The organism is Trichocoleus sp. FACHB-6, from assembly GCF_014695815.1.
In the GTDB taxonomy this organism is placed as follows: Bacteria; Cyanobacteriota; Cyanobacteriia; order Cyanobacteriales; family FACHB-T130; genus Funiculus; species Funiculus sociatus.
Genome location: NZ_JACJOY010000099.1, coordinates 1 through 57,671, shown reverse-complemented (window position 1 = coordinate 57,671; position 57,671 = coordinate 1). Strand labels below are relative to the sequence as shown.

Below are 57,671 nucleotides of genomic sequence, written 5' to 3'. Positions count from 1 at the left end.
TTAAGCTGGCAGTGGAACATAGCTCAGATCCAAGCCCAAGATATCACTGATAATGTTGTGGAGTTGATGCTTCACAAGTTGAATAAACTACCAGAAAATACACAGCAAATTCTCCGGTTAGCTGCTTGCATCGGCGCTGAATTTAATTTAGATACTCTATCGATTGTTTATGATAAACCACCTGAAACGGTTTTTCAAGATTTACTAACAGCCATACAAGTTGGATTAATTCAACCACTATCTGAATTAGATGAAAATTTGTTAATTCAAGAGTATAAGTTCTTGCACGATCGTGTGCAGCAAGCCTCATACACCTTAATCGATGAATCACAAAAACAAATTGTTCATTTACAAATTGGTCGCAATCTCCTCGGAAAAACTTTGCCAGAGAGACTATCAGACCGACTGTTTGAAATTGTCGATCATCTTAATCATGGAATTGAGCTTGTCACAGATCAACTAGAACGCAATGAAATTGCTAGATTGAATTTAATCGCAGGACAGAAAGCAAAAGCTGCGATCGCCTATAGTATCGCTAAAAAATATTTAGCCACATCAAGAGTTTGGCTAGCAGCTTCTAGCTGGCAAACAAACTATGACTTGACATTAGATTTATATTTAGAAACAACAGAAGTCGCGTATTTGTGTGGCGATTTTGAGCAGGTAGAATCCTGGGTAGTGGTTGTTCTGCAAGCAGCCAAAACGGTTCTCGACATCGTGAAAGTTTACGAAGTCAAAATTCAAACTGACATCGCGCAGAACCAGCCATTAGAAGCAATCAACACTGGATTGCAAGTTTTGCAGCAACTGGGAATCAGTTTTCCTGAAACGCCAACTCAGTCAGACATTCAGCTTGAGCTAGACACAATCACATCACTCATTGGCGAGAAGCCAATCGAGGACTTGCTCCATTTGCCGGAAATGACCGAACCGGACAAGTTGGCGGCGATGCGAATCTTATCAAGCATCACGATCGCTGCCTATGTTGCGGCTCCTGATTTGATGCCTCTGCTTGTGTCTAAACAAGTAAACTTATCAATTCAATCTGGTAATGCTGTTTTATCTCCCTTTGCCTATGCCTTTTACGGATTAATTCTTTGTGGAAGGAGCGGGAACATTGAGATTGGGTACGAGTTTGGACAGCTTGCGCTAAATCTATTGTCACACCTTAATGTTCATTCTCTCAGAGCTAGAACATTACTTATTGTGAACAACTTTATTATTCATTGGAAACAGCATATTAGAAACACAGTCCAGCCCTTGCTAGAAGCCTACCAAAGAGGTTTAGAAGTTGGAGATTTAGAGTTTGCTGCTTATTGTGCTCATTGTTATTGCTTCCAATCCTACGTAATTGGAAAGGAACTCGTAGAAGTTGAGCGCGAGATGACAAAATACAGTGAAGCAATTCGTCAAATCAAACAGAAAACGGTACTAACCTGGAACCGAATATATCAGCAGACGATCGCAAATTTGATGGGCTTTTCGGTCAGCCCAACTCGTCTAGTTGGCGAATTCTACAACGAAGAAAAGGGGTTGCCGCAACATGAAGCAACAAATGATGGAACGGCAACCTTTGATGTCTATTTCTATAAACTTTTCCTGTGCTACCTATTTTCTGAGTATGCTCAGGCAGTTAAAAACTCAACCATAGCAGAACGTTATTTAATCCGAATAACAGGCACACCTCTTGGTCCTTTTTACTATTTATATGATGCGCTGGCAAGACTCGCCATATACTCTGAATGCGGTACTCAAGTGCAAAAGGAGCTCCTTAAAAAAGTTACGGTTAGTCAGGATAAAATGAAGCAATGGGCACAGTATGCGCCAATGAATTGTTTGCATAAATATCATCTGGTGCAAGCAGAGATTGCACGAGTTCTAAGTCAGTGGTTTGAAGCAGAGGAATTCTATGAACAAGCAATTCAAGGAGCGAGGGAAAATGAATATATCCAGGAAGAGGCGTTAGCTTATGAATTAGCCGCCAAACATTACTTATCTCGTGGTAGAGAAAAGTTTGCCCAACTCTACATGAAGGAAGCCCACTACTGCTATGAGCGATGGGGTGCAACAGCAAAGGTCAAAGATTTAGAAACTCGCTATCCACAGTTTTTTCCTCAGTCGTCCAGTGTGACTTCCACGCCAATTCGCACTACTGCTGGAACTACCTCGAATACTCCAAATATCGCTTTCGATTTAGCGACGGTGATGAAAGCATCACAAGCAATTTCAAGTGAAATTGAACTGGAGCAGTTGCTCAGTTCTCTAATGCAGATTTTAATTGAAAATGCAGGTGCACAAACTGGATGCCTGCTTTTGGATAACTCAGGAGCATGGGCGATCGAAGCTACTTGTGAATTTAATGATGGTGAGCAGGTTTGTGCGACACGAGTGCTACAATCAGTTCCAATCGCAAATCGTCTACCCGAATCAATCCTTCAGTATGTGATACGGACTCATGAAGCTGTCATCTTTAATGATGCAACTCGTGAAGGAAATTTTATCAACGATCCATACATTCAACGCAACCAAACTCAGTCACTGCTCTGTTTGCCACTGCTGAATCAAAGCAAGCTCGTTGGCGTGTTGTATCTAGAAAATCAATTAGCGGCTGGAGCCTTTACACCCGATCGATCGCAAGTTCTGAATTTACTATCCACTCAGGCAGCGATCGCGATCGAAAACGCCAAACTCTACTCAAAGCTCCGCGCGAGCGAAAGTCAGATGGCTCAGTTTTTAGAAGCGGTTCCCGTAGGAATTGCCGCCATTGATGCGACGGGTCGCCTTTACTATGCCAATCAATGGGGCATTCATCTCATGGGCAGAGAAATTGATCCTGCCGTACCGCCGGATCAAATCGCAGAGGCTTATCAACTTTATGTGACGGGAACGGATCAAATCTACCCTACTGAAAAAATGCCACTCATCCGGGCGTTGAACGGCGAACGCACTACGATTGATGACGTAGAAATTCGCCAAAATAACCAAACGATCCCTGTTGAGGTGTGGGGCACTCCCGTCTTTGACGAACAGGGCAATGTAGTTTATGCGATCGCAGCCTTTCAAGACATCACTGAGCGCAAACAAGCAGAGAAACTGCTAGCCGGCTATAACCGAACATTGGAACAACGAGTAATTGAGCGGACTTTGCTGCTTTCGCAGGAGATTGGAGAGCGCCAACGAATTGAAAACGCCCTGCGTCAGAGTGAAGAGCAACGCAGGCTGACAATGGATTTCACCCACATCGGCAGTTGGAACTGGAATATCGTGGAGAATACAACAAACTGGAACGATAACCACGCTCGATTGCTGGGGTTGGTCCCAGGTGAAGTTGAGAGTAGCTATCAGGCATGGCGTGATCGCGTTCATCCAGAAGATATTCATCGGATTGAGCAAGCTGTTACAGCAGCTCTAGCAACTCATACCGATTTTGAAGCTGAATACCGAGTGATTTACCCAGATAATAGTATTCACTGGCTAGTTGGCAGAGGTCGAGGCATTTATAACCAAGCCGGACAGCCAGTGCAAATGTTGGGGGTAATTCTGGATATTAGCGATCGCAAACTCGCCGAAGCTGCCTCGATTCTGGAAGAACGCAACCGCATGGCGCGAGAAATTCACGATACATTGGCACAGTCCTTCACGGGCATTATCATTCACGCTAGATCTGCTGCTAGCAAGATAACGGTAGACGCCCAAAAAGCTCAAGCTTACCTGGCTCAAGTACAAAACTTAGCCCGAACTGGACTCACGGAGGCACGCCGCTCTGTAGAGGCGCTACGCCGTCCATACTTATTAGAAAATAACGATCTGTTAAGCGCTTTCAAGCAACTGGCAACCCAGTTAGAATCATCCTCTGGTACGACAATTATGTGTGAAGCCATCGGTATTCCCTATCCACTACCCTCGGAGGTGGAGAATAATCTGCTCAGGATTGGACAGGAAGCCTTGACTAATGCACTGAAGTACGCAAGAGCAACCGAAATTCGCGTTGAACTGATATATCAGTCCACGCAGTGCAGATTACGAATTAAGGACGATGGACAGGGATTTCCCATTGATCGTTCTTCTAGCCACAATGGCTTTGGTTTATTAGGGATGTCAGAACGTGCCGATCGCATTGGGGCACAACTCCAGATCCAGAGCACTCCTGGACAAGGAACAGAAATCGCGGTGTCCGTAAATCAGCAGGAAAAACCATCATGAGTCAATCTAATGCCATTCGTGTTCTGGTTGTAGACGATCACCCGGTTGTGCGTCAGGGCTTGGTCGGGATGCTAGAAGAAGTGCCAGATATTCTTGTAGTTGGACAAGCTGGAAATGGTCAGGAGGCACTTGCTGTCTTTCGTCAAGAACAGCCAGATGCAACTTTGATGGACTTGCGGATGCCCCATATGGATGGAGTCGCTGCGATTACTGCCATCTGCACCGAGTTTCCTGCTGCTCGGATTATCGTATTGACGACTTACGAGGGCGATGAAGACATTTATCAGGGGTTACGAGCAGGAGCCAAAGGATATTTACTCAAAGATGCTGAGCCAGAAGAATTGCTGGCTGCTATTCGCGCTGTTCACAAAGGACAGAAGCACATTCCACCTCAGGTAGGTGCCAAACTCTTAGAGCGCATGACGAGTCCAGAATTGAGCGATCGCGAGTTAGAGGTACTTCAACTCATTACAACGGGCAAGAGTACCCAAGTCATTAGCAAGGCTCTACATATTACTGAACGCACTGTCAACTTTCATATCAATCATATTTTAAGTAAGTTGGGTGTAGAGGATCGCACTCAAGCGGTGATCGTTGCATTAAGGCGAGGCATTGTTAGCTTGTAGCGTCATACCTGTTAAATTTGTCAGGTTATCAGTTGCCTAATTTGTCAGCTTATATTCTGAAGTTTTTCTCAGCGACAAAATCGACTTAACTCTCTAAATTGAGAGTATGCAACAGATAACACAGAGGTATTGATTTACCCAATTTTGAAAGATGTTTTATAGCAATCATCTGTCTCTACCTGCTGCACTCCTTTCCTAAGAGGTGCCAATGAGTCTCGGTGATTATTATAATCGGTTGCTTGTGCCAATTTCTGAACAAGATCATATTCAGGGATTGGTGAGCGCTTCAGTGGCACTCGTTGAATATGGTGACTATCAATGTCTTATTTGTGGCGAAGCTCACCAATTAATCAAGGCGATCCAGCAACAGCTATACGACTTATGCTTTGTATTTCGCCACTTTCCACAGCCGCAAATACATCCTTATGCCCAACGTGCAGCCGAAGCCGCCCAAGCGGCAGCCGCCCAAGGTCAGTTTTGGCAAATGCATGACATTTTGTTCACCCATCAACAAGAGTTAGGAAACGATCATCTTGTGGAGTATGCCAATAATTTAGGACTTGATATCCCTCAATTTCTGCAAGATATATCAAGTAAAGTACATATCAATCGCATCAATCAAGATATCGAAAGTGGATTAAACAGTGGAGTAACGGCTGCCCCAGCACTGTTTATTAATGAAATTCGCTATATCGGTCGCTGGAATATTGACCAGTTGATGGCAGCAATTATCACTGTAAGTAATTGATGTTCCTGGTTTTTAATCCTAACTAATGTCTCACTGAGGAAAATTTTATGACATCCATTCTATTACTGTTTAAAAATGGTTTTGAGTGCTATTCAGTTTTTAACTTAAATTTATTTTTTGGGCAATTCAGATATATAGTTGCACTTCAGGATGCTGAAATTGAACTTAACTTAAAACCTATCTTGGAAAACTTTCCTGGTTTAAATTAGCCGAACGTCAAAGAATAGGGATAGTTCATTCGGAATCAGGTGAAACACATTTGCACTGAGCTTGCACGATCAAACACTAGGAAACCCACTCTAGCAATGTGTTCTAAACCGTGAAGTTTAGATAGGGAGACAAACTAATGAACCGTGATCGGCAATACCTTTACTCCACTGCTATCGATAATCCTGAAAAGTTGCAAAGCCTGCCGCAACACCTCAACAGCTCCAGTTTGAATCATGTATTTACCCATATTGCACAAGAGGTTGCTCAGCGGCTTCAGTCATCTCATGATTTTCCAGTTAATCGAGACAGCAATCCTGATGAGGCGATAGCGATTCAAGCGATCGCACATTTGCAGCGATTGACCCCTCTGACTAATAAGGCTATTAAACATCAACTTTATAGCTATCCACAAGGAGAAAAGAGCAATCTTATGACACAATCTTTCTGGTTTTTTGGTTCTCGCCTCACCATCGTTGCTGACCATACCACGACCGGAGGTCAGTACGATCTAATTGAAGGCTACTTCCCACCTGGCTCACAGACTCCTCCCCATCGCCACACGCGCTATTCTGAACAACTCTATGTACTGTCCGGGAAGTTCACAGTGTGGGCAGGTGAGAACAAGGTTGTGCTAAGCGCGGGTGAAAGCTTCCTGATTCCGGTTGGCACACCTCACGTCGTCGCGGTGCTCGGCGATAAGCCAGCTCGTGGGTTGGTCGTTGCTGCGCCCAGTGCCTTTGCTCGGCTGATTGCAGCAGTGGGGACGCTGGATGAGACAGAATCATCGGACATGGAGCTAGTTGAACGCATTAGCGCTGAGATTGGCGACGAAATTCTGGGTGCGCCCGGAGATGTACCCCCCACATGAGGTGATGCGGGAAAACTTTTTAGCGCAGATCGTCAACATCAGGCTGCTCCTCATTGTTCTCGTGTTGAAAGCAACCCACCGCAAACTACTCTTTCACCCCTCAACAACCACAGGATTTATCATGATGAAAAAACTAGAAGGAAAAGTCGCTCTTGTCACCGGCGGTACCAGCGGCATCGGTCTTGCCACTGCTAAGCGCTTTGTCGCCGAAGGGGCATATGTCTTCATCACCGGTCGTCGCCAAACTGAACTTGATGCCGCCGTCAAAGCGATCGGTGAAAACATCACGGGTGTTCAGAGCGATGCCTCCAAGATGGAAGACCTCGATCGCCTGTTCGCCACGATTGAGCAAGAGAAAGGACACCTCGATGTGATCTTCGCCAATGCTGGTGGTGGAGAACTCGTTCCACTTGGAGCAATCACCGAAGAACACTTTGACAAAACGTTCAACACTAACGTCAAAGGTTTGCTGTTCACCGTGCAGAAGGCACTACCTCTGTTGCCAGAGGGCGCTTCCATCATTCTAAACGCCTCGACGACTACTACTATGGGTACCCCAGCCTTCAGCGTTTACAGTGCGACCAAAGCCGCTGTGCGCTCGTTTGCTCGCAATTGGACACTCGACCTCAAAGAGCGCCAGATCCGAGTTAATGCTATTAGCCCTGGTGTAGTTCCTACTCCCGGTTACAATCTCATGGGACTGAGTGATGAGCAGGTGCAGGATTTCGTAGCAACTGAAGCCAAAAATATCCCACTAGGACGAGTCGGCACACCGGATGAGATTGCCAAAGCCGTCGTCTTTCTCGCTTGTGACGACAGCAGCTTTGTCAACGGCATCGAGCTGTTTGTCGATGGCGGTATGGCACAGATTTAAAGTGCCCTAAAAATACCCATCACCAAAACCATAGAGGAGTTCGCTGCTATGAATGCAATTAACGGCATCATCAGTCAGCCCAGCCCATATTCAGTAACCGAAACCGTCGAGCGCTTAGAAGCTATCCTTCAGGCAAAAGGCATCACCATTTTTGCCCGCATTGATCAACGAGCTGAAGCCGAAAAAGTTGGACTCAGCCTGCGTCCGACACAGTTATTGCTGTTTGGCAACCCTGAAGCCGGAACACCGCTCATGGTGGCAGAACCGACGATCGCTCTGGATTTACCTCTGAAAATACTGGCATGGGAAGCGGCTGACGGTAAGGTATGGCTGAGTTACAACGATCCTAATTACTTAAAGCAGCGGTTCTCTCTCTCCGATGAGTTGGTCAAAAACATCGCGGTCATTGCACCTTTAGTCAATCAAGCACTCCGATAAGCAACTCATTCATTTTTTCGATATCCCATGTTGGCTGGCGTAATTGAATGCAATCCAAAACTTTGGAGCTAAAGATGAAACTCATCTCTGTCAACGTAGGACTTCCGCGTGAAGTGACTTGGAAAGGGAAAACAGTTACAACTGGAATTTTCAAAGAGCCAGTCAGCGAACGGGTGATGGTGCGATCGCTTAATTTAGACGGTGATGGACAGGCTGATCTCACCGTTCATGGCGGATTAGACAAAGCAGCCTATGTCTATCCGTTCGAGCATTACGATTACTGGCGAGGTGAATTGCCTGACACAGAGCTGCCGCTAGGCATCTTTGGCGAAAATTTCACGATTACTGGACTAAGAGAAGAGGAAGTGAATATTGGCGATCGCTTTCACATCGGCACTGTAAAACTGATGGTGACACAACCTCGCCTACCTTGCTACAAACTTGGGATTCGGTTTGGACGACCGGATATGGTTAAACGATTTCTCGCGAGTCGTCGAACCGGATTTTACTTTCGTGTTTTGCAAGAGGGCGAAGTCGGAGCTGGAGACACTTTAGAGTTGGTGAGTCGAGATGACAACAACATCACTGTTGCTGATATCACTCAACTTTATGTTCGCCAGGAAGACAATCCAGAGTTACTTCACCGTGCTGCTCAACTGGAAGCTTTACCCGAAAGTTGGCGCGACTACTTCCAGGAGCAAGGTCGTCGTCAGGATGTGAGATAAATTAACCTGTCGTAAAACTTCACCAGTTGAAGAAGGTTCTCTCAGCATGGCTTCACGTCCATCAGCCACTACTTATAGGGCACTTTCCTGTAACGATTGAAATAACTGGATGGAGATAACCTGTAATTACTCTTTGAGTTAAGATTTAAACGCTTTAAAGCCGTCTCTAACTTGTCGCTTAACTCAGCAAACTTCAGTGTTCTGAATCAAATGAATATTGAACAATGAGAACAACAGAACACCTGTTTCTCATACTTCTACAACGCATATATTCCATGACCACATATCGCACAGTCTCAATCGATGGTTTAGATATTTTCTATCGTGAAGCGGGTTCTCGCGACAACCCAACGATTCTGCTGTTGCATGGCTTCCCGACTTCCTCTCACATGTTCCGCAATCTCATACCTGCACTTGCGGATTCCTTCCATCTGGTTGCCCCTGATTACCCTGGCTTTGGCTATAGTTCCATGCCTACGGTGGATGAGTTTGATTACACATTCGATCGCCTTACCGAAGTAATGGCAGGCTTTATCGATGCGATCAGCTTGAAACGCTACAGTCTTTACTTGATGGACTATGGCGCTCCTATTGGCTATCGCCTTGCAACGCAGAATCCAGAGCGGGTAGAGTCGCTGATTGTGCAAAATGGCAATGCCTACGCGGAAGGGCTAGGTGATTTCTGGCAACCAATGCGAGCTTTTTGGCAGAACAAGACACCTGAGAATACCGAGCGGGTGCGTCAGGCTCTAGCTATCAAGGGCGCGAAATGGTATTACACCACTGGAGCGAGAAATTTAGAGTCCCTCAGTCCCGATACGTGGACTTTGGATGAAGCGCTTCTCGATCGCCCTGGTAACTCGAATATTCAACTGGCATTGAAGTACGACTATCAATCCAATTTGTTGCTGTATCTGCAATGGCAAGCCTACCTGCGTCAGTATCAACCCCCAACGTTAGTCGTGTGGGGCAAAAACGATCAGGGCTTTTTAGTCGAAGGAGCCTATGCCTACAAACGTGACTTGCAGAATCTTGAGTTTCATCTACTCGATACCGGACACTTTGCCCTGGAAGAAGATGGGGACGTGATCGCAGATCATATTCGCTGCTTTCTGACCACCCACGTTGTAGAGAACACCATGATCGACAGGACAACAACGACCGATCCCGATTTTGATGCCCGCGAGGCACTACGCCTGCTCGGTCCCGATCCCGAAAACTGGGTACCCGATCGCCCTGGCATCGATCACAATGTCACTATAATAGGTGGCAGCGGCAGCGGTAGCACCTTTGTATTTGCGCTACGCCGTGCTGGAATCGGTCGCGTGACGGAGATCGATGCAGCCGATGACGAGGCTCATGCAGGCGTATGGCTGACGCGAGCGCGGATGAAAACGCTCCGCACGCCGAAAAATCTGCCTGGTCCAGAACTAGGCATCCCAGAATTGTCCTTTCAAGCCTGGTACGAAGCTCGGCACGGTGCGGCAGCCTACGCGCAGATCGATCGCATTGAGCGAGTGGCTTGGGCTAAGTACCTCAGTTGGTATCGGCAATTCCTCGGTATCCAGGTTCGTTACCGGACGAAGTTGGTGCGGATTGAGCCAGATGCAGGTTTCTTCCGCCTACACCTTGAGGTAAACGGTGTCCCGCAGGTAGAAACTACGCGCAAAATTATCTTCGCCAATGGCGTGGCTGGCACTGGTGGTCCATACATACCTCCAGTACTGGCTGACTTACCACGCACGCTGTACGCACATACCGCCGATGCCATCGATTTTGAAGCACTGCGCGGTAAGACTGTGGCGGTGCTGGGTGCGGCGGCTTCAGCTTTCGATGCAGCAGGAGTGGCGTTGGAATCGGGAGCTAAGGCAGTACACCTATTTGTACGGCGGTCAGAGCTTGCATCTCTGTCAGTACTGCGGGTACGGGACTACCCTGGCGCTTACGACAATTATCCTCAATTACCCGATGCAGCCCGCTGGTTCCAGGCTTGGCGCTTTCATCAAGCAGGCATCGCACCACCACCGAACTCGATTAAGCGAGCGCTCGCCTTCCCGAACTTTCACATCCACCTATCTGCACCTTGGAAATCGGCACGGAAAATGGGTGATCGCATTGCTATCCAGGTGAACGATGATGTTTCCGAGTTTGATTTTGCGATCGCTGGCACTGGTTACTTCGTTGACCCAACAAAGCGTCCCGAACTAGCCGACTTTGCCCAGCATATTGCCCTCTGGCGCGATCGCTACGAGCCACCAGAAGACCTGCGCGACGACAATTTGGGGATGCACCCTTACCTCGGTAGCGCCCACGAATACCAAGAAAAAGTACCTGGCACTGCCCCTTATCTGAAAGACATTCACGTATTTAATCCTGCTGGTTTGGTCAGCTTCGGCTTGCCAGTTGGTGACATACCTAGCATCCGCCGCGACGTACCTGCAATAGTATCGTGCATCAGTCACGACTTGTTCTTTGAGGACTGGGCGCATCATGAGGCACGTATCACAGGCGATATTGCCCCCGAGTTTGAGAACTCGCTCTATGCTCCTGCGGTGTGGAAACAACCGAGCGGGGCAGCGACGCGCTAGGTTAACAACTTTTTCACCAGTAACAAATAGTTCTGGCTGGGAAACGATGTCAGTAGAAAGTGATTGCCATTCCACAATCACTGCTCTTCAAGCAACACTGTTAAATCAATTCACTTAACAGTGTCATTTCAACAGATTGTTTACTACTTATCAAAGGAGAATGTCATGGTTGCTCAAGTAAACTCGCCAGCCGCAAAAATTTTGGAAGTTGCAGATGATCCACGTCTTTCCAAAGGGGTGAAGGAATTTTTGAACGTGCTGAATTCAGGAGGTGCGGCGCTGGAGACACTCACTCCACTCGAAGCACGTCAGGTTTTTGTTGATGCACAAGCTTCTGTTCCAGTAGACCTTTCTGGTATTGAGGAGTCTGAGAAGACGATTTCTGCTGATGGTTATTCGATTACACTCAATATTGTGCGACCTGAAGGTGTCAAAGGCACATTGCCTGTTTTCATCTTTATTCATGGCGGCGGTTGGGTGCTGGGTGATTATCCAACGCACAAGCGTATGGTGCGTGAGCTCGTTGTGCTTTCAGGGTTTGCGGGTGTCTTTGTTAACTACACTCGCACGCCAGATGCCCAGTATCCACAAGCGATTAATGAGATCTATGCCGCAACCAAATGGGTTGCTGAGCATGGTGAGGAGATTGGTGTGGATGGCAAAAATTTGGCAGTTGTCGGCAACAGTGTTGGCGGGAATATGACAACAGTAACTGCTTTGAAGGCGAAAGAAAACGGAGGACCACACATTAAGCTACAAATCATGATGTGGCCGATCGTCGATGCGGATTTTGAAACAGATTCTTATCAACAATTTGGCGAGAAACGTTTCCTGACCACATCTTTGATGAAGTGGATGTATGACCTCTATACGACTGACCCAGAAAAGCGCAAAGAAATTTATGCCTCTCCCCTACAGGCTACTGTTGAGCAATTGAAAGGATTGCCTCCGGCGTTAATTCAGGTTGGAGAAAGCGATATCTTGCGTGATGAAGGCGAAGCGTATGGACGCAAGTTGGATGAAGCCGGGGTAAAAGTGACAACCGTGCGTTACAACGGCATGATTCATGACTTCGGACTGCTTAATGGTTTAGCCGAGGTTCCGGCAGTTCGTTCTCTTTTTGTCCAAGCAGCCGCTGAACTGAAGAAATATCTGCAATAGGAAATGATCGCTTCTTTGACTGCCGATTACAATCAATCCTCGTTCTTGTCGGTTTCAGAGATTACAGGCTTGAAACTACTCTGACTTATTTAATCCCCATTGTCTAAGTCAGAGATAGTTAATCTCTCATCACGGCTGCAATTCACCCCTGCCTAATTCGGGCAAAGGATGAATCATCTCGAACATTCAACTTCATAAGGTCAATTCTCAAGTACCTGACAGCTATGGACAATCACATCCCAAGCGCCAAGGATATTGTCGGTCCATCCCCATTGATCGCGATTGAAAACGAAGCACCAGCGAAGCTGATTGTTGATCCACCACTTCCCGAACCGCTGTCCCAGGGTCGCGTCTTCATCCAGTATCGAACCGAGAACCTGCGGATGTTGCCGGTGTTTGGTAAAGGTGCCCTTGATGTATTGCCACGCCTTGGTCATGTCCACATCACTGTTGACGACGCACCCTGGCACTTTGTTGACACCAGCGGCGAAACATTGATCCTGGTCGGACTGGAACCTGGTCCACACAAGGTGCTGATTGAACTAGCCGACCCTACACACAAAGTAATCACCAGCGAAACAGTGACGTTCACAATGCCCGATCTTAAGCGATGAGTCAGGTCTGTGAAATCAGGACTTACGCACTAACGCCACATATAGTAGGGGCGCATAGCTGTACGCCCCTACTGATGGCGCTTTAAAGCTCAATTTGCGTAAGTCCTATGAAATGATGCGATCGACACTTCGCAGCGCTTCGTTATCGCAACCCACATCCGTCAATTTCTCACATCACGGTTGCAGCCTATACAACGAAATGAATTCAAAGGAAGTCACAACATGAATATGCTCACCTTCAGGAACGGCATTCGCCTGCTTCTGATTGTCATTCTCTTTTTAGGAACCATTACAATCACTTCTCTGGGAGCCATCATGAATACTGCCAGCGCACAAGCCAATAAGCCTACGATCGTGTTCGTCCACGGCGCATTCGCCGAGTCTTCCAGTTGGAACGGGGTATTGACCAAACTGATCACAAAAGGTTACCCGACGGTTGCTGTGGCTAATCCCCTACGTGGCGTCAAAAGCGATGCAGACTATGTTGCTAGCGTCCTTAAAGACATCAACGGTCCCATCGTGCTGGTTGCACATTCCTACGGAGGTTCGGTAACGACCAATGCGGTTAATGGTAACAACAATGTGAAAGCACTGGTCTACGTTGCTGGCTTTGCTCCTGAGGAAGGCGAGACTGCCGCCGAACTCTCAGGACGTTATCCGGGCAGCACGCTCACGCCGACCCTCGCGCCGCCGGTTGTCCTGCCCGATGGTGGCAAAGACCTGTATATTCAGCAGAGCAAGTTCCACGCCCAATTTGCTGCTGATGTGCCCGCTAACGACGCGCAACTGATGGCTAGTACCCAGCGTCCGATTATGGAAGCCGCGTTTAATGAAGCCTCCGGCACGCCTGCATGGAAGTCCACCCCGTCCTGGTTCATCTATGGCGATCGCGACTTGAACATTCCGGCGGCGGTGCATTCTTTCATGGCGAACCGCGCCAGCTCCAAGAAGACGATCATAGTAAATGGCGCTTCACATGTAGTAATGGTTTCCCATCCAGACGCCGTTGCCGAGATCATCGAACACGCTGCAACCGCGCAATAAAGCAGTGTGAACGCATCGCGGATACATCGGAATCGCTGTGCTCTGCTGGTGGCAGGGGGAAGCAAAGACATGGGCAAAGGCTGAGTACAGAACAAAACTTGCAAATGCTGATAAGGAAAGGGGTTCATGAGAATTACCACATTCCCCTCTTTTGAAAAAGTGTATCTTTCAATAACCGAAACCTGACCTTTTCAGCGAATTGGGCTAATCCGGGGAAGATGAACCACAGTGACTTCCCAGCGAACACTGAATACTAATTTTATTTAAGACCATCGCAACGGATTAAAGCTGTGTACTACTTCACGACGATTTAAAGCTAGGCACCGAAATATACGAATACGGAAAAACGTTTCCGTTAAGCTGCTGCTGTTTAACACAACGGATGGTATAGAGGGAATTATCTCAGAAGGTAAAGCCATAGCCACTTAATCTATCACCGATAATTCTCAACAGTAATTTGAGTTTGAGTAAAGACACCTTTCTCGTCAATTCGGAATTAATGTTGAAGCAATTCAATATGAACGATTTCAGTCTAATTAGTTTTACAACACTCTTGAAAACCATGAAAACACTACTGAAAATATCCGCGTTACTCCTGGCTCTGCCCATCAGTGTCTTAGCTAATTTTTCCTTAAGAGCGTCTGCTGATTCTACTGCTGGCATCATCCTGAGTACGAAATGCCGGGGTGGCTACAACATTAATATTTGGCAGAATCATACTTCTGGTAAACTGCTGTATCGCGCGACCAGTCCCAACGGGAATTTAAGTTTGGATGGAGGAACTAGCCAAGCGACGGAAGGTGTTCGGGTGTATAGGTTTCGGAATGGAAATTATGAATATTGGGTGTGGGATGGCACGTTAGATAACCCGCAGTCTGGAACTTTAGAGGTGTATAAAAATAATCGTATCTTAATGCAGCGAACTTGTATGAAAAATTAAATCCTCTAGCGCGTGTTAAGCACTTTTTTAAAACCCAGTTGCGTTAGTGCCAGAACAAAGAGAACCGTGAACATCAACAAGCGAAGAGAGACATGAACATCAATAACAATGACACCGCAGTAGTCGTTATCGATCCGCAAAACGATGTCTTGAGTGAAACAGGGGTTTCCTGGGACTTGGTGGGTAACAATGTCAAGGATAACAAGACCGTCGAGAACATTGAGCGCATCTTCAAAGCCGCAAAGCAGAATGAATTTGAGGTTTTCATCTCCCCCCACTATTACTACCCCACCGACTATGGCTGGAAATTCGCCGGAACCGTGGAGCAAATGATGCTTAAATCCAGGGAGTTTGATCGCAATGGTGCGTTGAGCCTCGATGGTTTCTTGGGTTCTGGTGCTGACTGGCTTGAGCGCTACAAGCCCTTTATCGAAGATGGCAAGACAATCGTGGTCAGTCCCCACAAAGCTTACGGACCGCAGAGCAATGACCTCGTTTTACAACTGCGTAAGCGCAACATCAGCAAAGTCATTCTGCTCGGAATGCTGGCAAATATTTGTGTTGAAGCTCACCTACGCGACTTGATTGAACAGGGATTTGAGGTGCTTGTCATCAAAGACGCAACGGCTGCCCCTCAACATCCGGAACTGGGCGATGGCTACAAGGCAGCACTGATTAATTTCGGGTATATCGCCAACGCCGTTCTGTCTACGGACGAGATTGTAGCAGCAATGGCATGACCCTATCAACGATGCTAATTACACAGGAGTTGCACTTGCAGCTCAGAAAAATTCAAGTGGAAATGGTGTTTGTCTAATTGGTTTTACCACATATCCAGCAGGAATCATGAATACACAGGTGATCGCAATGATAGTTCTTACATGAAAAAAGTTCAAAGATTTTTGCTGTTAGCTCTGCTGTGAAGTAATCCCAATCGCCGAATGAAGTAACGCCAAACGCAAAGGAGATTGAAATGGATACCCAATACTACGACGACATTATTATCGGCGGCGGTAAAGCAGGTAAAACACTGGCACCTGCACTAGTCGCGGACGGACGCAAAACCGCTCTGGTGGAACGTAGCTTAAACATGATTGGTGGCTCGTGCCCTAATATTGCCTGCATTCCCAGCAAAACGATGGTGGCAAGTGCACAGGTGGCAAATACTGTGCTTCACAGTGCTGCCTATGGCATCAAGACGGCACCGCCAACGGTTGATATGGCGGCAGTGATTGGGCGCAAACGATCAGTCGTGCAGTCCCTGCGACCAATCAATCTCAACAAGTTGCACACCGCATTGGGGGACGATCTGATCATTGGCACCGCTCGCTTTGTGGCACCTAAAACGATTGAAGTGGCAACATCTGAGGGTACTACTCGCTTACTCACCGCAGAACGATTGTTTATCAATACAGGCACGCGACCGTTGATTCCATCCGTGCCGGGACTCAAAGAAGCTGGGTTTTTGACCAGTGAGTCGATCATGGAATTGGAAGAGTTGCCTGAGCACCTAATCGTTCTCGGTAGTGGCTACATTGGGTTGGAGTTTGCCCAAATGTTCCGGCGCTTTGGCTGTCGCGTCACTGTCATTGGGCATAGTGAGCAAATCCTGTCACAGCAAGACCCAGATATTGCGATCGCGGTGCAAACGCTACTGGAACGAGACGGCATTGAATTCTTGCTGAAGGCGAAGGTGTTAAGGGTCGAGCGTTCTGGCAATGCAACTAAACTTCTTCTTCAAGTCGCTGCTCGGGAAATGGAACTTCAAGGTTCGCATTTGCTTGTTGCCGTCGGTCGTATACCAAACTCCGATGCCTTAAATCTAGCTGCTGCTGGTGTAGCAACCGATGAACGCGGATTTATTCAAGTCAACGATCGCTTGGAGACCAACGTACCGAATATCTGGGCGTTAGGCGATATCAATGGGGGACCGCAATATACCCATGTAGCGTTGGACGATTATCGGATTGTCAAAGCGAATCTGATTGATGGCGGCAACCGCAGCACGCGCGATCGCTTGGTGCCATCCTGTTTGTTCATCAATCCAGAACTGGCTCAGGTGGGTCTGACCGAAACCGAAGCGCAACAACAAGGGTATGCGATCCGAGTGGCGAAGTTGGATGCCTCAAACATTATGCGAGCGGTAACAGAGGGTCAAACTGATGGACTGATGAAGGCGATCGTCGATACCGAGACGGGTCGTATTCTGGGGTGTTCACTCTTGTGTCATGAAGCGGGTGAAGTGATTTCGACGGTGCAGATGGTGATGCAAGCTCAGATGCCTTACACCGTTCTGCGTGATGCAGTGTTGACTCATCCTACGATGACTGAAGGGTTAAATATGCTGTTTTCAAAGGTGTAAGAAGGCAGTAAGTGCAGACACCTCACAATTTTTTACACCCGAGTGAGGCTGCTAATGACAACCATCTAAATTAACCCCAACAAGTTATCCGACAAGAGAGTGCTGGTTACAGGCGGAACTAAAGGCATGGGCAAAGCGATTCTCCAAGGGAGAGGCTACGCCAACGCCAAACGTCTGAGGCAAGCTGGTGTAACAGTCATCAAAACCGACCACTCAAAGCAATCATGAACTTCAATCGCCGGATTTATTTATTCAGTCTGACATCAGCACGCCTGATGGAGTGGAAAAAGTTGTCAAGGAAGTGTTTGCTCGTCTCGGCGGCGTGGACATCCTTATCAATAATGTTGGCGGTTCTTCGGCACCTAACGGTGGCACACTTGCCCTAACTGATGATGATTGGCAGCAGACATTCAATGCTATATTTGTTCACCGCTGTCCGCTTAGAGCAGGCATTTCTATACCAGATGCAGCAAGCCGGTCACTACACCGAGAGATGTTGTAAGGCGTTGAATACACTCTAGTCGCGCATTCTCCTGTCCTATCTCTCCGCTAACGGGCTGGCATTTCTCTTACAACCAACGCCAACCGCCCAAAAACTTAAGCCGAAATCTCACTTATAAACCTATCCAGTGCCTTTTTCATCGCTGTCAATTTGTCCAAGCGCACATCTGCAAACATGTGCTCACATCCATAAAATCCCCCTACAACTAAAACGAGCAATCGCATCCTTTATCAACACGCTTTTTAGCTAAGCAAGGATTTATCATCTGTTTGATATGCTCAAGAAATACCCTTGGAATCCAATCAAACCAACTGTTCTCAGCGTTGATTGGGCGTTGCATAATAGGGAATGATGTAGAGCCGAGGTAAGCCCCGATGAACTGTCCTCACTGCGCCAGTGACAAAGTTGTCAAAAATGGGCATCGCAATGGCAAGCAAAGTTACCTGTGCCGAGACTGCCGTCGCCAATTTCGAGACAATCCCCAACTCGGCTACAGTGCACAGGTCAAAGCCCTTGGCGTCACTATGTCGCTCAACGGCATGGGATTTCGAGCGATCGAGCGCGTTACCGGCATCAACCATAATAGTGTGGTCAACTGGGTGCGCCAAGCTGCGGCAGCGATCCCTCAGGAGAATTACGAGATTCCCGAAACAGCCCAACTCGATGAGTTGGAAACCTTTGTAGGTCAAAAAAAACAAAATTTGGCTATGGACGGTGGTGAATACAAAACATCCCGGCATCCTCAAGTTCGTGGTGGGTGATCACTCTCTGGAGACCTTTAAGCCTTTGTGGCAGATCGTGAAGGGTTGGGCTTGTTTTCTATACATCACCGATGGTTATAAGGTGTACCCTTGCGTGATTGAGGATGGAGACCATTTGGTCAGTAAAACAGCGATGACTCGGGTCGAAGGGGATAACTGCCGGTTACGGCATTACAAGCGCCCGATTGCATCGCAAGACGTTGTGTTATTCCAAATCGGTTCAGATGTTAACTACCTCCGTTCGACTGCTCATCTACTATCTCAAGCATCGTCAGATCCCAGCATTTACTTGAATCATTCTCTATTGGGCAACGCCGGTTTTGACCAATACTAAAAGTTTGTCCAGCTAGAGATTCGTAGATGAAGGGGATTAGGTCTACAGGAAGGCGTATTTGCAACTTAGAACGTTGCGTGAGACAAAGTTGTTTGGTGGCGGATTCGGGAATGCCTGCGATGGGATGAATACTGATGTTATCTAGTTCATGGATAGCAGGACAGATACGGGAAAGAGCCGAATAGACAATGTAGGCATTATCAAGTGGAAGGCTTTGTCCTGTTAGGGAAAAAACCAAGTCTATATAGAGAGACTCCTCAGTTAACATGACTCATTCTCTTTGATGTTTTAAGAGTACAGTAGAATGTTATAGAGGTAAAACTTTGAATTTTTGAGGAAAAGATAATTAAGTGTAAGGTAACTGACTAAACGAAATTGATTTACTCAAAAAAATTATAACTTCTTTGCAAATCTAAAACTTTTCGTCAATAACGGTTTAGTGAATTTAATAATTAAGATGATAGTTGACCATCATCCTGAAGAATTATGGAGTATAGAAAAGCCTCAGTTACCTAAACGTAGCCGTCTTTACCATTTACCGCCCGTAGGAATAGGAACTCCTTTCATAGAGAGCTTAACTAGCTACATTGCTCGACTGGCAGAGTCTCATAGCGTACTCCCCAGTGTGTTGATATCCAAGGAAATCACGCCCTATTTGAAGAAAGTTTTTGCTAAAAGACTTTCCAGCAGAAGGTTACGAGCTTTGTTTGATCGCGCTAGAGCTTTGAACGGCACCGGAGATATAGCAATGGATTTTGTCCAAGCGCTGGAAACGCTAACGCTTCGGAGTGATTTATGCTTTCTGACTCTGCACAGTTGCGCTTCCGTCATTCCACCACGAGGCTTATTCCGTCCTTACAAAGCATGGTGTCCTGCTTGCTATCAAAAGTGGCGCTTATCGAGGCAAGTTGTCTATGAGCCTCTCCTTTGGGTAATCGAAACAATCAAGGTATGTCCCCAACACCAGCAACCTCTTTGCTTGTACTGTCCTCACTGTCACAAACAGCCTCCCCTGCTAGAGTGGCACTCACGTTCCGGGTACTGCTCGATTTGTGGCAAATGGTTAGGGAGCGTTTTTGATTCTTTTGCTTGTAGTACCTTATCTCCAGAGGACTTAAAAAAGGAGATATGGGTAGCGGATAGCATAGGAGAATTGATTACTGCCGTACATAGCCTCTCATCTCCACTGCTGAGGGAAAACGTAGCGAAAGGCATGTGTGCAGCCATAAACCTTGCTACTAAAGGGAATATCGCCGCCTTCGCTAGTCTTTTGGGAATTCCTAAAAATACCCTATGGATGTGGCATACCGGGAAAGCTTTGCCCCAACTTAATGCCCTTCTAAGAATTTGCTATCGCTTGGAGATATCTTTACTCGACTTCCTTACACCTGAAAAAATGGTAGCTAAGTCTTTGAAGCTCAGCTTACAGGAATCTACCCAGCGATCACACAACAAAAGAGTATCTCCCAAGCCATTCGATTCAGACAGAGTAGAAGAGGCTCTACAGGCAACGCTTGCCAGTGATGAGAAGCCCCCACTGACTATGAAAGAGGTGGCTGAACGTTTGGAGTATAACAGACGGACAATTTCTCAGCACTTTCCTGACTTGTGTCGCGCCATTTCTGCTAAATCCCTTCGCTACAGAAAAGCCGCGCAGGAGAAAAAGATAGAGCAATCTTGTGAGCAAGTGCGGCAGATTGCGCTCAAGCTCCATATTGAGAATGTGTATCCCTCTGAAGGTCGTGTATCACAACTAATGACCAAACCAGGAGACTTACGAACCAAAAAAGTCCGGGCAACCTTGCAGGAATTGCAATCTGAACTGAGTAGGTAAGCAGATAGTAGCCCAATCAAGTTCTAAAACTACTGCCCGAACGCTCAACAAGCTACAAGCATAAGTTGACCAGGGAAAATCACAAGCATAAAATGACCATTGTGGACAACTTATGGTTGTAGTCACAAAACAATTAGTCACTCTACAACTAAATATATGGGCGATACTGGATTTGAACCAGTGACCCCATCCGTGTGAAGGATGTGCGCTACCACTGTGCTAATCGCCCAAGCTTTCCAAGTATATCACAGGCATTCACAGCCAACAACTATTTTTAATGTTGAAGCCTCTAAGCAATGTTCAATTAACCTAGTTTTTATGGGGTATATGAACATCAAGGAGAAGGAATGCCTGAAAATAGCGGAATCAATATCAATACTGCTGATAGCATCAACCAAGAGGTGACAAATACCGTTGAACAGTTACCGGAGTCCAATCAAGGCGGTTTACCTGGAATCAGGGAATTGCTAACTCAATTGCAAACAGTAATTCAGGCTGAGGATAGCTTGCAGCCAGACAAGAAAACGAAAGCACTTCAGCAAGTGCAGATTTTAGCCGACGCCGGGAAAAATCCTCAAGTATCCCAACACCAAACGCAAGCAGAAACAGCTATGGGTGTTTTGAGAGAGATAAGCGCCGAGTTACCCAAGACGACTACTTTAATTACAACGTTTAATCAAGTATTGCCTAACATAGCCGAGATATTCGGTTTGGGATGAAGCCAACAGATCGCTTTAAAAGTAGAACGCGATCGCGTTCTACTTTTAAACCCAAAATTAACCCTTTGGGTGACTTTCTAACCAACTCACCAAATCTGCTGTATCCGCAAAGTCTAACAACGCCTCAGCTAAATCTTCTAACTGGGTGAGAGATAACTGGCGAATTTGCTCTTGCAACTCAGGCGCAACTGTACCAATTCGACGGTTGAGTAGCCGCATAATTACTGCCAACTCTCCCTCTTGTCTACCCTCTTGTCTACCTTGTTCCAACCCTCGTTCTATCCCTTGCTGCATCCAACTGGTAACGATTTCCATAACTACCTCAATTTCAACTGGTTCAAAGGAAGCAATCTCAGCCTGAAAAATTTCTTCTTCTGCTGTATTCAACTGGAGATAAGTATCAACAAACCCAGAAATCATTTTCATCTGTGCTGGATTTAGTCGCAGAGTTGCCAGCAGGCGCAGACATTCTGATTTAACTTTAGGACGGTCTTCAGGCGCTATGTTCATTTTAGCCATCAGCGCACTGGCTAGTGGATTTTGGTGTTGCAGAAAATCTCGCCAATTCAGGCGATTTAATTGAATCAGCTGATAGTTAAACTCCAAAACCACTGTATCGGGAAATTCTACCCGGTGAAAGTTTGGCTGTGGAAGTTTGGGAGAATTGTACGAAAAGATAGCGATTGGATACACGGGGATGGCAAATTTTTCATACAACCGGGCGAAGTAACGAAACATTCGCCGCCCAAAATCTGCTTGTGGTTGAGCTTGGTGTTCTAAGTGGATTAGAAAGTATGATTCTTGTTCTCTGAATCTAGCCTTTACTAATAAATCAGCTTCATATTTTTCGCCAGCCGTGACATCAGTATATATTTCTTTTGGTTCAAAGCTGATTGAATTTGGTTCCAGATAAGCAACTATGTCTGGAAAGAATAACTCTAGAAATTCTGTAAAAAACTCAGTGAGTAGTTCTTTAAATAAACGGTCATGGTCAATCATGTTAAAATCGCGCCACCCATTAAGCGCTGGTAGCGATAGTCTAACGCAGCTTTCATTAAAGGATGTTGCTCTAATTTTTTATCTTGCAATATCACCTTTTCAGCTGCATCCCGCGCTATATTTAAAACTTCTTGATCTTCCACTAAACTTGCCAAAGCTAAATCTTGCACCCCAGACTGGCGAGTACCTAGCACTTGACCGGGGCCGCGTAACCGCATATCCATTTCAGCAATGAAAAAGCCGTCTTGGGATTGTTCCAACACGTTCAACCGATAACGTGCATCTGCGGTTTTACTGCTGCTCATCAAGAGACAGTATGATTGGTGAGAACCCCGACCGACGCGGCCCCGCAACTGGTGCAACTGAGATAAGCCGAAACGCTCCGCATTTTCAATTAGCATCACCGTAGCATTAGGCACATCCACCCCAACTTCAATCACGGTAGTGGAGACAATGATCTGAGTTTGGTTGTCGCGAAATAAGTTAATTGCCTCGTCTTTCTCGGCTGAAGTCATACGGCCGTGTAGCAAACCTACCTGAAACTGGGGGAAAATGCTCTCAGAAAGGCGCTGATGCTCCTCCACTGCTGAGCGCACATCCAGCTTTTCTGATTCTTCAATTAAGGGTAAAACGATATACGCTTGCCGTCCCTGAACGATTTCGCGGCGGATCAGGTCATAGGCGTTGGTGCGTTCCCTCCCGGTTAAAACTGTGGTGTGTATCGTCTGACGGCCGGGTGGTAGTTCGTCAATCTGACTGACATCCAAATCTCCATGCACTGTTAGCGCCAAGGTTCGGGGAATCGGGGTGGCTGTCATAGTTAATACATGGGGCTGTTCGCCTTTTTGCTGCAAAAGCGCCCGTTGTTCTACACCAAAACGGTGTTGTTCGTCAATTACTACTAAACCCAGCTTATGGAAATTAACTTTGTCTTGAATTAAGGCATGAGTACCTACTAATAGAGGTAATTCTCCTGTTTCTAATTGGGAGTGAATTTCCCGACGTTTGGCGGTTTTGGTGGAACCTGTCAGCAGTTCTACTGGTAAGTGTAGGAGGTTGAACCAACCGACTAATTTGCGGTAGTGCTGTTCTGCTAAAACTTCCGTGGGAGCCATCAACGCTGCTTGGTAGCCGGATTGAATGGCGGCAAGGATGGCAATTACTGCTACAACAGTTTTACCAGAACCGACATCCCCTTGTACCAACCGATTCATTGGGCTGGATGATTGCAAATCGTTCAGTATGTCGTTAAGGACTCGCTGCTGGGCGTTGGTTAGCTTAAAAGGCAAAACTTTGTGGAATTGCTCGATGAGTTTACCTCTGGGAGCTAAAATTGCACTTGCTTGCTTTTGGCGTTGGGCTTGGCGACGCATGAGGAAACCCAACTGAAGGTAGAAAAATTCATCAAAGACTAAGCGACGACGGGCGGCTTCCTTGGCGGCACTGTCTGGGGGAAAATGGATATTAGCGATCGCTTCGGGTAACTTCATTAACCCATACCCATCCCGCAAAGCAGCAGGTAAAGGGTCTTTTAACTGTTTAGCAGCAGGCAAAGCGGCAATTACTGCACTCCTGACCATATCAGCCGCCACACCCTCAGTGAGCGCATACACTGGCACCACCCGACCAATCGACATAGAATCAATCGTGTCTCCTGGGTGTGCCAAAACTTCCATTTGTGGTTCTTCCAGAGTAATACCGTATTGACTCTTTTTCACCAAGCCAGATGCCGCCACGATTGTTCCCACCGGATACCGACTCTTTTGACCTTCCTGCCAGCCGCGATTGCTGTAGCGATTGCCCGCAAAAAAGCGGCTGAGGGTGATTTGGCCGGTTCTATCTTTCAGAACCACTTGGAAAATCGTTAATTTCTGGTTTTTCGGACTACTAAAGCACGTACAGCGCTTTACAGTTCCCACCACTGTCACCGTCTCGCCTGCTTCGAGTTCGCAGATATTCACTTGGCGGGCATAGTCGATGTGGTCGCGGGGGTAGTAGAAAAGGATATCCCGCACCGTCTGTAAACCCAGCTTGGCTAAATATCCGCTTTTTCTCACCCCCACATCCGGCAAATGCGAGAGTTGTTGGTCGAGAGATACGCCTACATTAGACTGAACTAGGGGAGCCGTTAGCGGGGCTTTGTAGTTGGGGTTTTCAATAGTATATTGTTCCCTATTTTCCCTTGTTTGTTCTTGGATTTGTTTGTTGCTAGATTGTTGCACCTGGTGAAGAAACCGCCGAGTTTCTGCTACCAAATGTTGTCGTTCTTCAAGTGGGAAGTCAGGATAACGGGCAAATTTGTTTGCCATTTCTTGCCACCTGCGCCGTTCTATAGGTATCAAGGTAGCTGGAGGTTTGCCAAACTCCAAACACAAGAATTCACTGAAACGATATTGTTTTCCCATCAAGTCCGTGAAGCCCCGTTCTGCTTCAACCGCCAAGGCTTTTTGCAATCGCAACCAATCCGGTGATTCTGTTTCCATACTTTCTCCTTAGTGCCTAGTCCCTATTCTTCAAACCAACACGCACGCCAAGCGGCTTGAGCATCTGCAACGGTACGCTCACGCTGCTTTTTCTGAAATTCCCGGCGGAGTGTGGTGAACTGTGCGTTGAGGTTGCGAATTTGGTTGCGAAACGCCATTACAGTTGAGTCACCAAACTCAATTTCCGATAACCGCAAATGAATTGCCACGATTGGGGTGACATTGGAGTTTTGGATAGTTGGAAATTCAGGCATTTCTATGTCATCATTGGCGATCGAAATCGCCAATTTTATGATATTGGGTCGTCCTCCCACTGGTTGAGCTGATGGCTCTGTTTTGACAGCAGCTTCCAGAACCGCTGGCGGGAATTTGTTGGGTAAAATACCAGTTTCCTGTAGTAGGCTATTGATGTCGCAAGAGACTGAGATCAAGGTTTCGCTAATGGCGCTTTCTAGCTGCTCTTGCCACTTAGCGATATCTTCCAGGTTTGTTGTCGGGACGCTGTTGGCTGCTGTCTCGATGGGGGGAGGCTCCAGGTGCAACAACAGTTGTGTTTGAGCTTTACGTGCTAGTTGCAGGAGGTTCTGCTGTAATTTTTGTCTTGCGTCAACAGGCAAGCTTAGGAACGCTTCTGGGTAAGCCTGGGTACAAAGATAATAAATAGCTTGGATTAACTGCTGGCGCATTGCTTGCTCCAAGGCGGCCAGGTATTGGTTATAGGTGTTGTGGAATTCCGACGCGATCGCGTCGGTCGCTTCTTGCAGCACTGCCATATCCCACTCTATTTGCTCTACTGTTCTCGCCATAGCATCATCTAGACAGCTGCTTATCTGAACGTTACTTGCGTACAAGTGTACTACTCTAATTTAGAATAACGGCTTATCGTCATTAGTCAATCGTCAACAGACTCAGGACTAATGATAAAAGACAGGTCAGCCATGTGAGGGGTTGACCTGTCTTTTCGACTCTTGATAGCAGCTACTAGCTTCTAGAGCTGCTATCAAGGGGAGCGATCGCGCTGATTATTTATTGCCGCCCATTTGAGCTGCAACTTCCTCAGCAAAATTGCTTTCTTGCTTTTCTAGCCCTTCGCCCAGGATATACCGGACAAACTGACGCACTTCGATGTTTCCACCTAACTGGCTAACGTGCTGCTTCACCAAATCTTCCACCGCGATGCTTTGGTCGCGAATGTAAGGCTGATCCATCAAGGTCATCTCTTGCAGGCGCTTATCAATTCGCCCTTGAACAATCTTTTCCTTGATGTTCTGCGGCTTATTCCCCAGGTCATCCCGCCCCATTTCAATTCCCTTTTCCCTCTCAACGACTTCGGCGGGGATGTCGCTGACTTTCACATATTCCACGTTGGGACAAGCAGCAATTTGCATAGCAACGTTCTGCACCAGAGTTTTGAATTCTTCACTGGCCGCAACCTCATCGCTTTGGCAGTTAACTTCCACCAAAACGCCAACTCGTCCCCCTGTGTGGATGTAGCTCCCGACTAGCCCGGAAGTTCCTTCATCCAGCACAAACCGCTCAAAGCGACGCACCTGAATGTTTTCACCCAACTGGCTGATGTTTTGCTTCACCAACTCTTCGACCGTAATATTTTGGTCGTGAATGTACGGCTGAGACATCAGCGAATTGACATCTGAAGCGTCCGCTGCTTGCATTGCAATGTTCTGCACCAGGGTTTTAAACGCTTCGTTGCGGGCAACAAAGTCGGTTTGGCAGTTAACTTCCACCAAAACGCCAACTCTTCCCGCAGTGCCAATGTAGCTGCCGATCAACCCATCGGTGGCGGCGCGGGTTTCCATCTTCCCCGCCTTGATCATATTTTTCTGGCGCAGCCATTCAATGGCTTTGTCCATGTCACCGTCGGTTTCTTTGAGCGCTTTTTTGCAGTCCATCATGCCGACACCTGTTTTTTGGCGCAGCTCTTGGACGACTTTTGCAGATATTTCCGCCATTGCTTGGTGTTCCTACTAAGATATTGATGTTTCCAACGCTGAATTACTCCTGGGTTTCCTCTTCCTCTTCATCTGGAATGGGTGAGTCGGATTCCTCGTAATCGAGGTCGTCTTCAGCGCCTTCGTAATCTTCGTAATCGTCTTCTGCTTCTGCGTCTAGCTGACCGTGACGCCCTTCATAGATGGCATCCGCCAACTTACCCACTATTAGCTTAATTGACCGGATGGCATCATCATTGGCTGGGATGGGAATATCTACCACATCAGGATCGCAGTTTGTATCAAGAAGAGACACAATGGGAATCCCCAGCTTCTGGCATTCCTGAACAGCGTTATATTCCCGACGCTGATCCACGATTACCACGATATCAGGAACTTTCCGCATCAATTTGATGCCGCCCAGATACTTCTGCAATTTTGTCATTTCCCGACGCAGCATGGAAGCTTCTTTTTTGGGCAACAAGTCGAGGACTCCGGTTTCTTCCCGCCGCTCCAAATCCTTCAGGCGCTCTACGCGGGTTTTAATCGTCGCCCAGTTGGTGAGCATTCCCCCTAACCAACGTTGGTTAATGTAGTAGGAACCACAACGAGCAGCTTCTTGTGCCACAATACCCGCAGCCTGACGCTTGGTGCCAATGAAGAGAAACTTCTTGCCCTTCTCGGCTTCCGAACGCATATAGTTATAAGCATCTTCCATCAAATGCGCTGTCTGCACCAAGTCGATGATGTGGACACCATTGCGGGAAGTGTAGATATATGGAGACATTTTCGGGTTCCACCGTCGGGTCTGATGCCCAAAGTGAACTCCCGACTCCATCATTTGAGCCAAAGAGACGACTGACATATTTTTTTCTCCTTTCGGGTTAATCCTCCATCCAGACGTATTTCCTGCGGAAACACCCGAAACCCTGGATGTGCGAATTGAGACAACTCTTCTAGTGTATCATAAGTTAGGCTCAGATGTAGTTAAAAGTGTTGGGTTGAACGAAAGTGAAACCCAACAAATGTTTAGAAGACTTGGCTGAAGTTCCCTGGAAACCTACGCTGGTTTTATATTTTTAGCCCTAAGTTAACCGTATTAGGTTTTAAATTCGATTAACTAAAGTGGCAGTAGCTTGATCGGTTGGCACTAAAAGTATCTCGCTAATATTAACGTGGGCGGGTCTAGTGACGCAGAAAAATATCACGTCTGCAATGTCTTCTGGTGTCAAAGGTGTTAATCCTTGATAAACTTTTTTAGCTCGGTCAGTATCACCGTGAAAACGGACATTACTAAATTCAGTTTCGACTAAACCAGGATCTACCGAAGTTACGCGCACTGGCGTTCCCAAAAGGTCTTGTTTCAAGCCTTCAGAAATTGCTTTTACGGCGGCTTTAGAGGCACAATAAACATTACCGCCTGGATAAGTTTGATGTCCAGCAATTGAGCCAAGATTTACTACATGGCCCCGCCCACGATTAACCATTCCTGGTACGAGGAATCGGGTACAATATAGTAAACCTTTGATGTTGGTGTCGAGCATTTCTTCCCAATCTTGAATCCTGCCTTCATGCAGTTTATTTAAACCGCGACTTAAGCCGGCATTGTTAATCAAAATGTCTACATTAGACCAGTCGGCGGGTAGGGAAGAAAAAGCAGATTCAACAGAAACGCGATCGCGCACATCCAGAGGTAACAAATGCACAGCAGTTCCCTTCAACATCTGTGCAAGTTCTTCTAAGCGCTCTTGCCGTCGAGCCACCAAAATTAGTTTGGCACCAGCTTCAGCAAATATTTTGGCACAAGCAGCACCAATGCCACTACTAGCGCCTGTAATTAACACAATTTGGTCTTTGATTGAAACCATAGAATTTTAGATTTTGGTTATCTCGTTCCTAGGCTCCCGCTTGGGAATGCAATTCAGGAGGCTCCCGCCTCCTTTCACCGATAGCACTACAGGCGGGAGCCTCACATACTGCGTTCCCAGGCGGGAGAGTAGGAACGAAGAGATTATTTAGTTCCCGCGTTGCCTTCTACAACTCGCAGGCGCTGAGTTACCATTGTGGTGCCTTCCTCCCGAATTAACACCGTTGACACCCAGTAGTTACCTTGAGAAAGGGGCGCGCGACCTACTTTAAAAATCCCACCAGAGGATAGTAACTCTAAATCCACAGGCGCAGGTTTGACAAAGCGCTCCGCCTTAACAGGTTCCTCCACGGCTGCTCCCAGCATAAGATCGTCGCCCAGAGGTTCCTGCACAACAGCATCCAAATTATAAGACTGACCAACACGTACCTGCTCTGGCAACTTCATATTCACCGTAGGAGGCTTTGCGCCAGTCGTCATCTGAGTGCGTTCTGCTAAGATTTCCTGCTGGACAATTTTTTGATTTTGAAAACGCTGGCGCGATCGCACAGTAGACTCAATTTTCGTATCTTTGCCATCCACTTTCCCTGCACCAGTGATAGTAGTCACCGTCTCGGCCACAATCTCATCTCCCTTCGCTTCCCAAGATGTGAGTTCTGTTCGGTAGTTCAGTTTTGGGTAGCGCTGCCAGATTTGAGATAAACTCTGTTGCATACTTTGGCGATTTAAGCCGTCAGAATGGGTAAAATTCTGGCTATAGAACTGCATCACCGTCTTCACATCCTGGCGATTGGCAGCAGCATCAATTTGCGCTAGAGCATTTTTTAGCTCAGCGGGTGCTGTTTCTGGACTAGCGGCGCGGACGGTAGCAGGATGAAGCACCGAAAGCGTAAAAAGTATAAAAGCAAAAATTTTCAACTTTTGCTTAACCATAGAGAGTCGAAAGTTGTTAGAAAGAGTTATCGAGTTAGGCATCGGGGACGTGTTTGAATAGTGGGATAAAGGAAACGGATATTGAGCAACGTGCAGGGAGTAGAAATCCTGGCTACTCTCCAAAGCTAACTTACAACTAATTTTTGATCTTATCCGCGCCAGGACAGCCAGTAGGAGAAAGAAACTTTGGCAAATGAACTGAAAAAATTGTTAATAGCCGCGAGTGGTACTGGGGGGCATCTATTTCCCGCACTTGCTCTAGCCGAACAACTGCCAGACTACCAAATTGAGTGGCTTGGTGTCCCTAACCGCCTGGAAAACCAGTTGGTTCCTGCTCAATATCCCCTCAATACCATAGCTATAGAAGGCTTTCAGGAACGCTTCGGATTGGGGACACTGGGAATTTTGCTGCGCCTTAGCAGTTCCATCCGCGAGGTGCGACAGATAATTAAAGAAAAGAATTTTCAAGGCGTATTCAGCACTGGCGGTTATATTGCCGCACCAGCGATTATTGCTGCGCGATCGCTTGGAGTGCCAGTTATCCTCCACGAATCCAACGCTCTCCCTGGCAAAGTAACTCGCTGGCTGAGTGGGTGGTGTACTAGCGTCGCTTTAGGATTTGAATACGGAGCGCATTATCTACCCCGCACTGGAACAGCATACACAGGCACTCCAGTTCGCGCCCAGTTCCGCACCCAGCAAAAGCTGGATCTGCCAATTCCGGAAAACGTGCCTTTAATTGCCGTTGTCGGAGGCTCACAAGGCGCTGTCGCTGTCAATCAATTAGTGCGCCAGTGTGCGATCGCGTGGTTGGATGCAGGTGCCTGGATCGTCCATCTAACGGGCGATAATGACCCAGATGCCCAAAGCCTCCAGCACCCTCAATATTTTGCCATGCCTTTCTATGACAACATGGCGGCACTCTTCCAACGAACTAACCTGGCAATTAGCCGCGCTGGTGCTGGCACACTCACGGAACTGGCAGTAACTCATACACCCGCTATTCTCATTCCCTACCCCTACGCCGCCGAAGATCACCAAGTCTACAACGCGGCAATCTTTGACTCAGCGGGTGCTGGTTTGGTATTTCGTCAGGCAGAACTGACACCTGAGTTACTACAAAGTAAAGTGTTGAATTTATTGCATTCACCCGATTTGCTGCAACAAATGGCACAAAAAGCTGGCAAGTTGGGATTTCCTGATAGTGCCGAGCGTTTAGCGGATTTAGTACGTCAGACCCTGTAGGGACTAGAGACTAAGAGAATGGTGGGCAATGCCCACCATTAAAGTCATTGGTGGCATTCCTGTAAGTTTTTAAGGAGGTTCGGGGTTTAATTACGACTAAGCGAACAGTAGTGGGCGCTCAGCAGGAAAGATTGGGTGCATCTACACGTTGGCAGAGCAAGTGTTTTGTGCAGAATTGTTAGTTTTGAGTAGGAGCAACTTTCTCAAAAGTTGTCCTTAAAGTTGTTATTGGTAAGCCATGAAACTCATACTTTTGGCCACAGCTACCCTATTAGCTACATTTGGCTTTTTGGCTCCACTCAAAGCTCAAAATACCGAACCTTTCAACTCAACAACGCCCTCTTCTCAAACGCCACCAACTTCAGATCAAGTTTTGGAAGCTTGTTCTAGAGATGCTGCGGATACTTTGCCAAACCCTTATAGGGATGTGTCACCCTCAGACTGGGCATATAAAGCGGTTCTCAGTATGTATTATTGTGGCGCTTATAGAGGGTCAATTTCACCCGCCAAAGTTAAACCATTTCTGGAACAACAAGTTCCCAGAAGCAGCAACCCAACTGAAACTAGAGGAGAAGTTCCCCAACTTGAAGCCTAACGACTAAAGTTTCGGCTATGCAAACAAAGCGTGCGTAGACAGGCTTATTCTAGCCCGTGCAGGTAGGCTTTGTTTGTATAGCCTCAGGCTTCAGCCTGGAGGTTCTAACCAACGCATTTCCCGCCCTACAATATAATTGCTCTATGCACAAGTGAGGTCAACTGACAATGACTCAAGAACTCACAGATTTAAGAAATTATATTCTTGAAGGTCGCTATGACGATGCTTTATCCCTATTAGATGAATTGGAGGGGATGAGTAAAAAAGCTATTTTGCAGACTATCGAAAGCTTTCTGATTCGGCTGCTCGTTCACTTGATAAAGAACCAAGTTGAGCAGCGTTTAACGAATTCTTGGGCTGCTTCCATTCGAGATTCGATTCTCAAGATTCAATCTTTGAATCTTAAAGAGAATCAAACCTCATATTATATTAAGCCAGAGAAATGGGACTCTTACCTCGAAACTGCTTTTGAAGATGCAATTTTTACAGGTAGTGTGGAAGTTGCTAATGGTGCCTATAAGCCAGCTCAACTAATGAGAATAGTAGACCAAACACAGATTATAATTATAGCCAATAAATTATTAAATTTAACTTATTCTCATGCTAAAAAAGCATTACGTGATGCTATTTCAGAAGAATTTAGTCAATTACCAGGTGGGGAAGATTGGAATTTATCAGTGTGAAATTGAGGTTTGATGATGATAAGCGATCGCTAAGATATCGTATCTTCTATATTCACACGCAAACCGCCTGAATCTTTCACATCCAGGCGGTTCAATTATAGGGTTAGATTTTCAACTAGAGCGTCTAGATAAAGTTGTAGATCAGGTTGCTGACGAAAGAAAGCGCGATCGCACCGATTACCGCACTCCAAATCCCCAACCGCAAGCGGAATCCATGTACCAGAGACGCTGCGATCATGAAAGTTGCAACCGTAATAATAAACGTGAAAAGCCCTGACAGCAAGTTAAACGTCAAAAAGTTGGGAATTGCAAACACAAGTCCCATAATTGGTCTAACTATAGCAGCAACAATTCCCAGTACGGCTGCTGAAACAAATGCTTTCGGGGTGCTATCAATTTCTACGCCTACAGGTATTTGGGAAATAATCAGTAAGCTAGAAGCTGATACCAGCCATGCAATCAAAAGATCAATAAAATCCATATTTTTATTACTCCCTTTCTAGAAGTAGAGGCATGAAAAATTATCTTTATAACTACTATCGTAAGTTAAAGATCGCGCCTCTACCTCTATAAATTGGCAGAATCAACTCTACCTCTTGGGAACAGAATCAGCCTTTGGCGGAGCAATAGTAGCACCAGGGACTGGGACGGCGGGTGCAGTAGGATTAATACCTGGTTGTCCGGGTACAACAGGCAATTGCGGCTGACCTGGATTGTAAGGGTAAGTGGGAGCTGGTGCAGCGTAGGGATTATACGGCTGGATGGGAGCAGTACCGGAGTAAGGTGTAACTCCCGGAGCAACAGGAACCTGCGTATTAGAGCCAGAAGTCCCGTCACCGGAACCGGGTAAAGTTGCTAAAGACACGCGATCGCCTCCCACCTCGCGTAGTAAATCCAACACCTGAATCACATCGTTGTAACTCGCAGTCCGTGACGCATACAGCACCATCAAACCATTGGGATTTGTCGAGCGATAATTCTTTAGTGCCACAGATAGCTGCTCTTTTGAGCCGATCGGCTGTTGTTCGATATAAACTTGACCCACATCATCCAAACTTACCATCAACATCTCTCGCATCTGCGGAGTGCCGCTGCTAGCTTTAGGCAAATCCACACTGATAGCTTGCTGACGAGTTAGTTGCAAACCAGCTAACAGAAAAAACGTCAGGATACAAAAGATGACATCTATCAGAGGAACAATCTCAATCCGCGCTTCTTCAGACGGAGTATCCAAATTTACTTTCATTGTTGGAAAAAAGAGGAGAATTGCTAATTGAAGTATCGCTAATTGTTAAAAATCCATTAGCCATTGACTAAGGACTAATTTCAGCGATCGCTAGGCTCAGAACTGTCGATTTTCGGTTTGATGGCATTACTATGACGGTTAATGCCAAATTTCGGCCATTCCTGCCTGTAAAGTAACTCCAAGTCATTCCCGGCTTTGCGGAAAATTTTGATTTGATTAAACAAAAAAGCTTGAAACAGCCGATAGAAGACCAGACTAGTAATTGCAACCACCAGTCCAGCCGCCGTACTGATGAGAGATTCACTAATTCCTAAAGTTACTCCAGCAGTCGAAGACGTTCCCAAATCGCCCAAACGAATACCACTCAGGGAGCGGATCAAGCCCAAAACTGTACCCAGCAAACCTAGTAGAGGCGCGAGGGCAATTACAGCTTCTAAAAGTTTGTCGCCTTGGCGCATCGAAGCCAATTCCTCGTCCGCTGATGACTCCAGCGCCAGCTTAAACACCTCTGGATCGGGGTTAGCCAGCCGCAAAGGAGCATACAAAAAGCGCCCAATAGGTTGTCTTCTCGCCTGTCCGGCAATCTCTGCGGCAACGTCCCAGTTGCGGCTCGCCGCCTCCAGTATACGATCTATAATCTCTCTTTCCTTGGTTAAGATTCTCGCCCAAAACCACAGACGCTCCAAAATTGTTCCCAGAGATAGCAGCGATAAAGCCAGCAGGGGCCACATCACCGGTCCGCCCTTTTCAATCAGTTCTTGAAATGTCACAGTGGATTCTTTCCTCCTCACTCCCCGGCTTAGGTTTTCTTTGTTCTGTTAAAGCCATTCCAATTCTAGTTAAGCATTGTCATTCATAAGAGATACCTTCTTCTGCTGTTGTCGCATCATAAGCGTCAAACTTCGGGGGGATATCCACACCTGCATACTGCTGGTAGATTTGTCAATATTAAAAATAGATCGAGGGTTAAAGAATGAATTTTTCAATCCAATCACTTTACAACTGGTATCGCAACACAATTCGTAATCCCAAGTATCGCTGGTGGCTGATTCTGGGGACAGTGGCCTATCTGTTCAGCCCGATTGACATTGCTCCGGATTTTATTCCTGTTGTGGGACAGATTGACGATGCCTTGCTTTTGACACTGCTGGTTTCTGAGATATCCCAGATGCTGTCGCAGCGTCTCAAGTCTCGTAACGAGGAAACAGTTAGCGAAGCTGATGCTGCTAACCAAGCTTCAACAGCTTCTTCAGACACCGTTGATGTTAAGGCTGTTCCCATCAAGTAGATTACGTAATTGACAAGTTTTTCTTAGGCTCTCTGGGAAAAGGGCTTGGGGCGATCTTAGACGTGAGCTACATAAAGTAAGATCCTCCTTTGCCTCCCTTAGAAGGCAGGGTGGTTTCATACAACCCTTAGAAAATATCGAAAATTGCGAGATTTTGTAGGGGCATGGCAATGCTATGCCCCTACCGCCAGCCGAAATCAACGTTCAGAATTTTCTTTTAATAAATGCAACCACCCTGCTTTGCCTCCCTTGGAAGGGGGGTAGTATACCAGTAGCTTACACTTTGACAACCAAATATTAAAAAACCCCTCGGCGGTGGCCGAGGGGTCTTTTTGTGTGGTGTTAAGATGAGGGCGAACGATGGGACTTGAACCCACGAATGGTGGAACCACAATCCACTGCCTTAACCACTTGGCTACGCTCGCCATTCCAGTTTCTAACTATAGCATAATTTTCCGGTTTGATCCACTGAGCCAAAAATTACCCCGGAACTCAGGAGCCAGCAGGCGTAGTCTTAACCATAAAGATAAGTCGTAGGCGTACCATGAAGGGTTTGCAGGTTGTTCAAACAATTGGGACAGTCGTCCTAGCTGGGCTGGGCGTGGCAATGGCTATGACTAATCCGAGCCAGGCTGAGTATGAAGAGTTTGCCTTACAGCAGCTGACGGTGTATTTAAAAGACAATGTTTGTGCAAAAGCGTCAGAAGATTTCGGTGGCTTTTTGAAGCGTCAATGTAATTTACTGGTAGAAACTGGAAGTCCGCAAGTTAAGCAACTTATTGCTGAAACTACAGAAAGGCATAATTTTATTTTCCTTAGTATTTACCGCACGGATTTATCGGTAAGTTCGTTTTTGCCGTCTTATCATTTTGAGTCGGTGGGAGTTTTTAATAATATTTATATCTACCAAGCCCAAAAACAATAAGGCGATCGCTACTTCCTTTTTCAGCCACACCGCGTCACCCCTCCCCCACATGGTCAAGGAGGAGGGGCGAAGAAAAAGACTGACTTTGTGATTAGTCACAGGCTAATAACATGAATGCCTTATGTGAAGCGGTTCCCATAACCCATTCTCAGCTGACGGGGTGACAGCCCTTCAGATGAGGGACTTCATTGATGCTCTACTCCAAGAACAAGACAATAAAAAGCAGTCCTTTTAGGACGGGGCTTGCATCTTATTATTTTCGGTCATTTTGGAACAACAGAATTTACAACAGCTGACTGAGGCAGAATTTTTTCATACAAATCAAGTAAAAGTGTTTCCTTGAGTTCCCAGTCAAATACTTCCTGCACTCGCTTTCGTCCCGCTTGTCCCATGCGAATTCTAACTTGTGGTTCAGCTAAACGAATCATCGCCTTAGCTAAATCGTGTACTGTCTGTTCGGGATTTTCAGCAGCAACTTTAATCCCAGTTTCCTCAGTCACTTGTACTGCTGGCCCTCCCAAATTTAAGCAAATTACTGGACGACCCGCTGCCATCATTTCCGCACATACAAAACCCCCAGATTCGTGTAAGCTGGAGTGAACGAGGACGTGACTGTGCCCAATTTTAGACAGTGTTTCTTGGCGTGGCAAAGCTCCCCAGAAGCGGATTTTATCGCCAATTCCCAACGAGTGCGCTAATGCTTCTAATCGTTGCCGTTCCCCTCCATCTCCGACTATCCAGTATTCCGCTTCGGGGATGTCGTTTAGAGCGATCGCAAAAGCGCGAATCCCCAAATCTACGCCTTTCCAATGTATCAGGCGACCAACACTAATAAACCGCACTGGACTACCGTCAGGTAGACCATATTGCGCCAAACTGTTAATTTCTTCTTTAGACAAACCAACTTGCGAAGCGATTTGGACATTTTTTACCCCAAGCGATCGCAACCGTTCCGCAGTCTCGTGCGTAGTTGCTAAACCCACCCTACTCCGAAGAGCCGTCAACCGCACAAACGGATCGCACTCACCCACAGATTGAGCTAAATTTCGCAGCACTTCATAAACCTGGCCACGCCGACTAAAATCTTTCCAGAAAGCCTTTGGTGCAGCTTCCGCGCCTCCCACAGGCCCCCAAATAAAAGGTACTGGCAGCAAGGCTAAGAAGCTCGGCGACCAGTGCTTAACATAAGTAACGTGACGCGCTATGTCAAAGCAAATCTCTTGATGCAGTCGTCTTGCCAAAAAATAAGCTTGAATTTGCCAAAGGTAGTAGTGAAGTTGCACCAACCCTTGCTTATTTCGCCAATCCTCAGTCCAGTTGAAGGGATCAAAGTAAACAAAGTGTAAATTTGGCACCGGGTTGTGTTCTAACTCTGCCTCAATAGCTTGACGAAAACCAATGCGAGTCAACACCCAAACTTTGTGATCATTTGCTACCTGTCGCACCGTATTCCAGCCTACTCCTTCCTCAGAGCCACAACCAGGTTCACAAGCATAAGCGGACAAAAGGATTTTCATAGGCTTTTCATCTCTTGATAAAGCTAGCAACTTTCTATTTATATAATTCCCATTTATTTTTCTAAAATACCCATTACCCCTATAATTTCGTTCCCAAACTCAGCCTGGGAACGAAATTATAGAGGCTGGTGCCTCCTTCACTGGCGGCCCCAACCAATCAATTTGTTTCTATTACATTTATTGCCACTTCTGCCATTTCTTTTGCTGCCGCTTCTGGAGTATATTGTGCTATCAGTTGCTGCGATTTTTTACCCATTGAAGCAATTAAATCTGGATTATCTATAAAACGGCGCATACCTTCAGCAATTTCTTCCGGTTTCAGAGGATTGAATAGATAACCATTCTCCCCTTCCACAATCATTTCGTAAGCGCCTGCACCCTTAGAACACAAAACAGGTTTGCCAAACACCATTGCCTCAAGCACCACCATACCCCAGACATCTTCATAGGTAGGAAATACGAAAACATCTGCATACTGAAAGTATGCTCCAAGCTGTCCGTATTCAACCCATCCCGTCCAGGTTACGCGCTCTGCCAAACTCCTATTTTTAACAAAAACTTCCAGTTCCTCTCGTTGCGCTCCATCCCCAATAATCAGCAGCGAATAATTAGAGTATCCCTGATTTTGCAGAAGCGAACACGCCTCTAACAGGGATTTTATCCCTTTCCTAGAAATCACTTGTCCGACAAATAGAAAAACCGGACGGTTTAACTGTAACTCACTTTGTTTAGCAGCTTCAAGACGTTCCCGCAAAGCTTGCGTATCTGGCACCAAATAAGTTTTAGTAAAAATTCCATTTTCATCGGCTCCAATCACTTCCTGAAGATACTTTTTGCCGTCATGGCTATTAGCAATAAAGGCATCTGTAAACCGAACCATTAACCGGCGAACGAAGGAACGAAATTTAGAATCTTGAAAGTTAGTATTGGGTGAACTGCCATCGTAAATAATTACAACTTTCCAACCTCCCCAAGGTTTGAAAAGTAGAGCCAATACAGTCCAAATAGAGAAAGCACTGGCAAAAACTACATCAGGCTTAAATTTAAGTAACTCATTTACAATCTTCGGTGAAGCTACCATGAAGCCGCGGCCATAGCCACTTGATACTTGAGTTGCTTCTACAAACGTAAATTTTCCTACAAGTTTAACAGCGGAAGCTCCGGGAGCTTCCAGATCAAATTTAGGCCAAAGGCAACCAGTATAAAAAATTGTATTTTTACATATTTTCGTAAGTTCGTACAAAACTGGCCGCCAATAAGAGCCAAATTCGACTGAGGGAACCACTATTGCGATGCGGAGATTATCCATATTTAATTCCTTATTCTCAATTTTTATACTAATGTGTCTCATTTTTGTAAAAATGCAGTCAGCGGCAAATAAACTAAGCCGTAGCTTAGCAGGATATAAAGACCGCGCAGACGGTCTTTATATCCACACCATTCGAGGGTGCCGCTACTTTCATGTTCCTTCCTGTCGCCGCTTTCCAAAGCTGGAAAAAAGTAATTTTCTATACGGTAACAACCAAAAAATAGGCCATAAAATACCGGCATGGCGCTGAGCAAATAACTGCCGCTCTTTGAAGGTAAAATTCTTCGGCTGTTCTGCTTTCTGCCATCGTTCGCGGATAGGCAAATTCGAGTCCATCCAATTAGCATACAAAGGGTTTCCTGAACACGTTCCAATGTAGCCTGGAGCTAACCAAACGGTATATCCTTTTTGTTTTGCTCTTAACCCATAATCAAAGTCTCCGGCATAATGTCTAAAGTCAGGATCTAAGTTTCCTATTGTTTGATAAATTTCTCTAGGAATTAGGACACAATTGCCGTGCATGGTGTCGCAGCGCGTAGGTTCTTCGCCTGGTTCTAACCAGCGGAACTTGAAGGGATGCCACCATGTATTGCGCTCTACGCCTCCATAAGAAACTGTATTTGTCTCTGGATCGCGAGTCGCTCCTGTGACAATTACTGGCGCATAACCTTGCTCAGCTAAACGCTGCGATGTTGCCAGCATTTTACTCAAAGCATCGGGATAAATCAGGGTGTCATCATTAAGCCAAAGATGATAATTATGGTTGTGCTTGATGGCTTCAGAAAATGCCATCCGCATTCCCCCGTTCCAGAATAAATTGCCATTTCCCTCAATTATTTTTACTTGAGGATAAGTATGGCTTACAGCTTCCGTCGTGCCGTCGGTGCTGCCATCATCTACCAAATAAACGCAAAGCTCAAAGTCAGCTGGCAATACCTGGTTAAAAAGTGCCTCTAGACTTGCCAAAGTTTTAGGCTTGCGGTTATAGCAAGTTATCAGAATTGCTATGCTTGTTCCCATTACTCGTTTATCTCGTTGAAATTAATACTAGCGCTGTAAGAGAGCGATCGCATATTTTTTTATTATATTTATTTTATAACTAAACTGATACATTGAAATTCCTTCCAATATTCAAAAAAAATATTTTATAAATCTTTAATAAAGCTTTTTATTAAGCTATCTAAAAAACACTAAACTTACTATATACCCCTTATGCAGAATTAAAGCATGAGTACAACAATGAAATTGAATTTAGGCTCTTTTGATCGAATCTTTCCAGGCTGGATCAATACCGATATTACCCCTCACATTTTTGTTACAAAAGTACCTTTTTTAGCAGATGTGATGTTTAGCTTGAGAAAGCTAGATAAAGAGCGTTACGACGAGCATAAAAAAGGCATTTTTCGACAGTTAACTTATCTCGATTTAAGCAAAAAATTTCCTTGGGATGATAACAGCGTGGACGCTGCCTATACCTCACACGTACTTGAGCATTTGTATCTTGAGGGAGCGCTAAATTGCATTTCGGAAGTCTATCGGGTTCTCAAGCCGGGTGGAATATTTCGGATTGCAGTTCCCGACCTTGATCAATTAATTAAGAGTTACGATTCTAGCTGTCCAGAAGTCTTTTTAACGGAGTTTTTAGAGGCGACACAGACACTAGAGAAAAATCGTCATCACTGGCACTATAACGAAAATTCATTGCGGAAGATTCTCCAAGAAGCAGGTTTTCGGGACATTGTTAGACGTGAGTATCGAGAAAGTAAAATTTCAGGTATTGCTGAAAAAGAAGAACGCCCAGAATCTTTGTTTATGGAATGTGTTAAGTAAAGATTCAGTAGAGACACGGCGGTGCCGTGTCTCTAGGGCTATGGAACATAAGTAGATGGAAAAAGAGGAATAAGATGATAAAGACCTGTATAACTTTGAAAACCTGTATTTAAACCTACATAATAGGACGGCAAAATAATATTAGCTAAAGCAATATAAAACAACATTTTGAATCCCGGAAACTTTTTTTCCTCTCCTAGCAGTATAGCCAATGCAATCAGCATTCCAAAGAAGCCATAACCGACGTTTCTGCTGGTATCTACAATCAAAAACATTGTAGATATGGGAAATGCAATGATACTTGCTATGGCAGCTACCAAAAGTGTCTCGCCTTGTCGCCAAAGTATCCAGAGAATATACAGGGTAATAACCCAAAGTAATTTATAGGAAAAGAAGAATCCGGCTAATCCCATCAGTGGATTTTCCGCCATATACTGCAAAGCTGTCTTATTCTCCAGTATCAAGTGTGCCTTAACTGGACTATCCAGAGAAAATCCACTACCCGCAAACCAAATAAAACAATAAATTGGTACTAAAGATAAAGCAGTTAATACTTCTCGTTTGGGAAAACAGAAGATAACAATTGGGATAAAGACAAAGGCACTAGCTTCATGCGTTGCTAAGGCAAGAGCAAGTGTTCCCAATCTTCCTTGACGACTCATTGGTATGCAAGCAGGAAGCAATATTAGGATAAAAAATAGCTGATCTACATAACCTGGAAATTGATAATTAAACATCACGTAACTGCTGGTTGCTATCGATAGGTAATATAAAAATTGTTTTCGGTAATTTGGATATTTATTGTATGAATTTAAAATCTTTGATTCTATAAATGTTAATGATAACAATATTAAAACGTAAGTACAAAGCAGCGAAAAAATATAATATAGCAAAGGGCCGGTCAAGTGAATAAAGTTAGCGATCGCCAGCATGAGCAGCCGTCTATAATACCAGTCTGCGTTTTGACTAAAAGGCTCCAAGCTCCTGATAGCATACTCTAAACCCATTACTGCTGTGCCTAAAGGATATCTGAAAGGAAGGATAAGTAAGGATAAAATTAGGAAGATGCCTAAGGATGCGATCACTCTCCTTTTAAACCCAGCATTAAACAGGAAAAAACGCGACTTGATAACCGACATTAAAATTGGCATAGCAACTACTAAAGTTGCTATAAAAAAGAGCATTCCTTTGATAGGGATAATGCCATAAGTAGTAGTAATCTCTGCTAATTGCTGCGGTGCAGTTTTGGCTAGAATCTCTGGAGAAATTCCCCCAGGAGTAAAACGGCTTAAGATTGCTTGGACATTTGTAAAAACCCAATCTTGAGGGAGACGGTTTAAAATAGCTTCAACAGCTATAAGTATCCTATTTCTCGGAGCATTCGCTACTGCATATAGCGTAACTACCGCTATCCAAAAAATCACTGGAGGAATAATACTTTTATCCTTCAGCGAATCAAATAGCACATAATGTATGTATTTTTCTGATCGTTTTGGCATCTTCCCAATCTCCTAATAATTTAATTACATTACAAAAATTAGAACTTAGCTAGCTTTTTCTTTGCGTAATCTGTACTTAGAGTGGTTCATTTTCCTGCCAAATGTGACAAAGTAAACAGAGCAATCCTGTTATAGAACCCCACGCACTATTTTTAAAAACCGCCTACCATACCCTTTTATTCTCTCAACATTATCTTGTTTGGCTAAACTTTCCTTCTTTACATCTGGCCCTGGCGTTAAAGTAGCAAAAGCTTTATCTATGAGCGTTGCCAAATGTTCAGCATTACTTCGCTCAAAAAAGTAAGAATCTGGCGGGCTTTGCTCCAAGTGAACTGGAAAATTAGAGAGTAATGTAGGTTTACCAAGAGAACGTGCATCCTCTACAACCGTACTCCACCCCTCAAATAAGGAAGGTTGAATTACCGCTAAACATCTTCTCATTAGCTGAATTTGATCTACGCGAGGAATTAATCCCAAAAGGCGCACTTGCTCCCCTATCCCTAAATCTTTAATTCTCGCCAATAGTTGATTGTAATAATCAGGATTGCGGTAATCGGTAGCACTTCCCGTACAGACAACTGTAGGCGTAGTACCCTGTTTCTTCAACAACCCCAAAGCTTCAATTACCACGGCATGATCTTTATGTTTCCAAAACTGATTGCTGACCAAAAAAAACTTATCTGGAAGTTGATATTTTTTTTGAGTTAGTTTGGGGTATAACTCAAACCATTCGGGTTCGGGACAACTTACAAAATTCATCACAACGCTTCGAGAAGCCGCATCAGGATAGAGATGTTTAAAATCTTGCTGCGCCATCTGACTACTTAGTATAATAACCGGAGCCGCACTTGCAATTTGTTGATGATCTTGGTTGCGTTGCTCGATTTCTTCTGGCGAGAAAAGGTTGGGTAAGTGATAGTGTTGAAAGTCAGGAATCCAACTTCCCCATTGATAAGGTGTGCGGGTTCCGGCTATGGCGGGGTAGAGAAAGTCAATTTTTTGAGGATTTAGCAGATTCAGAGGAATAAAAGAAACCCTCTGAGCTAAAACATTACAAGCTTTGAGATAAGCACGCTGCAACTTAGAAGTAGCATAAATATGGTTAACATAACCGCGTGCAGGTTCTATCAAATTTAGGTCTTTATCGTGAACGGCTACGGTTAGTTTGAGATTAGCTTTTTCTTCAGGGGGTAAAGTTGCGATCGCACGCGCTAAATTCTGAATATATAGCACCCCCCCCAGCCAACCAGAGCCACCCACCATGTTGAGGCAAATATGTAAATTTTTCACCATCCTAAAATCTCAGCGCGACACCATTGAACGTACACATTTACACCCCTTTCTATAGTTACTTCAGGGGTAAATCCAAGTTTGGTAAGCTTACTCATATCTGCTTGCCAATTTATCGGCGTTCCTACCGGGGTAACATTATCAAATTCAACTGGGACATATTCCCCAAGTTTCGCTAACATTAACTCGGCTAGTTCCTTAATCGTTGTTTCGACACCATTCGCTAAGTTATAAACCTCAGCTTCACAATCAGCTTTTTCAGCCAAAATGTGAATTGCTCTTGCTACATCTCTCCCATGAATAAAATCGCGGCTTTCGTTTCCAGTTCCCCTTAACTTCAGTGCAGATTGTGTCAAAGCTTTCTGACACATATCCCAAAGAACTTGCCGCCTTAATCCCGGCCCATAGCCTGAAAAAATACGTACTATGGCAGTAGGTAAGTTATAAACTTTGAAAAATTCTGTACAAAGCTGCTCGGACATCATCTTATGAAAACCATAAGGTGAAATTGGCTTCAGGCTTTGGTTTTCCTGAATTGGTAATGTTTCGGGATTTCCGTAGACAGCAGCACTAGAAAGATAGATTAAACGGCATTTTGGAGCGTAAAGACGCAAGCTATCAAGTAGATTGAAAGTAACAGAAACACTGTTACTAAAATCTGCGGATGGATCTGTAATTGAAAGTTCCACTGATGCTCGTCCAGCACAGTGAATACAAATTTCCGGCTGCAACTCTTGAATAACGTTTACTAAATCAGCAGAAGGCAAACTTATTTGTTGATAGCGAAACAAATCTTGCCTGGGTGCATTCTCAGGAGGACGGTTTCCTATCCCGACAACGCTCCAACCAGTTTCGGCAAATTGACGAGCAACATATCGTCCGATAAATCCTGTTACACCTGTAATTAAAACAGTTTTCATAAGCAGTATATTACTCAAGATCGCCTAAAGTTTTACTAACAGCAATTATTGGCATTCTTGTAGTGGGACATTTCTTCTTGAGAATTTCTAAATATTCCGCCTCACTGGGAATATATTTATCGCTATCTTCGGGATAATCTTTAGCTTTTACCCAAGTTTGAGACTGCATATCAAATCTTTTGACGATCCTAGAAGGATTTCCCACAACTACACTGCATGGAGGAATATCGCAGTTTACAACACTTCCAGCTCCAATAATTGAACCATATCCCACCTTTACACCTTTTAAGAGAGTTGTATTTGCTCCTAACCAACAATTTGCTCCTAACTCTATTACGTCATCGCAGGTAGTTCCAGTAGCGATATAAGGCATAAAAGGGGTATCAAAAAGATGCCCGCTTCCCAAAATTCGACAGTCATTACTAATCATGGCGTAGTCGCCAATTTTAATCAGACCTCCCGCAGTTAGAAAGTTTCTCCGTCCAATAAAACAGTTATCCCCTATGATGACAGAAACCTTTCCTGGTTCCCGTTTGTTAATCACAATTGTTGTATCCTGTCCGATGACAGAATTTTCACCAATTTTTACGTTTCCCCAACCTAGTACATGAACAGATGGTTCAATATAGGTGTTTTTGCCAACATTCCGCCTTTTAGCGAAATAAGCTTTAAAGTTACCCCCCAACCATTTGAGTCTGTCTATTTGGGAATCTGAGAGTTTTGATACTATGAAGCTTTTTATGTTCTTCATACATTTTAAGGTTTGTTTTATTACTTAATTTTGATTGTGCGTGCTATTTTTCTCTTTAATTTAGACATAAAGCCTACATTAAAGAATTTGTCTTGAATAAGATGATCTGCTTGGAAATCCTGAATCATAAATTGAGGATGCTTTAAGGGTAAATTTATTTCTTGCGTCTGCACATTTGCTAAAGGATTGTCGCTAAAAGTATGAGTAGCATTGGCTCCAAACCCGATATTAGTAATCAAGTTAACTTCTGGGCAAATTCTTAACCCATTTTGCATCCAACAAGCTAACAACCATTGATAATCCCAGCAGGATCTATCTGGAAATTCATATATTTCTTGGAAGAGTTTTTTCCAATATAAATAATACTTTGGTTCTCGCAGATAATGTTCTAGGAACTGAGCCTCTAAAAGTTGCGGAAATAGCTTAATATTGTAATCAAAAAATTTCCAGGCTCTCCGCCACGATGCCCAGCCCCAGTTACCGCCAAACTGGGAAAAATAATAACTTTGCAGAGGCGATCGCCATTCTCCTACAAGACTTGTACCAGCGATCGCCATCACCCTTTCGTCATTCCGGTACTTTGAGAGCAACTCTTCGCAGAACTGAAAAAAGGTCGGGTGGGGTAAACAATCATCCTCAAAAATTATGGCTTCTTCGACTTGTTCAAAAACCCAAGTAATGCCTGTAGCTGGACGTAACCCACAGCCTAAGTTTACATCCGAATAATTCTTTAAAACCTCACAATCCCAATCTACTCTGTCAATAATTGCACGAGCCGCAGCGCACTGTTCGGCTTCACCCGGTTTGTCGGCACGAGGGCCATCAGCAACTACTAAAAGTTTAGGAGGTTTTGCCTGACGAATCGCTTCAAATACTTTTTCAGTAGTTTCAGGGCGCTTAAAAATTAACAAAGCAACTGGAGTTTTCATAGATACTTGTCAGCAGTCATATTCTGCTTAAATTCGGTGTAATGTAGCATCATGCTGGAAGCGATCGCTGCTATTTGTGCTAAAGGAGTCTGAAGCGAAACGTAGCGATATCTAAAAGCAGCTAGTCTTGCATCTGCCTCCTGGTAGAGAATATCTTGCGCCAAATTTCCCCACCGATCCTCTGGCATTAAGTCAAGCGTCATGCCAGCATGACCAGAAGGTAGCAGCATATTCGAGCCATGTACGCCAATTACCAAACGGCTTTCGGCATAAATTTGGCATATTTCCCTTTCTGTTTCTGCATTAAACTTGTCTACCCGCAAATCTTCGATCCAGTCGGGAAATTGAGTGCTTCTACCCAATCCTGCGATCGCAAACTTTGCCTCCGGAACGCGATCGCGTATCTTTGAAAATAGTTTCTGCACCCGCGCATTTTGAAGCTTGAGGGCAATATCAGGCATTTTCAGCTTTCTCAGACTTGCCGATAGCAGCGCATTGCACCATATCCGATCGTCACGCCAGATAAACGTTATTCTAGGCGGATATTTATCAAAGTTATACTGGGGAATTCTGGTAAATTTGCTAATGTCAAAATGACTCGGATGAGAATGTGCCTTGCTGACGTAAATATCATCAAAACGTTGGCATTCTTCAGATACAAATCGGTCAAAATTTGGATAGTAGCATTGCCCCCGCTTTAAAGGTATATTCACCGTCCATATTTCTGCAACTCCCTCCGGAACCATCCATCTAAGAAACTTCGGTACAATAACAATTAAGCCATACTCAGGATAATTGTCTAAATGTCTTTGAGCATTTAATAGTTTTAACAAACTATGTCCATAAAGATAATCAATACAGTTTAAAATTAGGACGCGCTGATGGCATTTAAAAACTTCTTTAGATATTCCTAGTTTCTCCTCTTGAGGATTTTGCAGAGATACGAGCAGCTTTTCTCCTAACCAATATTTACAAAACTCATGACCATAAACTTCGTGTTTTGCTAAATCAAGTTGGTATGGAAAATTAACAGCGTGACCAACTTCTAAGTCCTCAATAATTTTTGTATGGCAACTAACACACTTAGATTCGACGCAGACGTGCATCCCTTGCCACAGAATAGTTTTAGGTTTAAGCGGTGCTTCGCAATGGGGACAGGTAGATGGGTGCTGAATGTTCGGTTTAATTTCAATCATCGCACTACCTCTAAAATTCTATTTACACCTTTATATAGGTTGCAAGAGCGGAGAATAAACTTACCGACTGGCTTTAAATCTGGAATTATGAAATTGAGCAATACAGCGACAACAAAATAAGTTATTAAAGTTGCTACAGTTGCGCCTATTGCACCATACTTAGGGATTAAATACCAGTTTAAAATTATATTTAATGAGGCACCCGTAAAAGTTAAATATAATTCGTTGTGAGCTTTGCCTTCAATCATAATAAAAGCATTTCTGGCAACTCCAAAACCACTACCAAACTGCGCCCACACATAAATTGATAATACTGTAGCTGAAGCAGCGTAATTATCGCCGTATAGAAAATGAACAACATAATTAGAAAGTAGAGAAACTGGAATTGCTACCACGAGCCATAAAATTAAAGTTAAATCAAAGTATGCTTGAAATTTTTTGATGTATTCGCTCTCTCCTTGAGCCTTGGCTTCAGTGAGTTTGGGAAAAAAAGATATCTGCATGATAGATGGGATGAAATCAAATATCTGCGATATCTTAACTGCGGCGGCGTAAATGCCCAATTGCACTGTTTGGTTAAACGAACCGAGCATGACCTGATCGATTGTGGAATACACATAAATTGCAATTCCCGACACAATCAAAGGCCAGCTTTCTGTGAGCAATTTCTTAGCACGAGGGAGGGTGCTGCGCCACGCTTTTAAGTCCTGTCCGCTTGCTTGATAAACCATCACCAACCCCACCGCAGCTAAGGCAAGTTCTCCAAACCTCGCCCAGGCAAATGCAATTAGGGGTGCCTGCATTTGAATTAAGACAATTCTGAGAGCGCAAATAAGTATATAAGCGCTATTTTTAACAACAACTGTATATTTAGATTGAACTTGCGACCGAAACCAGAGGTCGATAGTCTCGAAAGCTTGAAAAATCGTTCCAGCGGCGATAATTCCTACGAGCCAATGAGTTAAATTATCTTGGGGCTGTAGCAAAGAAATTGCGCCAAAAGCCAACAAAGTTGTTACAGCACCGCCGAAGAGCTTTAGTGCGAGGGAAGTACCAAGCGTCTCATTTTTACTATCTGGGTGACGCACAATGTCGCGCACCACAATGGTATCTAAGCCCAGATTGGCAATTGGCCCCAAGAGTGCGACGAATGCGATCGCATAATTAAATAACCCAAATTGCTCAGGGCCAAGGTAGCGAGCAACCCAAATTCCTACTATTAAGCTCAAGCCCATCTGGAGGATTTTGTCAGCAAACAGCCAACCTATGTTGCTGACAACCTTCCTTAAACCAGGACTAAACTTTTGACTTACCAAAGTCAGCTTGTCTAACATCACAATTTTGCAATATTCTAGGGAATAAAAAGTCGTGCTACATAGTTCATGTAGCAAATGCTATAAAAATCCAGTTATTTAGCTTTAGCAGCTTGCAAAGCTTTTCTCACAAATTGAGCGGTCTGCATCAATTTCGGTTGCTCCCATAAATACTGCAATAAATCCGTCTTTAGTTTGGCCGCCGGAGAATATTCTTTGTACATTGAAGGAATCAAGCGATATTTCATCCCGTTGTATGCAGCATATTCTACAGCAGTAGGAGAAGAGGCATTGCGGCTGCCAAATTCATACACCGCTGGCAGATAATGTGCCGTGAGAGACTTTCTAGAATACTTAGAATTAATTGTTTCCAAAGAACCGTGAATGGTTCTGGAGTTCCAGAAAAGTACATCTCCTTTATTCAAAGCTGGTGCATTAATCTCATCTTTATGAGAATTGATATAACCCTTCAATTTTTCTAAATAAAAACGATTAGAAAGCTTCTCATCTTCTGTTAATTCAAAATCTACTAGATGAGATTTTGGCAAAACATAGAATCTACCAGCTTCTTCGTGAATATCTTCTAAGGCAAACCAACCAGCCAGTAAATGACCATTTGGCATAGAGTCTAAGTAGTACCAATCCTGATGGGCTGGGGTAGCAGTGTTCATATCGAACAACATAGTTTGCATTAAATTATGTTCCTCAATACCCGTTAGTTCAGTTAATGCTTCCCTAACTTGCTGCAAACAAAAAATTTTTCTAGCTGATTCAGTAAATGTTGAATGTTTTGGGTAATCGTGAACATCGCGAAAAGATTCTTCGGAATATCCATAATCATTAATTTTATTAGGTTGCCAGCGGTTACTTGACTGCCTAAAAAAAGGAGAATTTGATGTGATAACCTTGGACGCATATTCGTTTAAGAGGTTATCAATTATGTTTTGAGGAATGAGATTTCTAAAAATATAGTATCCGTTAGCTTGATAATAGTCTCTTGGCCTATCCATAAATAAATCCTCTAAAAGCTGTTATTTTCCTATTAATTTAATCGTATGTTATTAAATTATTAGGCAAATGTCTTACGTAATTACGCTGAAATTAAATTATTAGACAAATGTCCTACGTAATTATGCTGAAAAAATATTTTTTACCCTTTCTCGTTCTCAGCCTCCGACTGGGAATGCCTGTTATGAGGCTCATGCTCTTGCGTGGCTTTCTTCAAGAGGGGGAGGCGCACTAGCGAAGCGGTTCTTGCAATCTGGGAGGTTCATTACAACTTTCCGTTGTAGAGTCCAGGCACAATCGAACTGTCGCTAAAACATAAAACATCCAAGCATAGGTAATTGACATCAAGCCCGTTTCTGTTATGTTTGTCATCACTGCCCACGTAGTAAGTAGAAGGGGCATGACTAATTCAACGTCTGTACTGCGTTTCATGTACTTTACTGATAACGCAATATTAGTGAGAAAAGAAAGGAAAAATAGACCTAATCCTACCAAACCTAAATCTACGGTAAGGTCTAAAAATCCATTGTGAGAATGCTCAGGCTTAAATTGGGTTTTCACTACTAGGATGTCAGCAGCAGGATCGGCTTCTCCTCGCCAAGATTGCCAAAATCCTAAGTATCCATAACCCAGTATTGGATTTTCTTTGATATGCTCGATTACCAGGGGCCAGAAGTCCATACGTCCGGTTAATGACAAATCTTTCCCCAGAGTATCTACAATAATAAATTTTGCATTTTGCGTTACCAAAATAGTCAGACAAATTCCCAGAGCCATGAAAAAGATAATGCAAGCGAAAGCCAATCTAGGTGGCAATTTTTTTATAAACCGGACAATTACTAATACACCTACCAATAAAACCATTAAAACTTTACCCATCCCGCTGTTTGAACGTTGGAGAGAATAAAGAGCTAAAGCAGCAAATCCCAAAGATTGCACCTTAGTCTTGGGTTTGCGGACTGACTGCAAATAAAACATGATCGCAGTCAGAGCCATCAAGAAGCCAAAAGCGTTGCCGTGGGGCAAAATTCCCTGCCAGCCTTTAGAAGTTACTCCGATTGACGGTCTGAATAAAGCGTAAAATACACTCAGCACAAGTATAATTTGGTTGGTAAATAGTAATAATTCAAACAGTTCTTTCCACTTATACTGTTTTCCAACATAAATACAAAAAACAGTAGTTCCTAAAAAAACCATACTAGCTTTTAATGTATATACTGGGGTTCCTGACCAAGCAGCAGACAGGCATAGAAGTAACATTAAAAGACAGAAATAGGGATTTTTCAATATAATTCTTGAATATACAAAGATAATATCTTTAAGGGTGTGTCTTAGCCGGGAAAATATAATAAACAAGCCGACAACATAGATTCCTATTTGTAAAAGGAGAGAAAAAAGCTTTTTGCCTTCGAGATACAAAGCTCTAGGGTGTATTTTATCAAAACCACTTAGCGTTACACCAGCGATCGCAAATATCATCAGCATAATAAAAACTTTTTCTAAAGTGGCAGAAAAAGTTTTATTATTACTAGCATTGCTAAATAATAATAAAATATAAATAACCACCATGCTTAGAATAATGATAAGAAGTAAAGGCTCTGAGGTTATAGTATTCATACCTATTTTATTGGTTAAAAGAACCTGCTAAATTTTCCCTGTCCAAATATAAATACATGAAAGACAAATTTACAGTATATTAAATTTATTACATCTGCAAATTTCTTGCCAGCTTAAAAAATTATAATCAGCTTAATAAACCAATAGATACTGACCGGGGATAGGTTGCAGTAATTTATCAGTAAATTTACATAAGGGATGAAGTAAAAAATATTAGCCTTGGCAGTTTATTGAAAGTCAAGCTTAAATTAATAAGGATAAAGCAAGTAGGTTGTGTATGGTCGATGTAGGTTTTTCTAAACAACTCACCCGTGGTTGTGCGAGTTTAATGTGGGCAACACTTACCATTTCTTACCAGTCTCTAACATACGCACAAGTACCCGGTTTTCAGCCAAATGCACCATTAGCACAACCTAATGCCAGCCCCGTGCCAGCTGGTGCAGCTTATACATTAGGCGGAGGCGATCGCCTCCGCATTGATATCTTCGAGGTTCCTCAGTTTAGCGGCGAGTACACAGTTCTAGCAGATGGCACAATCTACCTACCCCTGATTGGGACTATACCTGTCGAAGGGCGAACCGTAGAACAGGCGGCTAATATCATTTCCTCTAAATACTTTCGCTTCCTCAAACGTCCCATCATTACAATGAGCGTTCTGTCTCCGCGTCCCGCAAATATTCGCGTGGGGGGAGAAGTAAACCGTCCTGGAGGCTTCACAATTCCCCTGACAGCAGGAGTCGGAACCTTACCTGGGCTGCAATATCCTTCTGTAACCCAGGCAATTGAGTTGGCGGAAGGAGTTACCCTAGCCGCCGATCTTCGTCGGGTTCAGGTACGCCGCAAAACAGCGTCAGGTAAAGATCAAGTCATCACTCTTAACCTTTGGGAACTGGCGCAAACTGGCGACAGGCGGCAAGATTTAAATTTACGAGATGGAGACTCAATTTATGTCCCCACAGCCACCACCGTCAACCTAGCAGAAACACGCCAATTAGCCACTACTCGGTTTGCACCACCTCTAGAGAAACCCCGCACCGTTGCTGTCGTAGGCGAAGTTAACCGTCCTGGATCTTATGTCGTCATCGGCGGAAAAACAACACTAGAACAAAGAACGCTGGGAATTCCCAGCGTGACGCGGGCTATCGATTTGGCTGGCGGCATTAAGCCATTGGCTGATGTGCGCCGCGTCCAACTACGTCGGCTCACAAAATCTGGAACTGAACAGCTCATCGATATAAATTTGTGGCAACTATTGCAAACAGGAGATGTGACTCAAGATGCGATTTTGCAAGATGGAGATACCATTGTTGTTCCCACTGCAACAGTAGTCAACCCCGCAGAAGTAACAGAATTAGCAACCACTAGCTTTTCTCCCAGTATTATTAAAGTTAGTGTGGTAGGAGAAGTTAAAAAACCTGGAGTCGTGGAGGTTGCACCCAATACAACCTTGAATCAAGCCTTGCTAACTGCGGGAGGATTTAACGATGCTAGAGCAGATCGCAAGGCTGTCGATCTGATTCGTCTCAATCCTGACGGCACGGTGTCGAAAAGTAAAGTAAAAATTGATTTAGCCCAAGGAATCAATGAGCAAAATAATCCACTGCTACGGGAAAACGACATTATTGTAGTCAGCCGTTCTGGTAGTGCTAAGACTGGTGACAGCGTGAGAACATTTTTAGAACCCATTGAGAAAGTTTTCACTTTCTTTAACATTTTTAGTCTCTTCGGAATCTTGGATAGGCAGTAATTTGGGTGTTTCGGGTGCATCTTTTTTTGGGTTTTATGTAGCTAACCTTTCTCTAAGTGTTAAATGGATACCGAACACGATTCACAGGCGTTTATTAATAGGCGTAATGGCGGAGGAAACCAGCCTCAATCATTGCCGGGACAGCTCACTGTCAAACCTGACGACGGTGATGAACAGAAATTAGATTTAGCGTGGCTGTTAGGAGTTGTGCGTCGCCGTTTGCCAATTATGGCAGGGGTAGCAATTGTATTGACTGCCATCTCTGGAAGCACGATCGTTTTGAAGTCAAAAAGTATTGTTCCGGAGTATGAAGGCTCATTTCGGATTTTAGTTGAGCCTGTCACCGCTGAAGACAGATTGGCAAAGCAATTTTTATCCTCTCAAACAAATAATGCAGATATCCAAAAAATTGAAGTAGAAAAATCTAGTTTATTGGATTATGAAACTCAAATTAGGGTTTTGCTTAGTAGCAAATTGATGGCGCCAGTTATTAAGGATATGCAGAAAAAATATCCTGATATTAACTATAACTCCATGATTACAAAGCTATTAATATTTAGAGTTAATTATGAGAAAGATGGGACGCAATATGGGACAAAAATTTTAGAAGTTAGTTATCGAGATAAGAATCCCGAAAAAGTAAATTTTATATTGGATAAACTCTCTCGAAATTATCTTAAGTACAGCCAACAAGAGCGCTTGTCAAGCCTAAAACAGGGACTGGATTTTATTAATCAGCAGCTCCCGCAGCTACGGGGGCAAGTTGATACACTGCAAGGACAGCTGCAAAAATTGCGACAGCAGTACAATGTGAGCGATCCGGAACAAGCAGACACTTTGCTGTTTCAGCAAGCTCTGGCTTTGGAGAAAGATCGATTAGATACTCAAGTACAATTGGCGGAAACGCGAGCGTTTTACGCTACTCTGCAAAAACAGTTGAGGGAAGGGAATCCTACCGGAGTTTTAGCTACAGATTCCAAGACATATGAAACGTTAATTGGAAAGCTACAGGGGCTAGAAACTGAGATTGCGTCAATGTCTCCCCAATTCCGTGAAGACAGCCCACCTATTCAGGTTTTAAGGGAAAGGCAACAAAATATACAAAATTTGTTGCGTCAACAAGCTGAAGGAATTCTGAAAAAAGTTGCTGGGCAACTTGAAGGATTGGAGAATCGCTACCAAACGATTGCTCAAACTGAAAGGCAGGTAAAGCAAAAACTTCAACAATTGCCAGATGTTTCCCGACAGTATGGAGATTTACAGCGGAAATTAGAAGTAGCGACGCAGAATTTAAAGGAGTTTTTAGCCAAACGCGAAGCATTGAGGCTAGATGCTGCCCAGCAGGAAGTGCCTTGGGAATTGATTGAAAATCCTCAGCTACGAGTTGATGAAGAGGGCAACCTGCTATCAGTTGCTACGAAACAAACTAAAAAACAGTTAGCGATCGCAATCGTTTTGAGTGCGCTTCTTAGCATTGGGCTGGGTTTCCTGATAGAAGCTCTCAATACAGTATTCCACACCCCTGAAGATGTAAAAGGTGAAACTAAACTACCGATACTTGGGGTGATTCCTTTCGCCAAAGAACTCAAAAAACTTCCCAAGAAACAAAAAGAATTTGCTTCTTTACCGGAGGTAGGTAGTCTAAATGAAAGTTTGGGCGGCAATCTTGTTAATAATGGCAATGGCAGAGCTTCCTTGAATTTTTACACCGACTCCCCATTCTTGGAAGCATTCCGCTCTCTGTATACAAATATTCGCTTAATTAGTGCCAATAGACCGATTACTTCGTTAGCAGTTAGTTCAGCTGTACCCGGAGATGGCAAGTCTACTGTGGCGATTAACCTGGCGTTGGCAGCAGCAGCAATCGGTCAACGGGTATTATTAGTAGACGCAGATTTGCGCCGTCCGAGTTTGCATAGTCGGTTGAATTTACCCAACGTGCGTGGATTAGGGGATGTCATCGCTACAGACTTGAGTATTAATGATGCCATTGGGCGATCGCCCTCAGATAAGAACCTCTTCGTGTTAACCGCAGGTCAAAATTCCTCAGACCCAATAAAATTGCTCTCGTCAGATAAAATGCAGTATCTCATCGAGCAATTTCAAGCCCGTTTTGACTTAGTTATCTACGACTCGCCTCCCCTGGTCGGTCTTGCAGATAGCAACATTCTGGCTGCTAATACAGATGGTACTGTGCTGGTTGTGGGAATTGACAAAACAGACCGTACTATGCTGATGAAGGCACTAGATGGATTAAAAATCTCTGGTGGCTCTGTCTTGGGTATAGTTGCCAATGGGTTGAAAGGTTATACGGCTCCCGCGTATCCTTCTTATAGCCGCACTGGAAAAAATTAAAAACTAAAAATTAAAAATAAAAAGGGAAATAGTTCTTTTTTTATGTTTAATTTGGCATTTTTAATTCTTTGGTCAGAGGAGTAATGATGAAGTTAAAGCTTGACTGGTCTTGTGGTAGGGCGTTACGGCAAATGACTCAACAAACTCAGACCGGATCAAAACGTCCCGGGAAAGCAATTTCTGGAAGCTGGAGAAAAAGAATTTTCTGGAGTGCAGCGATCGCGCTTTCTGGCGGAGCGATCGCACTCTCATCGAGTCTCGCTCCGGTGTTAGCCGCCGAACGAGTGAAAATGCGCTTGGGGCCATTTCACCAGTCAGTAGCACTCAGCGACTTAGAAGAATTTGCCAAAACGGGGAAAGTTCCCCGGACGCTTAAGCACTACCAGGTTTTGTTAACTCCTCAATTTCGGGAAACGCTTAAATCTAGTTTGCAGCTAGATCCCAAATTGGGAGACAAAGTAGTTAAAGACCTGTTGCGATCGCCAGTAGGAAAAGAGTTAATCGAGAAAATCGGCGTGGCTTTGCCCGACAGTAACATTGAAAAAATGCAAGCTGCCTTGAGTCTAGCTGTGCGACAAAGCAACGGCTTAAGCGTTATCAGCTTTTTGCAGGCATACCCAGCGGAAACGATAACCTTAGATGCTTCAAGCGCGATCGCTATTGTCCTTGAATTTAACGCCCCCTACTGGGAGAGTAAAGCTTTAAGCTTGCTCTTAGAACGGGAATTGACTGTCGCCGGGGAAAATTTCAGCCCAGCCTTTAACCCAGCAGCTTTCGGTTCTGAGAGAGTGCACAAACAAACTCGGAGTTTTTACGACCGAAGACGCGATCGCGAAATCATCGTCGATCTCTACTGGGCAAACTCATTCTCCGCCCCAGTCTGGAAAGAACTGCCAGAGGTAATAAGGAGAGAGGCAAAAGCGGGAGATCAGGGAGACAAGAAAGATTTGTCTCCCTCACCGAAACCGCAGCAACTCAACATCCCATTGGTAGTCATCTCTCACGGCTTTGGTGCTGACCGCTCATTTTTAGGCTACCTAGCCCGTCATCTAGCATCCCACGGTGTAACCGTCGCCGCCATCGAGCATCCTGGTAGCAATGCCAGCCGACTTTTTGCCGAGCATTTAGGCAGCAGCCCTGTAGGGTTGCCTGGACTTGATCCCTTGCTACCAGCGTCCGAGTTTATCGCCACACCTGAAGACGTTAGTTTTTTGCTAGATCGGTTAAAAAAGCTAAACCAGAAACCAGGCTCCCTACAAGGTAAGCTAAATACCGAGAAAGTCACCGCCATCGGTCACTCCTTGGGCGGTTACACAGCTTTAGCTTTGGCAGGAGCCGAACTGAATTTAGACGAATTGCGATCCGTGTGCAAAAATCGCAACCCGCTTTTGAAATCTGGGGGAGACTGGTTGCAGTGTGCAGCTGCGGATTTACCTGAAAAGAGAGTGCAATTGCGCGATCGCCGGATAGCGGGCGCGATCGCGCTCAACCCGGTTATCGGACAATTGTTTGGCAAAACTGGACTTGCCCAAGTTGCCACCCCCACCTTAATCTTGACTGGGACAGATGACAACCTCACCCCAGCACTGAACCATCAGCTGCGACCTTTTAAGCAACTACCTAATCCAAAATACTTGATCACGGCCATCGGTGGCACTCACTTAAGCATTAGCGACTTTAGCCCCGGCTCCCAAGGCGAAGTTCTCACCCGAAGTACCCTGGTTAACGAAAGAACAGGCATGGTTGCTACTCCTATGCGTCAGTTGCTCCAAGGGATCGGCCTCTCGTTTGTCAAACAACTAACTCCAGCCGCCCCAACTTACGAACCGTTTCTCTCACCCGCCTACACCCAATCTTTTTCTACCCCAAAAATGCCTCTGCGCTTCAATACGCAACTACCAGCAAGCATTCTTTCCTGGCTTAGTTTGTCCGCACTGCCATAAATTGGGGATTGGGGATTGGGAATAGGGATGAGGGAATTGGGAATTAGGGATTGGGGATTGGGAATTAGGGATTGGAAGGACTCTTAGCCAGTCCCTAGTCCCCAGCCCCCAATCCCCAGTCCCTTGTTTTCCGTATCTACCCTCTCCTGTTTTTTACGGAAAGCAACATAGCAAATGGTTACAATTCCCGTAGCATCACGCTTACATCTTCAAGAGAGTTTAGCCTATACTGCATCAAAACAGTTCGGCAAACAACACTAGTTGTCGAAGGGCGCGATCGCAATTCGGGCGGACGACCGGGAAACTACTGCCACCACCCCATTCCCCATCCCCAATGTTCTATGACTCCCAGTTCAGATATTTTTCTTACTAATCACACTCAAGATCAGCCGCCCGAACTACCTCAACAGCAAGAGCCTTTTCCAGGTGGTTCTGTAGAAACATTGCTGTATTTATTAGAGCAAGCGATCGCATATAGCGGTACAGGTATCGTCATTAGCGATGCTACCCTACCCGACAATCCCATCATTTATTGCAACCGGGCTTTTGAAAAAATTACAGGCTACTCCCTTGGTTGACTGACAAAACTGCTTAGGGGTGAAACGTAAATCAGGAGGGAAGCAGAGCTTGATTTAGGCTAGTAAGTAACTACACAAATCAGTCAAATCAATGGCTCATACTTC

The 57,671-nt window shown here is 44.8% G+C and carries 51 protein-coding genes, 2 tRNA genes and 1 pseudogene (1 of these 54 running past the window's edge); 29 read left to right on the top strand and 25 right to left on the bottom strand.

Features of this window, described 5'->3' with window-relative positions; genetic code table 11:
* From H6F66_RS20395 to H6F66_RS20320, 17 genes and pseudogenes are all read left to right on the top strand, one after another.
* A protein-coding gene (locus H6F66_RS20395) for an AAA family ATPase (protein ID WP_190424681.1) crosses the window boundary here: on the top strand, positions 1 to 4,203 show its 3' portion. Its footprint begins 1,797 nt before the window's first position; 4,203 of the gene's 6,000 nt are visible here — the last part of the coding sequence; the start codon falls outside the window, past its left edge; the stop codon is at positions 4,201 to 4,203.
* Entirely contained in the window at positions 4,200 to 4,829 is a 630-nt protein-coding gene (locus tag H6F66_RS20390; RefSeq protein WP_190424679.1) for a response regulator transcription factor, read from the top strand. Before H6F66_RS20395 ends, H6F66_RS20390 begins: the two co-directional genes overlap by 4 nt.
* A 208-nt stretch (positions 4,830 to 5,037) precedes the next feature.
* Positions 5,038 to 5,577, top strand: coding sequence for a DsbA family protein (locus H6F66_RS20385; RefSeq protein WP_190424677.1), 540 nt, complete (start codon positions 5,038 to 5,040; stop codon positions 5,575 to 5,577).
* 346 nt (positions 5,578 to 5,923) lie between these two features.
* The gene (locus H6F66_RS28560; RefSeq protein WP_242019350.1) at positions 5,924 to 6,655 is read left to right on the top strand and encodes a cupin domain-containing protein; all 732 of its coding nucleotides are present in this window, start codon (positions 5,924 to 5,926) and stop codon (positions 6,653 to 6,655) included.
* 124 nt (positions 6,656 to 6,779) lie between these two features.
* Positions 6,780 to 7,529 (top strand): SDR family oxidoreductase, encoded by a 750-nt coding sequence (locus H6F66_RS20375; protein ID WP_190424693.1) that lies wholly within the window; start codon positions 6,780 to 6,782, stop codon positions 7,527 to 7,529.
* Between the two features lie 48 nt (positions 7,530 to 7,577).
* The gene (locus tag H6F66_RS20370) at positions 7,578 to 7,967 is read left to right on the top strand and encodes a DUF302 domain-containing protein (protein ID WP_190424675.1); all 390 of its coding nucleotides are present in this window, start codon (positions 7,578 to 7,580) and stop codon (positions 7,965 to 7,967) included.
* A gap of 74 nt (positions 7,968 to 8,041) precedes the next feature.
* On the top strand, positions 8,042 to 8,692 hold the full coding sequence (locus H6F66_RS20365; RefSeq protein ID WP_190424673.1) for an MOSC domain-containing protein: 651 nt from the start codon (positions 8,042 to 8,044) through the stop codon (positions 8,690 to 8,692).
* 224 nt (positions 8,693 to 8,916) lie between these two features.
* A complete protein-coding gene (locus tag H6F66_RS20360) occupies positions 8,917 to 11,280 on the top strand; it encodes an alpha/beta fold hydrolase (protein WP_242019349.1) in 2,364 nt (787 codons plus the stop codon).
* Positions 11,281 to 11,445: 165 nt separating this feature from the next.
* On the top strand, positions 11,446 to 12,441 hold the full coding sequence (locus H6F66_RS20355; protein ID WP_190424689.1) for an alpha/beta hydrolase: 996 nt from the start codon (positions 11,446 to 11,448) through the stop codon (positions 12,439 to 12,441).
* 224 nt (positions 12,442 to 12,665) lie between these two features.
* Complete coding sequence (locus H6F66_RS20350; protein WP_190424671.1) at positions 12,666 to 13,055, top strand: DUF6130 family protein; 390 nt, start codon at positions 12,666 to 12,668, stop codon at positions 13,053 to 13,055.
* A gap of 222 nt (positions 13,056 to 13,277) precedes the next feature.
* A complete protein-coding gene (locus tag H6F66_RS20345; protein WP_190424669.1) occupies positions 13,278 to 14,099 on the top strand; it encodes an alpha/beta hydrolase in 822 nt (273 codons plus the stop codon).
* A gap of 562 nt (positions 14,100 to 14,661) precedes the next feature.
* The gene (locus tag H6F66_RS20340) at positions 14,662 to 15,039 is read left to right on the top strand and encodes a hypothetical protein (RefSeq protein ID WP_190424667.1); all 378 of its coding nucleotides are present in this window, start codon (positions 14,662 to 14,664) and stop codon (positions 15,037 to 15,039) included.
* Positions 15,040 to 15,131: 92 nt separating this feature from the next.
* Positions 15,132 to 15,779, top strand: coding sequence for a cysteine hydrolase (locus H6F66_RS20335; RefSeq protein ID WP_190424665.1), 648 nt, complete (start codon positions 15,132 to 15,134; stop codon positions 15,777 to 15,779).
* A 233-nt stretch (positions 15,780 to 16,012) separates the two neighbouring features.
* A complete protein-coding gene (locus H6F66_RS20330) occupies positions 16,013 to 17,401 on the top strand; it encodes a mercuric reductase (RefSeq protein WP_199295503.1) in 1,389 nt (462 codons plus the stop codon).
* A 99-nt stretch (positions 17,402 to 17,500) separates the two neighbouring features.
* Complete coding sequence (locus H6F66_RS29050; RefSeq protein WP_277873969.1) at positions 17,501 to 17,629, top strand: hypothetical protein; 129 nt, start codon at positions 17,501 to 17,503, stop codon at positions 17,627 to 17,629.
* 52 nt (positions 17,630 to 17,681) lie between these two features.
* The gene (locus tag H6F66_RS20325) at positions 17,682 to 17,903 is read left to right on the top strand and encodes an SDR family NAD(P)-dependent oxidoreductase (RefSeq protein WP_347269412.1); all 222 of its coding nucleotides are present in this window, start codon (positions 17,682 to 17,684) and stop codon (positions 17,901 to 17,903) included.
* A 374-nt stretch (positions 17,904 to 18,277) separates the two neighbouring features.
* A pseudogene (locus tag H6F66_RS20320) lies at positions 18,278 to 18,957 on the top strand (IS1 family transposase).
* Here H6F66_RS20320 and H6F66_RS20315 read toward each other — a convergent pair.
* Entirely contained in the window at positions 18,892 to 19,266 is a 375-nt protein-coding gene (locus H6F66_RS20315; RefSeq protein ID WP_190424663.1) for a type I-MYXAN CRISPR-associated protein Cas6/Cmx6, read from the bottom strand. The pseudogene H6F66_RS20320 and the gene H6F66_RS20315 overlap by 66 nt on opposite strands.
* Before the next feature lie 189 nt (positions 19,267 to 19,455).
* Between H6F66_RS20315 and H6F66_RS20310 the strand changes: the two genes are divergently transcribed.
* Positions 19,456 to 20,832, top strand: coding sequence for a TniQ family protein (locus H6F66_RS20310; RefSeq protein WP_190424661.1), 1,377 nt, complete (start codon positions 19,456 to 19,458; stop codon positions 20,830 to 20,832).
* A 157-nt stretch (positions 20,833 to 20,989) separates the two neighbouring features.
* Here H6F66_RS20310 and H6F66_RS20305 read toward each other — a convergent pair.
* Positions 20,990 to 21,061, bottom strand: a tRNA-Val gene (locus H6F66_RS20305).
* A gap of 118 nt (positions 21,062 to 21,179) precedes the next feature.
* Between H6F66_RS20305 and H6F66_RS20300 the strand changes: the two genes are divergently transcribed.
* Positions 21,180 to 21,551 (top strand): hypothetical protein, encoded by a 372-nt coding sequence (locus H6F66_RS20300; protein WP_190424659.1) that lies wholly within the window; start codon positions 21,180 to 21,182, stop codon positions 21,549 to 21,551.
* A gap of 57 nt (positions 21,552 to 21,608) precedes the next feature.
* Here the strand turns inward: H6F66_RS20300 and H6F66_RS20295 are convergent, their stop codons facing one another.
* The 7 genes from H6F66_RS20295 to H6F66_RS20265 form a co-directional block, all read right to left on the bottom strand.
* Entirely contained in the window at positions 21,609 to 22,550 is a 942-nt protein-coding gene (locus tag H6F66_RS20295; protein ID WP_190424658.1) for a DUF4351 domain-containing protein, read from the bottom strand.
* A complete protein-coding gene (recG, locus tag H6F66_RS20290; protein WP_190424656.1) occupies positions 22,547 to 25,033 on the bottom strand; it encodes an ATP-dependent DNA helicase RecG in 2,487 nt (828 codons plus the stop codon). Before recG ends, H6F66_RS20295 begins: the two co-directional genes overlap by 4 nt.
* Positions 25,034 to 25,056: 23 nt before the next feature.
* Entirely contained in the window at positions 25,057 to 25,839 is a 783-nt protein-coding gene (locus H6F66_RS20285) for a hypothetical protein (RefSeq protein ID WP_190424653.1), read from the bottom strand.
* A gap of 216 nt (positions 25,840 to 26,055) precedes the next feature.
* Entirely contained in the window at positions 26,056 to 27,003 is a 948-nt protein-coding gene (gene tsf / locus H6F66_RS20280) for a translation elongation factor Ts (protein WP_190424651.1), read from the bottom strand.
* Between the two features lie 43 nt (positions 27,004 to 27,046).
* Positions 27,047 to 27,847: a 30S ribosomal protein S2 gene (gene rpsB / locus H6F66_RS20275; RefSeq protein WP_190424649.1), complete on the bottom strand. Its 801-nt coding sequence runs from the start codon at positions 27,845 to 27,847 to the stop codon at positions 27,047 to 27,049.
* 241 nt (positions 27,848 to 28,088) lie between these two features.
* Complete coding sequence (locus H6F66_RS20270; RefSeq protein ID WP_190424647.1) at positions 28,089 to 28,850, bottom strand: SDR family oxidoreductase; 762 nt, start codon at positions 28,848 to 28,850, stop codon at positions 28,089 to 28,091.
* A gap of 143 nt (positions 28,851 to 28,993) precedes the next feature.
* Entirely contained in the window at positions 28,994 to 29,824 is an 831-nt protein-coding gene (locus tag H6F66_RS20265) for a nuclear transport factor 2 family protein (protein WP_190424645.1), read from the bottom strand.
* A gap of 144 nt (positions 29,825 to 29,968) precedes the next feature.
* Between H6F66_RS20265 and murG the strand changes: the two genes are divergently transcribed.
* The 3 genes from murG (at position 29,969) to H6F66_RS20250 (ending at position 32,305) form a co-directional block, all read left to right on the top strand.
* On the top strand, positions 29,969 to 31,027 hold the full coding sequence (murG, locus tag H6F66_RS20260; RefSeq protein WP_190424643.1) for an undecaprenyldiphospho-muramoylpentapeptide beta-N-acetylglucosaminyltransferase: 1,059 nt from the start codon (positions 29,969 to 29,971) through the stop codon (positions 31,025 to 31,027).
* Between the two features lie 238 nt (positions 31,028 to 31,265).
* On the top strand, positions 31,266 to 31,622 hold the full coding sequence (locus tag H6F66_RS20255; protein WP_190424641.1) for an S-layer protein: 357 nt from the start codon (positions 31,266 to 31,268) through the stop codon (positions 31,620 to 31,622).
* A 167-nt stretch (positions 31,623 to 31,789) separates the two neighbouring features.
* Positions 31,790 to 32,305 carry a DUF29 family protein gene (locus H6F66_RS20250; protein ID WP_190424639.1) on the top strand — a complete coding sequence of 172 codons (516 nt, stop codon included), beginning with the start codon at positions 31,790 to 31,792 and terminating at the stop codon, positions 32,303 to 32,305.
* A 124-nt stretch (positions 32,306 to 32,429) separates the two neighbouring features.
* Here the strand turns inward: H6F66_RS20250 and H6F66_RS20245 are convergent, their stop codons facing one another.
* From H6F66_RS20245 to H6F66_RS20235, 3 genes are all read right to left on the bottom strand, one after another.
* The gene (locus tag H6F66_RS20245) at positions 32,430 to 32,786 is read right to left on the bottom strand and encodes a phage holin family protein (protein WP_190424637.1); all 357 of its coding nucleotides are present in this window, start codon (positions 32,784 to 32,786) and stop codon (positions 32,430 to 32,432) included.
* A gap of 108 nt (positions 32,787 to 32,894) precedes the next feature.
* Positions 32,895 to 33,551: a biopolymer transporter ExbD gene (locus tag H6F66_RS20240; protein WP_190424635.1), complete on the bottom strand. Its 657-nt coding sequence runs from the start codon at positions 33,549 to 33,551 to the stop codon at positions 32,895 to 32,897.
* Between the two features lie 80 nt (positions 33,552 to 33,631).
* Entirely contained in the window at positions 33,632 to 34,321 is a 690-nt protein-coding gene (locus H6F66_RS20235) for a MotA/TolQ/ExbB proton channel family protein (RefSeq protein WP_190424633.1), read from the bottom strand.
* Between the two features lie 203 nt (positions 34,322 to 34,524).
* Between H6F66_RS20235 and H6F66_RS20230 the strand changes: the two genes are divergently transcribed.
* A complete protein-coding gene (locus H6F66_RS20230) occupies positions 34,525 to 34,839 on the top strand; it encodes a YkvA family protein (protein ID WP_190424631.1) in 315 nt (104 codons plus the stop codon).
* A 352-nt stretch (positions 34,840 to 35,191) separates the two neighbouring features.
* Here H6F66_RS20230 and H6F66_RS20225 read toward each other — a convergent pair.
* Positions 35,192 to 35,264 (bottom strand) — tRNA-His (locus tag H6F66_RS20225).
* A 119-nt stretch (positions 35,265 to 35,383) separates the two neighbouring features.
* Here H6F66_RS20225 and H6F66_RS20220 point away from each other — a divergent pair.
* Positions 35,384 to 35,764 (top strand): DUF4359 domain-containing protein, encoded by a 381-nt coding sequence (locus H6F66_RS20220; RefSeq protein ID WP_190424629.1) that lies wholly within the window; start codon positions 35,384 to 35,386, stop codon positions 35,762 to 35,764.
* Positions 35,765 to 36,027: 263 nt separating this feature from the next.
* Here the strand turns inward: H6F66_RS20220 and H6F66_RS20215 are convergent, their stop codons facing one another.
* From H6F66_RS20215 to H6F66_RS20205, 3 genes are all read right to left on the bottom strand, one after another.
* Positions 36,028 to 37,281 carry a glycosyltransferase family 4 protein gene (locus H6F66_RS20215; RefSeq protein WP_190424627.1) on the bottom strand — a complete coding sequence of 418 codons (1,254 nt, stop codon included), beginning with the start codon at positions 37,279 to 37,281 and terminating at the stop codon, positions 36,028 to 36,030.
* Between the two features lie 157 nt (positions 37,282 to 37,438).
* Complete coding sequence (locus tag H6F66_RS20210; RefSeq protein WP_190424626.1) at positions 37,439 to 38,590, bottom strand: glycosyltransferase family 4 protein; 1,152 nt, start codon at positions 38,588 to 38,590, stop codon at positions 37,439 to 37,441.
* A 150-nt stretch (positions 38,591 to 38,740) separates the two neighbouring features.
* Positions 38,741 to 39,610 carry a glycosyltransferase family 2 protein gene (locus H6F66_RS20205; RefSeq protein ID WP_190424623.1) on the bottom strand — a complete coding sequence of 290 codons (870 nt, stop codon included), beginning with the start codon at positions 39,608 to 39,610 and terminating at the stop codon, positions 38,741 to 38,743.
* A gap of 219 nt (positions 39,611 to 39,829) precedes the next feature.
* On the opposite strand from H6F66_RS20205, the gene H6F66_RS20200 reads away from it, so the two are divergent.
* Positions 39,830 to 40,420: a methyltransferase domain-containing protein gene (locus tag H6F66_RS20200; RefSeq protein ID WP_190424622.1), complete on the top strand. Its 591-nt coding sequence runs from the start codon at positions 39,830 to 39,832 to the stop codon at positions 40,418 to 40,420.
* Between the two features lie 38 nt (positions 40,421 to 40,458).
* On the opposite strand, the gene H6F66_RS20195 is transcribed toward H6F66_RS20200, so the two are convergent.
* The 9 genes from H6F66_RS20195 to H6F66_RS20155 form a co-directional block, all read right to left on the bottom strand.
* Complete coding sequence (locus tag H6F66_RS20195; protein WP_190424620.1) at positions 40,459 to 41,919, bottom strand: hypothetical protein; 1,461 nt, start codon at positions 41,917 to 41,919, stop codon at positions 40,459 to 40,461.
* 129 nt (positions 41,920 to 42,048) lie between these two features.
* Positions 42,049 to 43,212 (bottom strand): glycosyltransferase family 1 protein, encoded by a 1,164-nt coding sequence (locus tag H6F66_RS20190; RefSeq protein WP_190424617.1) that lies wholly within the window; start codon positions 43,210 to 43,212, stop codon positions 42,049 to 42,051.
* Positions 43,206 to 44,129: an NAD-dependent epimerase/dehydratase family protein gene (locus H6F66_RS20185; RefSeq protein ID WP_190424615.1), complete on the bottom strand. Its 924-nt coding sequence runs from the start codon at positions 44,127 to 44,129 to the stop codon at positions 43,206 to 43,208. Before H6F66_RS20185 ends, H6F66_RS20190 begins: the two co-directional genes overlap by 7 nt.
* A 10-nt stretch (positions 44,130 to 44,139) precedes the next feature.
* Positions 44,140 to 44,880, bottom strand: a complete 741-nt coding sequence (locus H6F66_RS20180) for an acyltransferase (RefSeq protein WP_190424613.1) — start codon at positions 44,878 to 44,880, stop codon at positions 44,140 to 44,142.
* 20 nt (positions 44,881 to 44,900) lie between these two features.
* Positions 44,901 to 45,809, bottom strand: a complete 909-nt coding sequence (locus tag H6F66_RS20175; RefSeq protein WP_190424612.1) for a glycosyltransferase family 2 protein — start codon at positions 45,807 to 45,809, stop codon at positions 44,901 to 44,903.
* Complete coding sequence (locus H6F66_RS20170; RefSeq protein ID WP_190424610.1) at positions 45,806 to 47,005, bottom strand: hypothetical protein; 1,200 nt, start codon at positions 47,003 to 47,005, stop codon at positions 45,806 to 45,808. Before H6F66_RS20170 ends, H6F66_RS20175 begins: the two co-directional genes overlap by 4 nt.
* Complete coding sequence (locus H6F66_RS20165) at positions 47,002 to 48,339, bottom strand: flippase (RefSeq protein WP_190424608.1); 1,338 nt, start codon at positions 48,337 to 48,339, stop codon at positions 47,002 to 47,004. The genes H6F66_RS20170 and H6F66_RS20165 overlap by 4 nt, the downstream gene beginning before the upstream one ends.
* A 74-nt stretch (positions 48,340 to 48,413) precedes the next feature.
* Positions 48,414 to 49,328, bottom strand: coding sequence for a phytanoyl-CoA dioxygenase family protein (locus H6F66_RS20160; RefSeq protein WP_190424606.1), 915 nt, complete (start codon positions 49,326 to 49,328; stop codon positions 48,414 to 48,416).
* Between the two features lie 229 nt (positions 49,329 to 49,557).
* Complete coding sequence (locus H6F66_RS20155; protein WP_190424604.1) at positions 49,558 to 50,943, bottom strand: O-antigen ligase family protein; 1,386 nt, start codon at positions 50,941 to 50,943, stop codon at positions 49,558 to 49,560.
* A gap of 277 nt (positions 50,944 to 51,220) precedes the next feature.
* Between H6F66_RS20155 and H6F66_RS20150 the strand changes: the two genes are divergently transcribed.
* From H6F66_RS20150 to H6F66_RS20135, 4 genes are all read left to right on the top strand, one after another.
* A complete protein-coding gene (locus H6F66_RS20150; protein WP_190424602.1) occupies positions 51,221 to 52,690 on the top strand; it encodes an SLBB domain-containing protein in 1,470 nt (489 codons plus the stop codon).
* Positions 52,691 to 52,753: 63 nt separating this feature from the next.
* A complete protein-coding gene (locus H6F66_RS20145; RefSeq protein WP_190424600.1) occupies positions 52,754 to 55,045 on the top strand; it encodes a polysaccharide biosynthesis tyrosine autokinase in 2,292 nt (763 codons plus the stop codon).
* An 83-nt stretch (positions 55,046 to 55,128) separates the two neighbouring features.
* On the top strand, positions 55,129 to 56,988 hold the full coding sequence (locus H6F66_RS20140) for an alpha/beta hydrolase (protein ID WP_242019348.1): 1,860 nt from the start codon (positions 55,129 to 55,131) through the stop codon (positions 56,986 to 56,988).
* Positions 56,989 to 57,329: 341 nt separating this feature from the next.
* Positions 57,330 to 57,566 carry a PAS domain-containing protein gene (locus H6F66_RS20135; protein ID WP_190424598.1) on the top strand — a complete coding sequence of 79 codons (237 nt, stop codon included), beginning with the start codon at positions 57,330 to 57,332 and terminating at the stop codon, positions 57,564 to 57,566.
* Positions 57,567 to 57,671: the final 105 nt, after the last annotated feature.

Coding starts and splice junctions, on each gene's coding strand:
- H6F66_RS20390 (WP_190424679.1), top strand. CDS start 4,200: ATGAGTCAATCTAATGCCATTCGTGTTCTGGTTGTAGACGATCACCCG.
- H6F66_RS20385 (WP_190424677.1), top strand. CDS start 5,038: ATGAGTCTCGGTGATTATTATAATCGGTTGCTTGTGCCAATTTCTGAA.
- H6F66_RS28560 (WP_242019350.1), top strand. CDS start 5,924: ATGAACCGTGATCGGCAATACCTTTACTCCACTGCTATCGATAATCCT.
- H6F66_RS20375 (WP_190424693.1), top strand. CDS start 6,780: ATGAAAAAACTAGAAGGAAAAGTCGCTCTTGTCACCGGCGGTACCAGC.
- H6F66_RS20370 (WP_190424675.1), top strand. CDS start 7,578: ATGAATGCAATTAACGGCATCATCAGTCAGCCCAGCCCATATTCAGTA.
- H6F66_RS20365 (WP_190424673.1), top strand. CDS start 8,042: ATGAAACTCATCTCTGTCAACGTAGGACTTCCGCGTGAAGTGACTTGG.
- H6F66_RS20360 (WP_242019349.1), top strand. CDS start 8,917: ATGAGAACAACAGAACACCTGTTTCTCATACTTCTACAACGCATATAT.
- H6F66_RS20355 (WP_190424689.1), top strand. CDS start 11,446: ATGGTTGCTCAAGTAAACTCGCCAGCCGCAAAAATTTTGGAAGTTGCA.
- H6F66_RS20350 (WP_190424671.1), top strand. CDS start 12,666: ATGGACAATCACATCCCAAGCGCCAAGGATATTGTCGGTCCATCCCCA.
- H6F66_RS20345 (WP_190424669.1), top strand. CDS start 13,278: ATGAATATGCTCACCTTCAGGAACGGCATTCGCCTGCTTCTGATTGTC.
- H6F66_RS20340 (WP_190424667.1), top strand. CDS start 14,662: ATGAAAACACTACTGAAAATATCCGCGTTACTCCTGGCTCTGCCCATC.
- H6F66_RS20335 (WP_190424665.1), top strand. CDS start 15,132: ATGAACATCAATAACAATGACACCGCAGTAGTCGTTATCGATCCGCAA.
- H6F66_RS20330 (WP_199295503.1), top strand. CDS start 16,013: ATGGATACCCAATACTACGACGACATTATTATCGGCGGCGGTAAAGCA.
- H6F66_RS20315 (WP_190424663.1), bottom strand. CDS start 19,266: ATGTTAACTGAGGAGTCTCTCTATATAGACTTGGTTTTTTCCCTAACA.
- H6F66_RS20310 (WP_190424661.1), top strand. CDS start 19,456: ATGATAGTTGACCATCATCCTGAAGAATTATGGAGTATAGAAAAGCCT.
- H6F66_RS20300 (WP_190424659.1), top strand. CDS start 21,180: ATGCCTGAAAATAGCGGAATCAATATCAATACTGCTGATAGCATCAAC.
- H6F66_RS20295 (WP_190424658.1), bottom strand. CDS start 22,550: ATGATTGACCATGACCGTTTATTTAAAGAACTACTCACTGAGTTTTTT.
- recG (WP_190424656.1), bottom strand. CDS start 25,033: ATGGAAACAGAATCACCGGATTGGTTGCGATTGCAAAAAGCCTTGGCG.
- H6F66_RS20285 (WP_190424653.1), bottom strand. CDS start 25,839: ATGGCGAGAACAGTAGAGCAAATAGAGTGGGATATGGCAGTGCTGCAA.
- tsf (WP_190424651.1), bottom strand. CDS start 27,003: ATGGCGGAAATATCTGCAAAAGTCGTCCAAGAGCTGCGCCAAAAAACA.
- rpsB (WP_190424649.1), bottom strand. CDS start 27,847: ATGTCAGTCGTCTCTTTGGCTCAAATGATGGAGTCGGGAGTTCACTTT.
- H6F66_RS20270 (WP_190424647.1), bottom strand. CDS start 28,850: ATGGTTTCAATCAAAGACCAAATTGTGTTAATTACAGGCGCTAGTAGT.
- H6F66_RS20265 (WP_190424645.1), bottom strand. CDS start 29,824: ATGCCTAACTCGATAACTCTTTCTAACAACTTTCGACTCTCTATGGTT.
- H6F66_RS20255 (WP_190424641.1), top strand. CDS start 31,266: ATGAAACTCATACTTTTGGCCACAGCTACCCTATTAGCTACATTTGGC.
- H6F66_RS20250 (WP_190424639.1), top strand. CDS start 31,790: ATGACTCAAGAACTCACAGATTTAAGAAATTATATTCTTGAAGGTCGC.
- H6F66_RS20245 (WP_190424637.1), bottom strand. CDS start 32,786: ATGGATTTTATTGATCTTTTGATTGCATGGCTGGTATCAGCTTCTAGC.
- H6F66_RS20240 (WP_190424635.1), bottom strand. CDS start 33,551: ATGAAAGTAAATTTGGATACTCCGTCTGAAGAAGCGCGGATTGAGATT.
- H6F66_RS20230 (WP_190424631.1), top strand. CDS start 34,525: ATGAATTTTTCAATCCAATCACTTTACAACTGGTATCGCAACACAATT.
- H6F66_RS20220 (WP_190424629.1), top strand. CDS start 35,384: ATGAAGGGTTTGCAGGTTGTTCAAACAATTGGGACAGTCGTCCTAGCT.
- H6F66_RS20215 (WP_190424627.1), bottom strand. CDS start 37,281: ATGAAAATCCTTTTGTCCGCTTATGCTTGTGAACCTGGTTGTGGCTCT.
- H6F66_RS20210 (WP_190424626.1), bottom strand. CDS start 38,590: ATGGATAATCTCCGCATCGCAATAGTGGTTCCCTCAGTCGAATTTGGC.
- H6F66_RS20205 (WP_190424623.1), bottom strand. CDS start 39,610: ATGGGAACAAGCATAGCAATTCTGATAACTTGCTATAACCGCAAGCCT.
- H6F66_RS20200 (WP_190424622.1), top strand. CDS start 39,830: ATGAAATTGAATTTAGGCTCTTTTGATCGAATCTTTCCAGGCTGGATC.
- H6F66_RS20195 (WP_190424620.1), bottom strand. CDS start 41,919: ATGCCAAAACGATCAGAAAAATACATACATTATGTGCTATTTGATTCG.
- H6F66_RS20190 (WP_190424617.1), bottom strand. CDS start 43,212: ATGGTGAAAAATTTACATATTTGCCTCAACATGGTGGGTGGCTCTGGT.
- H6F66_RS20185 (WP_190424615.1), bottom strand. CDS start 44,129: ATGAAAACTGTTTTAATTACAGGTGTAACAGGATTTATCGGACGATAT.
- H6F66_RS20180 (WP_190424613.1), bottom strand. CDS start 44,880: ATGAAGAACATAAAAAGCTTCATAGTATCAAAACTCTCAGATTCCCAA.
- H6F66_RS20175 (WP_190424612.1), bottom strand. CDS start 45,809: ATGAAAACTCCAGTTGCTTTGTTAATTTTTAAGCGCCCTGAAACTACT.
- H6F66_RS20170 (WP_190424610.1), bottom strand. CDS start 47,005: ATGATTGAAATTAAACCGAACATTCAGCACCCATCTACCTGTCCCCAT.
- H6F66_RS20165 (WP_190424608.1), bottom strand. CDS start 48,339: ATGTTAGACAAGCTGACTTTGGTAAGTCAAAAGTTTAGTCCTGGTTTA.
- H6F66_RS20160 (WP_190424606.1), bottom strand. CDS start 49,328: ATGGATAGGCCAAGAGACTATTATCAAGCTAACGGATACTATATTTTT.
- H6F66_RS20155 (WP_190424604.1), bottom strand. CDS start 50,943: ATGAATACTATAACCTCAGAGCCTTTACTTCTTATCATTATTCTAAGC.
- H6F66_RS20150 (WP_190424602.1), top strand. CDS start 51,221: ATGGTCGATGTAGGTTTTTCTAAACAACTCACCCGTGGTTGTGCGAGT.
- H6F66_RS20145 (WP_190424600.1), top strand. CDS start 52,754: ATGGATACCGAACACGATTCACAGGCGTTTATTAATAGGCGTAATGGC.
- H6F66_RS20140 (WP_242019348.1), top strand. CDS start 55,129: ATGATGAAGTTAAAGCTTGACTGGTCTTGTGGTAGGGCGTTACGGCAA.
- H6F66_RS20135 (WP_190424598.1), top strand. CDS start 57,330: ATGACTCCCAGTTCAGATATTTTTCTTACTAATCACACTCAAGATCAG.